Here is a 57,117-nt window from a genome sequence, read left to right on the forward strand (position 1 = left end):
GGAACACATCTTAATTCTCCAGATTATATGAATATCGAAAAACAATTTTATAAGATAATCAAAGATCATTTAGGTTCACCTCGATTATTAGTTGACGCTGTCAGTGGTAAGATTCTGCAAATTATGGAATATACCGCATGGGGTAAAATTACAAAGGATACAAACCCTGGTATTCATCCGTTTGGCTTTGCGGGTGGCTTAAGAATTGGAGACGAAGCGACTTTGAAGTTTGGGAGTCGCGAATACGATCCTGAAACTGCAAGATGGATGTCTAGGGATCCAGTTAGCTTTTGGGGAAGCCCGGATAATTTATACATCTACGCAGGTAACGATCCGATCAACCTCGTGGATCCGTTGGGTTTAACTGAAGATCAGATGATCGCCGCTGAAAACTGGTTGCGAGAAAATATGCCTGAGCTATTTAATAAAACCAATCCGAAGATTGAGTATGGCCCCGCTTACAACGAAATGGGTTGGGACGTGTACGGTCAAGCCCCAAGTAAAAATAGGGTTATAATTAATGGTGATTTTATCGACAAAAAGTTTGATAGCGATAAGCGGATGAGTGAGTACGTCATTACGATCGCTCATGAAGTATTGCATACCCACGATTGGTTGCGATGTGAGGGGTGGAGTGCTGAGTTAGCTGACAAACTTATGAAGAAGATTACAACAGAGGCTAGGGAGAATGAAATCGAAGATTTCGCAAAGCGAGTTGGAAAGGGATATATGCGTAGCCTTAAATACCAGCGAGCTGGGGCATTGCCATTTAATTAGAATAAAAGGAATTTATGAAAAATTTATTTAAAAATCTTATTACTGTATTAGTTATTTTAATATCTTTCAGTGCAAATGCTAAAGATATTAAAGAGCTCCAAAAATTTAGTAGAAAGGTAAAGCTAATTCAATCTGCTCAGAGCAAGATCGGTAAAATTAGCTTTTCTAATTCCAATCCTATACAGGGAGATAGGATAACTGCCTTTATTGAGCTTTCTACATCATTTAACGGTAATGCCGAAATAAGTCATATTATCGACGCGGAAATAAATGGAAGAAAATTAAAGTCACATAGGAAGACAGACACTCTTTGGGTAACTGAACCGTTTGTATTACATAAAATAGGAAGCCACACTTTAACCTCAAAATTGTTTTTAGAAAACAAAACAGAGGCTAATTTAATTCGTACGAGTATTCTTGCTAAGAGCAAAGATATAGAAAGAGTCGTTGCGAAATTAGCACGGGAGTCCGATCCGGTAAAACGAGCTGCTTTGGAAACGGAGAGAGATGCCTTAGTAACTGAAAAGGAAGGCCTCGAAAATCTTTTAGATGCTTCTAAAAGAGCGGTTTCGACTTTCGAGGACATAATTTTAGTATCTGAAAACATAAACTCAATCAACTATCCCAAAATCAACTTGATTTCACCAAATGTTGTCTCTCTGGTTGGGGGCGAAGAAATTTCAATAACTGGTGTCAATCTTGAAAAGACAGAGCGACTATGGATTGGTGGTGTTGAAATTTCTGATAGTGATTTTTCTATAGTTGGAGGCATGATTGTCACGACCGTTCCCACGCTTCAAAAAGAGGGACCTGTAGAAGTTAAAATTGCCTCCACTTTTGAAGGGCAATCCGTAATATCTGATTTACCTGGGGGATTGTTTGCGAGTAGCGTTCCTGTTGGTGGACCTCAAAACACAATTTATCCTGTTGCTTTTGCTGGCACTCCACAAGTTGGGAAATCAGGTGACACAATCACACTTGATGGAAGCAGGTCTTACAGTGCGGATGGAGCTGCGATTTCATATTCTTGGAGTGTGGTCTCAAAGCCTTTGGGATCTACATCCTTAGACGGAGTTTTCGATGATGCAACTCTCGTACATCCACAGTTTATTGCACATACACCCGGTAATTATACAGTTGCGCTTGAAGTTTCCAATGGTTCAGCCACAAGTATTCCTTCATTAACATTGGTTACGATTGGTCATAAAGCCGAGGCTTATATCGCTCCAACTGAAATATTCGGGACTGCGATGAAGGACGGTGTTTATATTGGTTCATTCAAAATCTGTAATAACAAAACCGAAGACGTAAACTTTCAAATATTTCTCGATAAAAAAGTAACTTTACTGTCAGGATATTCTAGAGGAACTTTACAAAAACAAAAATGCGGAGACTATCAGTTCTCGGTAAAACTACTTGGAGACTCCGCTATTTCTATTGATATTCCTGTTTGGATCGGGGGTATTACTAAAATACTTCACCTCCAGGTTTTGGAAGGTGCGACGTCACCTCTGAAACTTGAAACTACATTCTTAGATAACTCATGGAGTTCAGAATCTGATCTTGAGGTCCTCAGTTTGAATGGCCATGTCCCGTTATTTGGCTCATTTGATGAGATATCTCCGACTCAAATCAAGATTTCCAATACATCTAACGTAGATGTGGAGATCTTTGAGCCGCCAACGTTTACCCATCTAAATGGAAGTTCAGGTGTGTTTTCGTCAAATTACCCAGTCGAAGGATTGATAGTACCAGCTAATGGCAGCGTACTAATAAGCCTGATGGTTCAACCCGGCGTTTTTGCTAATGACGATTCTGCCAGTGCAATAATGGAGTGGATAGTTGAAGAGAATTCTACACCGAAAGTAGTCTTTTTAAAGACAAGGAAACTTCCAGTTCCATTGGGATATTTAAAGAATGTAGACTTAGGAGAAGTAGAAACAGGTGACCCCGTACAAGAATCCTTAGTTGATATCGAAAGGGATTTTTTCGACGGAGTTTTCAATGGCCTCACGTCAGTGCCTTCAATAACTGTTTTTGATGATGCCGGTGGCGCTTTAACTGTCGACAATTATTCTTATTTACCACACACCTTGTTGGGAAATATCGGTGGTTACAAACTGCCCTCAGTACAAGTCGGGGTGAACATGTCTTCACAGAATTTTGGGCTATTCTCCGGAAAAGTTGACGTAAAATTAAAAGGATACGCAACGTCGTTCCGATATAATTATCAACTTGAGGTGGCGCCATAATGAAAAAGGTCATTTACATTCTTTCGCTCATTGTTTCTTCGATAGCTTTTGCAGCTCCCGATTTTATTGAAATTCGTTCAATAAAAAGTTCGTATCAAATTGGAGATCGCCCGGTATATCTCATCACTCAAATGTTAAAACCCAACGACGTGAATACCGAGGTCTTTATTGAAGCAAAACTTCAAGGGGTACCAATAAAGGTCGTGAAAATTTCCGAATCTCAATGGGGTGTCGTTTCATCTTCTTTGGCGAATCTTGGTCCTCTAACTTTCGAAGCTAAAGTTTATCTACAAAACAAAAATAGTGCACTTTCCAAGAAGATTGCGGTTGAGAAGAATCTGCGGGAAGTTGAAGATCTGTTGCAAGCTAAAAGAAAAGCTAAAGATCCTCAAAGAATCGCGATACTAGAGAGTGCAATTTCTGAAAAGAATCAGGAAAGTGTGCTACTAGAGGAGCAACTGGCAAAAGGTAGAACGCTGATTGAAACTCAATCTATGGTAATACCTGTTTCCAGTATGCTAAAGAAAAATACCACTCTTGTGAATCCTGCGGCATTAGTGTTTAATGTTAACGAACCGTATGTCGAAGGTAGAAATAAATTTTTGTCAGTGTCCGTGAATCAAAATGGCGTGCCGGAAATTGGTTCTTTTAAAACAGAAGTCGTCGTTAAGATCGATGGTGTTGAAAAGGTTAAGGGCAGGAATCAGTCTTATGTTTACCTCGATTTTAGCGCGCTACAGAGAGGCACTTATAGCTTCACGGCAGAACTCTTTCTTCGTGATAAATTTGTTGCAGATATTCTGGAAGAAGCTATTGGAAGTGCTTCAATTACCAGGCTAAATACTTTGCCTCAGCTGAGGAATGAAGCGATTTCAAACGACCTGAAGCTCTATTATGATAAAGAAATAGAAGATGTTACTCTGATCTCTCAGGCGCTTGATTCAGTCTTTGAAGACATAAAGATAAATTTTTATAGTACATCAAAAAGCATTGCGGTTCTTGCTCCGCCTTTAGTTTTTTCCACTCTTGCCGCAAACACAAACCACAGCTGCGGGATAGTGAGCGGAAAGCTCTATTGTTGGGGTAAGAATGAACATGGCGAGTTAGGAGTAGGAGATAACCTTCCAAGGTTAATACCGACTGAAGTTAACGGTATGTCGAGCGGCGTAACGGAAGTTCAAGTTGGTCTTAATCATACCTGTGCAATAAAATCTAACACGCTCTATTGTTGGGGAGATAATACTTTTGGTCAGCTTGGAAACGGATTAAACTCGAGTACTTACCTGCCAGTCCAGGTTTCAGGTCTTCCAACTTTATACGGAAGTATTTCTCTGGGCTCTCACCACTCTTGTGTAATTACTTCTGGTGGCACTTACTGTTGGGGAAGAAATTCTCACGGTCAACTAGGTATCGGAAGTTTAACTGATTCTAACATTCCAGTTTTAGTTTTAACTCCAAGTTTAGTTACTTGGGGAGGGCTTACATCAGGAGATAGCTTTACATGCGCGTTTAGACCAGGTGGAGGGCTTGGCGGGCCTGGATTTGCATACTGTTGGGGATCTAATGAGTATGGCCAGTTAGGGTTAAGTGGTGGGGGGACTTATTCAACTCCGGTTAATTCAGATGTTGGGACATATAAAGCTAAAGGCGATACTATATGTATTTATAGTTTACATTGGTCTTGTAGAGGAAATAACTCTTATGGACAATTTGGTTTAGGCCTTACTAATAGTACACACGTTTTTGTCTATATTCCAGGCCCTTATGAAGGCTATGGCAATCTTGTCCTAGGGAAAAACTCGATTTGTTATACCAATTATTCTCAAGCGTATTGCGCAGGTAAGGGAGTTGATGGAGGCCTGGGTAATAACGGAAATAGTAACTCAAGTGTTTTCGTAGCACAGCCATATTATCCTAACAGCATTTCAAGAATGGAAATTGGCGATGGTTACGGTTTAGCACAAGTCACAGACGATTATTTAATGAGTTGGGGTGCGAATCGAGGTGGGAATCTAGGGAACGGTACTTCAGACGTTCATAATCTCACGCCTAAACCTGTTAATGCTCCGTTAACCCTTCATAGTTTTAAATATTGAGGTATATCTATGTTGTCACGAATTCTATTTATATTTTTTTTGGCAAGTGGCGCCAAAGCCCAATACGTTAGCTTATCAACTGATAAGACCACATATCAACCGGAAGAAAAGATGGTCGTAGTGGCATACCAAAAGTCTGCGCTTCCCTCCGGTCAAGAGCTTACGGTTGAATTGAGTTCAAATAGCGTCGAGATGCGCGCCATTCGAATAGGTAGCAAGTTGTTTGCGGGTACTGTAAACGCGCCTTCTGTTGCTTCAAACTATATTGTTAAAGCTTTCGTTTATTCTCAAGATATAGCTTTAGCGAATGCCGTTAGATCTGAAATCGGGGCTATGCTAAATAAGATTCTGCAAGCTCAACTTCTATTGAGGTCTGAAACTTCACCCGACAAAATTATCCTTCTTGAGGATAGCATCAACGAATTAAGAAGTTTGATTGTAGCAAAAGAATCTGAGCTTAAGCAGAGTAGAACGCTTTTGGAAGAAGTTAGCCTCAATATCAGTGTGCTCGCGAGTAACGTGAAGCCGAGTGCAACGCCTAAATTTTCCGACCCAATCGACGTATCGTTCGATAACGGAACCGGACAATACCAAGTTGGGGATTCTGCCACAATCAGTGCTTTGATTCATCCTGATATAATCAGTCCATCCAATACTTATTCGTATGACCTTTATACGGATCTAGATGGAATTGCCGTACCGAATTCAAAAGATAGCGAGTTTATCTTTAATGTGCCGATTTCTTCGTCCATGTTGACTTTGGGTAACCATCAGCTTCGTTTAAAGATCGTCGGAATGGCAATGGATAAAGAAGAACTGTTTTCAACTATCATAGGGGATGCTTTGTCGTACAAGACCGAACTCACTCAGATGATTGATAATAGTTCAGGAGCATCAAAAGTCTTCTATGAAATGGAGCTAGGTGAACTTCAGCTGATTATCGACGTTATATTTGATATATACAATTCGAACAAAGTGATTTTGTACGAAGAAAGCGTTTTGATTACTGTTTCCTGAGAGAAGCTTTGTAAGAGAAAACATCCTCGTTTTGAGGTCAATCCGAAGAAAATGCATGAGGTTCAACCGGTGAATATCGACAATGGAACTTATTCCACCAATGTTAGCAGAAAAACTCAAATTAGCTGCGTTGTCTCCCGGAAGATAATGTTCAGCTGACTTTTAGCAGCTAGCTTTTGAACGAATAGTTTTGTCTGCTCTTTACTTTCTGGATTCCATGTACACAAGTGACACTACTGTTTAAGAGACGATAAAAAATGATTTAGTTTTGGCAGAGATTTGTAAATAGGTGTCAGCGGCGAGAGATTGCGGTGAAGCTTCAAAAGAAAAATCCAGTAATTACTCTTTATGGTTTTTTGAAGCTTCGCCTTTTTGTTTCTACCTTAGACCTAATAACACACCCAACTGCATGATCATTGATAAGCCCCATCGCCTGCATGAAGGCATACACTGTTGTTGGGCCGACAAATTTCCAGCCTTGTTTCTTTAAGGCTTTTGAGAGCGCTACTGAAGCTGCCGACGTTGAAGCGGTTTGAGGTGTTACAAGATCCTTCTTGTCTGGCTCAAAACTCCAAATATAAGCGGCTAGGGAGCCGTGACTTTGGACGATTTCTTGAGCCATCTTAGCATTGTTGATGACGGCTTCTATTTTTCCTTTGTGGCGGATAATGCCTTCATCTTTAAGTAATCGAGTGACATCTTTCTGCGTGAATTTTGCGATTTTGTTAAAATCAAAGTTATGAAATGCCTTACGGAAGTTTTCCCGTTTAGCCAGTATTGTGCGCCAACTAAGACCTGACTGGAAGCCTTCAAGGCACAGCTTTTCGAAGAGGCGATAGTCATCGCGAACGGGGAAGCCCCATTCTTCATCATGGTATTTCAAAAATTCGGGAGCTGAGGCACTCCATGTACAGCGTTTCTTGCCATCGGTCGAAATTACGGTCTTGCTCATAGGTTGCTACTTTAAAAGTTGTGCGTTCAACAAAAGTTGGAGTAAGGCTTTATGCTTTCAAAAGATCGGCGAAGCGTTCGTCGAATTTTGAAGGACTGATTTCCAGAATTTCGGCTTCAACCACTTTTTCACTGACGAAGGGATCTTGATCCACACGCTTTTGAATGAGTTCCAGAGAAGAATTTTTAGCGATAATAGCGCCGCCTAGTTGAGGCTTTATGCCGCCAGCCAGAATGAAGATGTCATCTTCAAATCCTTGCTTCAGCCACTGCATGTGACCTTCCATAAATGCACCCGCGCGTTCGCGATTTATAAACTTCAATAAAATGATATACATGTGTTCCTCGTGTGTGTTTAAGAAATTTTGGACTGCAGCCATTCTTCCATCTGACGAACTTCATTTTTTATAAACTTCTCATCATGGAAAGTATTTGCCAGAGTGGCGATCCCTTGACTGCGTGCAAGGATGTGCATGGCAAGTTCATCGGATTCTTTTTTACAACCGGCGGCTGCAAACTGCTTGCTTAGCCAGGTTCTGAACAAGCTCATCAGTTTGTTCGCGTGAGCCTTAGAAGCATGATTCATTTTTGCAAGTTCCGTACAAAGTGTACCGACGGGACATCCGTATAATTTAATTTTCGCTTGGTTCATGATGAGCATGTGAAAGAATTTGCTAATTCTCTCCGCTGGCGTTTGTCCATCGGCTTCCCACATATTCAACATTTCTTGGGTGCGATGCAGACGCAACTCGATCACAGCTTCAAGGATTTCATCTTTAGTTTTGAAGTGGTGATAAAAATTTCCGCGAGATATCTTTACCTTGTTAGCGATATCAGCAAAAGAAGTGTGTTCAAAACCTCTTTGATAAAAGAGTACATCCGCGGATTCCACGATGTGCTCGCGGGTTGTTTTTTCAAAAGGCATATTGACCTCAAAGAGGATGAATTAACTTCCTACTAGGACGGGCGTCCTAATTGAACTTAGAAATAGGACGACTGTCCTAAAGAGTCAAGGGATTGATTTTTAAGGTCAAAAAGATGATTGTGCGTCAGACGAAAAACTCAAAGGGTGATTTGAGTCGCAATAGATGAACGAGCCTTCGGCAAGAAAGAATAATTATCGATAAAGATAAAACGCCATAAATACCAGCGTCCCGATCGATGGAAGAATAAACGTCAATCCCAGAATAATAAGAGTTTTAATTCGGATCTGCTTTTCGTTGTCTTCGGTTGTTTTGGTCAAAGAGGTTCTCCTTCACTCTACCGATTATTTATACGGCGACATTTACTTTCAAAGCAACTTAGAGTTGCGCATGATCTTGACCGAACCAGACAACAAAGATCTTTAACATGCAAATTCGATCGTGACGTGAATCCTACATTACAAATATCTGAAAAGAATTCTGATAATTCGGTTTTGTTCGGATGCTGTTAGTAAAATAAAAGCTCAAGGATTTGAAAATTTAATTCTTCGCAAAATACCTCAGCCGATTCGTAGATCTAAACTGATCTAGATCACCTAAAATAATATGAATGTAGGATTTGGCCCTTTAGGGAATATAAACAAATCCCGAAAGGTTAGTCACCGAAACATTACTGGAGTGAAATGAATGACTGACCCAAGCGAGATCAAAGTTATTAGAAAGCGTCCTGAGCCTAAAGACCTGGATTCAGGTCGAGTCCGAGAGGAAGGCAAAGAACTCTTACAGGCCCTGATCCGCGGTTTGGTTGATCATCCAGATTCCATCGTTGTGTCCTATAGTTTCGGTGATAAAACGACAGTATATAAAGTGGAATGCGATCAAAAGTGCTTGGGGCAAATCATTGGCGCCAAAGGTAAGAATATCAATGGCGTGCGTGCGGTGATTAGTGCGACGTTGGCGCGAAAAGGTGTTCGCGCCGTCGTAGAGATTCCTTACTATTGCGTTGACGCTTAAGGTTTTACGTCGACGTTGAATTCGCCTTTTTCTCCATTAACGAAAAGGCGAATCTGCCAGCGGCCTGACATCACGAAATAAGCTTCAGAAACAAAATAAGTTCCTTGATCTTGTTTTACAACTTTGACCGGGCCCGAACCGTGACCATGATGACCCATATTCATCCATAGATCGACTTTCAAGTTTTGCGGATCGACCATGGCATGTTCATTGTGAGCGGACGCGTGCTCATAGAATTTTACTAAAAATTGAGACTCTTCAGAATCCGAAGGGCCTTTTGTGAATTCAACAGAAGCACAAAGGTCGGCCGTTTTGAAATAAACGGGGCAAGCCGCATCCGCATGGGCTCTTGCGTTTGCGCTGAATAGAAGGCCGGCAATTACAAGGGCCAATCCTAAAATAATAGAACCGATGAGTTTCATTTTCTCTCCTACCGAGGCCACCGCTGTTGGTAGCTGATATTAATTGTTTTAGATAAACTTGAATTCACTGGATTGCCGATCCAGCTTTGATCGCTGTAACTGACGGTGAGGGCCGACTCGAGATTGATCATATAGCTGCCGGAAAAACCCAACGTAAAATTCTTTTGAGCCGTGCCATCGCTACTCGTCGCTCCGGAAAGTCGAATGGCATCTTCATACAAATAAGTAAGAGCCGAACCAAGGCGATAATCTCCGCGATTCCAACCTAAGCCCACGGTTTGAGTCGTTCCAAAACCGGGCTTTACCTCTACATCGCCACCATAAGCTTCATTAGAAATCGTGCGTGGCAAAGAGTAATGAATTTCTCCATTGTAGTTGGCATCCCAGGTCGCCCAGGCCTTCATCAAAGCGACTCCGCCGCCGACAGAATAAAAACCACGACCACGAATGTCCGTCGCGGTTGTGATAGAGGAATCGTAAATGGAAGGGCTTGTAGGTAATGTCACCTGCAAGAATGTCAGGCCTTTGGGTTTCCAGCGAGAATAAGTTCTTTCAGGAAATGTTTCATGTCCTAGGTATAAAGAAATATCGCCAACTCCGCTCGAGTCCGAAGAATTGTCGGCTGACTTCATCATCACGGGTACAGAAAACCCCGCTTGAAAGCTGTCACTTACTAAAGCCGCGCCTTCCAACTTTAAAGTTTGTGCTAAGTTTCCATCTTGGCGTCGCAGCCACTTGCCGTTCGCTAAGACTTCGTCACTGACTTGGGCATAAGAATAGGTGCTCGTCACTTGAGCTTTGTCGTCAGCTAAAATCAACGCGGGAAAAGAAAAACTTCCACCACAACAGCTGGCCGCTAAAGACAAAGAGCTATTTAAAAAAATCAACAGAGATACAAAATATTTCATGGAACGATCATGGATGCGTACGAAGAGTCCATGGTGACTCCATTGTTTTTAAGAGTGAAGCGGATGTCCCAATCTCCAGGCATCAAGAAGTACACATCCGTGATGCGGTATTGAGTGGCATTGATTTTTTCGATTTTTACCGGAATGGATCCATGACCCATTGAGGGCATCCAAAGACTGACGGCCAATTCATTGAATTGATCCGAAGGTGCGGAGAAATTTAGAACAAACGCGTTGGTTTGCTCACTCGTCGGCGTATTTTCCCAGCTGATTTTAGCCATGATACGAACTTTAGAAAAGTAAGCACCATCGGCCATCGGTTTATTTTGAAGATGTTGATCATCGTCAGAGACGTAATCAGGATTCGCGCAACCCGCTAACAAACAGACACTTAGAATGAGCATCAGAGTTTTCACTTTAGCTATCCTCCCGTTGAATGTAGCAACCTAAAGCGCGGCCTTCTTTGTGACGAGGCGCTTTGCCTGCATGAATGTCTTCTAGAACTTCCTTCAAGAAAAACTTTTTAGCACTGGGACCCACGTGGCTGTCCGTGACGCCTCCGTGATAGACCATTTCACCCTTCTTATTAAAGACGAAGGCATGAGGTGTTTTCAAAGCACCTAATTCATTGGCTAACTTAGATTTTCTATCTTGGATGACCGGAAAGGGAAGTTGAGCTTCGGCAAAATGTCTTTGGGTTTCTTCAGCGGTTTCATCAGAGTTCGAGTGAACGCCCACAAATTGCATATCTTTAAATTCGGTCGAAAGATTTTTTAGCAAAGGTTCATGGCTGGCAGAGCAAGGACATTTGGCTGAAATAAAAATCAAGACCGTCGCTTCTTTGTCTGTTGTGGAAAACTTGTATTCTTTTTGTGAAGTGACATCGTTTCCATCAAAGGTCGGCAGGGCCCATGAAAGTGATGCCCAAAGAGTTAGCAGAGTAAGAGTTGAAAGTCTTTGCATAAGGCCTTCTAACACAGGAGGTCTATCAGGCAAACGCCACCAAATGTTGCGTAAATCCGTCTGTACGGCGCAATGCGTTTCAATACGGGCTCTTTCGTACCTTTTTAAAAAGGATTTCTGTAAACTTTCCGTATGTTTACAAAACTTAAAGCCCTCCGATCACGTTTCATTCAATACAAGCGAAGTGGAAAAGTCCACAGCGACCTCGATGTTTTGTTATCTAGCGCTAAAGAACAGCGCCAACTGGAAGATCAACTGCAATGGCTGGTGAAATTGATGCAGTGGATTCGCTACGAAGGATCTGTTGATTCTCACTTGGAAAAGGAAACAGGCCGGTTGCCGGTGGCGCGTCTGCGCTTTCTACTTATGGTGCTCGACAGAAATCCGGAATGGAAAAAGAATGTCGCACGTATTCTTCGTAAGGTTGTTCATGAGGTCAGCGGCATTGAGCTCTATACCGACACGGGTCTTCCCAAAGAACTTGGAATGTGGAGTGAGTTTTCAGATCGTCTGATGATGAAACTTCTGCCTACCCCTCCCTTGGATCACGAGTTGGGATATTTATTTTGGGCGCTCTTTCCAGACAAAGATGATCCACTGTGGTTAGCGTCCATCGACAACGTGACATTCGATAAACTCGTTGAACTCTTTCAATTTGAAGTCGAGGCGGATGAGCGCGATTGGAACCGCTTGCAAAGCGATTTGGAAGACGCCCTGGTTTACCTTGTTATTCAGGTTCGTGCGATCGGGCTTTCCCCGGCGATTCGCACTCGTTTAGATAAAACAAGTTTTCGGGACTCTGCTTTCTTTGCAATGATGCGCGGGCATGAAGAGTTCATGAATGCTTTTCTGGCGGGCGATCGCAATCAGGCCTTTGAAAAAGCATCGCGCTTCCGCATGATTGTTTGGGAGTGTCGTCGTGAGTTGGTGCAAGTTCATAAGCATCTTGACGAATACGGTGTCAGTATTTCTTTGGTATTCCAGATTGCAAAATTGAACACATATCTGCAACGTATTGATAGTTTACTTGAGATTCTTCTGACAGAGCGTTTGGACAGTCGCAAGGTGACGAGTTTCTTTTCAAAGCTCGTTCAGGAAAATCAGGATCTTCGCAGTATCAAATCTTTGTTCTCGCAAAATATCGCATTGTTTGCACGCAAAGTGGTCGAGCGGGCCGCGGAAACTGGCGAGCACTATATCACGCGCACGAAAGAGCAATACCGTCATATGCTCGCAGCCGCGGGTGGCGGCGGAGCGGTTACAGCGATCACGGTTTATGTGAAGGTGGGTATATTAGCATTAGGCTTAGGCGGTTTCGTCGAAGGTTCTTTAGCCTCCATCAATTACGCCCTGAGCTTCGTGTTGATTCACCTTGCGGGTTTTACTTTAGGAACGAAGCAGCCGGCGATGACGGCTCCGGCACTGGCTGAAAAAATGGAAGACGTCGATACTGAAAAAGGGATGGCGGATCTGGTGACCGAAATCACGCATTTGATTCGCTCGCAAGTGGCGTCCATTTTAGGGAACGTGATGTTCGTTATTCCCACGGTCATCTTAATTGACACCGCATTCTTCCTGTTGCTCGGTCACAATATTATGTCGATGGAAAAAGCGGTCTCTGCTTATAAATCGGTAGATATCTTAGGTCCGACACTGATTTACGCGGCCTTCACGGGGATCCTTCTTTACTCTTCAAGTTTGATCGCCGGGTGGGGAGATAACTGGTTTGCCTTAAACTCTTTGCGCAAAACATTGGCCCGCAGTCCCAGTTTAAGAGCTATCTTTGGTAAAAGAGGCGCTCGCAATATCGCCGTCTTTTTAGAAAATAATATTTCGGGTCTTCTGGGCAATATCTCTTTAGGTATTATGCTGGGGATGGTTCCGGAGATTTTGAAGTTCTTAAGTATTCCGCTAGACGTGCGACACGTGACTCTGTCATCAGGAACTTTGGCTGGAGCTTTGCCGGTGCTGGGACTTGATTTCTTAAAGACATGGGACTTCTGGCGAGCCGTCATTGGAATTTTCTTTATCGGAGCTTTCAACGTTCTGGTCAGTTTCGGTATGGCTTTTTACACGGCTATCAAAGCTCGTGGCGTGAATGTCACTGAAAGACGGGCGATTCGAAGAGCGATTGCAAAAAGATTCTTCGCCAATCCTTTGAGCTTCTTTATTCCCGTCGGCGCTTCGGTGAAATCATCTTCAAATGGGAACGGACATTGAAGTCAAAGATCTCTATTGTTATTCCGGCTTACAATGAAGAACAGCGCTTGCCAAAAACTCTGCAGGCGCTGAAGTCTTTCGTCGCAGATGAAAGGGCAGAGTGGGAGATCACGGAGGTTCTGGTTGTGAATGATGGTTCTACCGACCAGACAGCCGACGTCGTCCAAGAGTACAGTCGAGCATTTTCACTGGTGCGCTTGATTTCATTATCTCCTAATCAGGGAAAAGGGGCTGCGGTTCATGCAGGCTTCAAAGAATCCACCGGTGACTTTATATTAGTTGCCGATGCCGATATGGCGACTCCGTGGGAAGAACTATTTAAACTTTTCCCATCGACCGCGAAATCTGACATGGTGATGGGGTCTCGCGGCCTCGTGCACAGTCATATAGAAAGACGTCAGCACTGGATTCGCCAGAACATGGGAAAGACATTTAATAAGATATTAAAGCTTCTTGTGGGTCTTCCATATCAGGACACGCAATGTGGCTTTAAACTTTTGCGAAACGATACAGTTTTTCGCTCGGAAATTTTGCCGCGTCTGCAAGTGCAAAGATTTGCTTGGGATGTGGAGCTGATAGTTCTTCTTTTAAGAAGAAATAAAATCGTCACAGAAGTGCCGATTCGCTGGCGTCATCAAGATCATTCGCACGTCCATATTGTTCACGACAGTTTAGAGATGCTGTGGACGGTGATTAAACTGAAGCTGCGCCTCCGCTGACGGAAAAAGTTCGTTGTCATAAAGAACAATTCTGTGATCTCAAACAAGAAAATGAAGACTCTTAGCGTCATTTACCTTGTTTTAATATTAGGCAGAAACCAAGCAGATAAATAATGCCTTCTATAAGGGTTTCTTATATTTAACCGCGTTCCTGTCGTAAATTTGAGCTGAGGTTCCACTTTGGAACTACCAGTGCCATGACAGAAAATTTCACTTTTTCCCCTCGAAAAAAAATTTGAAGTGGTTCCAAAAGAGTACTTGATAAATCTTTCAACCTGAAATGAAGTGCCTACCCATAGAGGACTTCAATAGTTGGAGTCCATGGATATGGGGGGACTTTAATGAAAAACGTATTTGCACTCATCGTTACGGTGTTGTTTGCGACTGCGGCTCAAGCTGAGCGTGTGATCGTTATTATGAAGGATAAACAAGCCTTCAAATCGGCACACATGGCGTATAAGATGAAGGGGTCTTATGCACTTAAAGGTTTCAACTGGGATCAACAACCAAATGGATTGGGTCAAGTTGATGGTCAAGTTGAAGACAGCCTTGAGAATCTAAATACACTAATCATCGACACGAACAGCGAGTCTGAGATTGCTAAATTGAAAGCAAATCCAGCTGTTGCTTATGTTGAAAAAGAAATTTTCCACGAGGCACCACGCCCAGTGAAAGGTTTCTTGGCGAAAGCTCAAAAATCTCAACAAAAAGTAGGTCAGAAAACTCCATGGGGTATCCATGCAGTGAAAGCTCCTCAAGCATGGGCTCTATCTAATCAAGGTCAAGGCGCTCGCGTTCTTGTTCTAGATACAGGTATCGACCAAGCTCATCCTTCTTTGAAGTCTAACTTCGAAAAAGGTCAAGACTTCACTGGTGACAGCAATGGTTCTGATTACACAGACCACGTTGGTCACGGTACTCACGTAGCTGGTACTATCGCTGGTGCGATCGATAAAACGGGTTTCACAGGTGTTGCTCCTAAGGCGAAAATCCTTGCGGGTCGCGTTTGTTCTGAAAACGGTTGCTCGAACGTTTCTATCGCTCAAGGTATCAACTGGGGTATCCAAGAAAAAGTAGACGTTATCTCTATGTCTTTGGGTGGTATGTGGTCGACTCCTGCTGAACGCGATGCTGTTGCTAAAGCAGACAAAGCGGGTATCACAGTGGTTGCAGCTTCTGGTAACAACGGTTCAAACCGTGTTTCTTACCCAGCAGCTCTTTCTACAGTGATCGCAGTAGGTGCTACTGATATCAATAATCTTAAAGCAGACTTCTCTCAGTACGGTCCTGAATTGGCGATCGTAGCTCCGGGTGTTGCAGTTGTTTCTTCTGTACCACAAGGAACTGGCCGTGAGTCTTCTGTAACAATCTCTATCGGCACTAAATCTGCAAAAGTTGCTTCAACAACTTTCCAAGGTGCGAAAGAAGTATTGACTCCTGAAATCAACGTTCTTGTTCCAGCAGGTCTTGGTAAAGACACTGATTTCACGAACATCGACGTAAAAGGTAAATATGCTTTGATCAGCCGTGGTGAAATCACTTTCGCTGATAAAATCAAAAACGCTATCAAAGCGGGTGCAGCTGGCGCGGTTATCTACAATAACGCTCCTGGTTTGATCAACGGTGCTTTGACTGATGATGGTTCAGTTCTTCCTATCGCGGTGTTCATGATCGAACAAAACGTAGGTCAAGAAATCTTGAAATCAATCACTGCAGGTCAAACTGTAAAAGCAACTCTTCAAACGATTGCTACAGACTACGCTCCGTTTGATGGTACTTCAATGGCGACTCCACACGTATCGGGTGTTGTGGCTCTTATGAAGTCTGCGAACAAAGCTTTGACTGGTGCTCAAGTGAAAGCACTTCTAAAACAAACTGCAACAGCATTGGGTCCTAACACGAACAATGAATACGGTGCAGGTCTTGTAAACGCTGAAGCGGCAGTTGCTGCAGCTATCAACGCGAAGTAATTAGATTTTAAAATCTAAATTAAAGACGGCTTCCTTCAAAAGGAGGCCGTTTTTTATTTGTGGCCCGCTGTAAGAGTTGTCATAATCTTTGATATGCAACACTTACCAGCTATGATTTCCGACTTAGCCCTGATTCTTGGTACTGCCGGGCTTGTGACTCTGATCTTTAAAAAATTAAATCAGCCCATCGTTCTTGGATACCTTGTTGCGGGCTTTCTGGTAGGTCCTAAAACCACGATATTTCCCACGATCGTCAGTAATGACAGCATTCACTTGTGGGCTGAAATCGGTGTTATCTTTCTTTTATTTGCTTTAGGTTTAGAGTTCAGTTTTAAAAAACTTTTCCGCGTGGGCGGATCTTCTAGCTTCACGGCTATTTTAGAAATCTCACTGATGATTGTCTTTGGTTACGTGACAGGCCGCTTGTTGGACTGGTCACCTATGGACAGTCTTTTCTTAGGTGGGATCCTTGCGATTTCATCAACCTCTATCATTATCCGAACTATTGAAGAGCTGGGATTTAAAAATCTGCGTTTCGTTAGCCAGGTCTTTGGAATCTTAGTGATTGAAGATCTTGTCGCGGTTCTATTGATGGTACTTCTAACGACCGTAGCTTTGACCCGCGATTTTGCCGGCACAGAGATGTTGGGCGCCATCGTGAAGCTGTCTTTTTTCCTGTCGATCTGGTTTGTGGCCGGCATTTTTATGCTTCCGTCGTTTATGAAAAAGGCCCAAAAGCTTTTGAATGAAGAAACGGTTTTGGTGGTCGCGGTCGGCCTGTGTCTGGTGATGGTGGTTTTTGCAAGCTCCGTAGGTTTTTCTTCGGCTCTGGGGGCTTTCATCATGGGGTCCATCCTGGCTGAAACTATTGAAGGCGAGCGCATCCATCATTTAGTCGGCCCCATTAAAAATCTTTTTTCGGCCGTGTTCTTTATTTCAGTCGGGATGTTGATTGATCCGATTGTGATTCGCGACCACTGGAAAGAGGTTTTGATCTTATCTAGTGTTGTTCTTGTTGGTAAGACTTTCAGTGTGACATTGGGATCTGTCCTGGCTGGGCAGACTTTGAAGTCGTCCGTGCAATCGGGAATGAGTCTTGCGCAAATCGGGGAGTTTTCATTTATCATCGCCACTTTGGGGTTAAGCCTGAAGGTCGTTAGTGAAAAGATTTATCCGATTGCTGTGTCTGTTTCGGTGGTGACAGCATTTACCACACCTTACATGTTAAGATCTTCAGGCAAAGTGTATGCTTTCTTAGAGAAGGTTCTTCCTGCGAAATTGATCGCCTCCCTTGATAGCTACAGCGTGATTTCGTTTTCCATGTCGGGAAATAAGGAATGGAAAGAGCAAGTGCGCTCTTACATCCTGAAAGTTGTTCTGAATTCCGTTGTTGTCGTGGCGATCTTCCTTTTAATGGCGCGTGTTTTTCTTCCGTTCCTTCTGGAGAGACAGGTTGAGGAAGGACCGGCTAAATTTATCTCTTTAAGTGCCACACTGGTATTAACAGCACCGTTTCTTTGGGCGTTGGCATTTGGTCGCACCAAGCAGTTTGAGATTCTGTTGGTCGAACAAGGTAAAGGAAATCACAACTACGTGTTCCTGGTTTCACGCATTATGTTGGCCGTGGGTTTATTGGGCGCAATGGTGGCTCAATTCGTTCCATTGGCTTGGGCAGTCGGGATCACGCTTTGGATGGTCGTGGTTGTCGGGTATGTTCTTTCTCAAAAGCTGCGTGATATTTATGAATGGTTTGAAAATCGTTTTCTTTCAAATCTTCACGATGATGTGCAAAAGAAACACGCGCGAAAAAGCAATCGGGCGCTCGCACCTTGGGATGCGCATATTACGGAGTTCACGATTCCACCGGAAGCTCCTTATGTGGGAACGCCTTTTCACCAACTTTCCATTCGTGAAAAGTACGGTGTGACCATTGCTTTGATTGAGCGTGGACGTAAAAGAATCACGGCGCCGGGACGGAGTGAATGTCTTATGCCGCACGATCAAGTTCATGTCATTGGTACAGATGCACAGCTGATCCGCTTTAAGTCCTTTATTGACGCTGAAAATTTCGATGTATCTCATGCCGTTGGTGTAGGAGAAGCTTCCCAATACAGTCTTGAACAGTACGTGATGACCGAAGAGTCGCCGTATCTGAATAAAACCATTCGCGAGTGCGGATTGCGTGAAGCGACCAATGGATTGGTGGTTGGAGTTGAGCGTGAAGGAATGCGCATTCTAAATCCGGACTCCTCAGAGACTTTGCAAAAGGGCGATGTTCTTTGGATCGTCGGTGATCGCGCAAAAATTCTGCAACTTGATTAAAGTTTCAGGTCGATCATCAACTTCATAAGTTTCAACTTAAAATCAGAATAGGGTGGGTAAATCAGGCGCAACAGCCGTCCCATCCACGACTGACGTAAGATCGCTTTTTCATGCGAGAAGTTTTTAAAGCCAAAGAATCCATGCGAGCTTCCCATGCCACTGTGACCGACACCACCGAAGGGGAGGTGAGGATTGGCCAGATGAATAACGGAATCATTCACGCAAACGCCGCCTGATGAAGTCTCTTTTAAGATATGCTCAATATTAAGTTTGCTTTGAGAATAAATATAAAGAGATAAAGGCTTTTCGCGTTCGTTTATATAGTGAACTGCTTCGGCGATATCTTTAAATGGCACCAGTGGCAGAAGTGGTCCGAAGATTTCTTCTTTCATCACCGCTGCATGTGGATCGACTTTTTCTAAAACTGTGGGTGCGATGTAGTGAGAGTCGACGTCGACCTCTCCGCCATAAGAAATTTCTGCGTTGGAGTTTTTAGCTTCTTCAATCATATTCGCCAAGCGACGGGTATGATGGGTGGATACGACACGGGCCAGATGCTTTGATTTTTTCTGGTCGTCTTTTTTACCGTAAAACTCTTCGATCTTTTTAAAAAGTTCGGACTTAAATTCTGGCAGAATTTCACGTTGAACAAGAATGTAGTCGGGGGCCACACAGGTTTGTCCGGCGTTAAGAAACTTTGCCCAGGCTATTTTCTGTGCGGCTTGTGAAATATTGGCCGAAGCATCCACGATGGTCGGGGATTTTCCACCTAGTTCAAGAGTCAGACTTGTCAGGTGTTTACTGGCCGCTTCCATGATGATTTTCCCCACACGCGTACTGCCAGTGAAGAAGATGTGATCGAAGGGCAGTTTTAAAAGCTCGGTCGTGGTTTCCGGGCCGCCTTCAATCAGTTTTATATGTTCCGGAGCAAAAGTTTCATCCATCATCTTTTTTAAAAGACGGGATGTGTGTGTCGTAAATTCAGAGGGTTTTAATATCGCACAATTTCCCGCAGCAATAGCGGAAATTAAAGGGGCTAAAGTGAGCTGAAAGGGATAGTTCCACGGAGCGATAATCAAGCATACGCCTCGAGGTTCGTAACAAATCGAGCTCTTTGAGCCCATTAAAAGCAAAGGTGTTTTTACTTTGTGAGGACGAGACCATTTTTTTAGGTTCTTTTTTGCAAACTGAATTTCATGAAGTGTTGGGTAAACTTCAGTCATTAAAGTTTCGGCTTCAGGTTTTTGAAAGTCCTGACTTAGCGCTTTGGTGATATCCGGAATATGAGAGCGAATGACGGCATCAAGTTTGTTTAAATATTCCACGCGCATTTTAATAGACTCTTTGCGCAGTTGAAGACTGAATTGTTTTTGATGAAGGAATATTTGTTCAAGCATGCATTTATGTTAGAGGACCAGCAAAAGGAAGCAACGCCTATTTTAAAGACGAGTACAAAATCTTGTTGAAATATTTGTTAAGAATCAGCGGTAGGGCCCCACATTGAGCCCATCCGCTCTTAGAAAATCTTTGAGCAACGAGCGGGCATCACGCGGTTCTTTTGTTGCACGAGCGTCCAAAGGATCTTAGAGCCAAGTTCGTTATTCATCAGTTCGGGGTGAAACTGTAAAAGCATTCCACGGCCATTTTTAAACTCAGTCGCTTCCGTGATGCCGTCGTGGCTTCTTGCCGCGATCTGAAGCATTCCGCCCTCTTTAAAGATCACAGATTGATGATGAAGGGAGTTGACGGTCATTTTCATATTTCTGTCAGCAAATGGTTTTAAAAGGTTGTATTTAGTTTCTACGACTTCAATAGGATGCCAGTCATTGCCATGGGCGACTTTGTCGCCGATGTGAAAAGGGATATCTTGGATAAGTTGATAACCTAGAGCGACCGAAGTGATCTGTGATCCACGGCACACTCCTAAAAGAAACCCTTTTTCTTGTGCAACATAAGACTTTATAAGAGCCACTTCGAATTGATCACGAGCCGGGATGGTGTTGCGCGAATGAAAATTCTCTTTTTTATAAAGGTGTGTATCGACATCGTCTCCTCCCATCGCCACCATCAGGGGAAACTTTTCGGCGATCTGTTTAAAGAGTTCGCGAGTCTCTTCCTGGCTCAAGCCAAGGTTGGCATTGATGGGAAGAATGTAAGAGGCTTGTCGGGATTGTTGGAAAATGCGTTTGAAATTTTGCACACGCAAAGAATTGCGTGTGTAGTCTTTAGGAAGATTGGCAATAAGAAGAGCGCGATTTTCGCGATCATCCTGGGACAGTTTTTTAAAGCCGCTCATAGGAAGAGCGGGCAGCCGTCCCTCAAAGAGCTCCATGAGTTCCGGATTTTTTCCTAAGTTATTCAAATAGCGTTGTGCTGCTTGCTCGGGAGTTTCTGATTGTCTGACTGGTAAAATCAGCGGCGCCATGGCTTCGCTGACATGCCATTCAAAAAGACGCAGATTTTCCGCTGCGGCAGCAGAAGCTCCTTGAAAAATCAGTACTAAGAAAAGAAAAAGGCGCTTCATCAATAACCCTTTAGATATCGAAGACAAGACCTGTGGAAAGTGCTAAAGAACTATTCTTGATTTCAATCCCGTCAGCGCTTTCTTTATTCACTTTATTTAAGCCCAATTGGTAGTCGCCTTGAATTAGGACTGAAAACATATTGTTGATGCGAAGGACTCCGCCGACACCGACGCCTGCGCGGAAGTCAGTTTCCTGGACGGAATCTTTCATGTCGATACTGCCCGTAAGAGCTCCAGAGGCAGTTCCTTTGGCTTCTTGCAAAAGTGCTACAACGCCGCCGCCTTTTACAAAGAAATGTGTGGATTCGGGAGCTTGGAAGGCATAACGAACATAGAGCGGAGCTTCCAAGTATTTAAATTTGTATTCAATGCTGGCTTTGCCCGGTGCCAGGATACTCTCCGAGTAATTGAGATTAGAAAGTTTAGCTCCGCGTTCTGAATAATAAACGCCGGTTTCAAATTGCAGTTGAGATCGTCCTAGGCGCAAGCCTAAACCAGCTTGCATACCGCCGATTGTTTCTAGCTCCGCACCATTTTTTGCCTCGACGCCTCCGAACGTAGATGAGGTATAGCCAATGACGGGTTCCAAATGAACGAAGGAAGATTTCATTTCTGTGGATTCCATTCTGGAGTAACCAGTGGTTCCTTGATTGTTGCGCATGCTTTTAAAGGATTGTTTTGCAGAAGCGATTGATGAAAAACCTATAACGAAGGTAGCAGCAGCAACAAACATCTTTGTTTTCATTTTATGATCTCCCGTTTGCAGTCCTAACAAAGCAAAGACGATGCCGAAGATAAATGAAAACTGTGAGGAGATTTTTAAATTTATTCGGGGACTTAGAGGGCTGTCTCGATATGAGATCGACTAAAGAGTGAACGCGTTGATAACAAAAAAAGGCCCTGAATAGAAAATCAAGGCTGACTTTTTAATAGCCTATTTTTCAAATTGATTGGTTCGCAACATCACGAGTGTGCAGGCTTCTAATGTTTCAATACCCGCATTCTGTAATGCTGTTTCAATTTCTCGCGATTCAGTGCCGGGATTGAAGATCACGCGACGAGGTTTTAGCTTAATAATCTTGTCGACATGCGGTTCAAGATTTTTGGGATTCATGTAAAGAGTCACGGTATCGATGCCTTGAAGATCACTGAGTGACGCAGTGACAGGAACACCTTCAATCTCATTCAATCCGGGATTTACCGGAAAAACTGTGTGCCCATATTCTTGCAGCATTTTTAGAGCAAGATAGGAATAGCGTTCGGGATTTTTACTGGCTCCAAGGATGGCGACTTTTTCTTTCATAAATAAAGTATAATCTGCGGAAAATGCCGCCGTCATCCATTTAGCGTGCTTTTGCGTTTTTATTGATGAAGATGACGGGGCAGAGTCCCGCTTGGCAGCAGAGCTTTGCAACGTCTTTTGCTGTCGCACGATCTGTATCGGCCGCATTGATAAGTTTGATGGCTTCTACTGAGAGTTGTGAACTTTGACAGTCGCTTCCTGAAACTAAACGAACTACTCGCACTGAACACCTCCGCCTTCTTAAGGATAAGGGAGGAATTTACCCGGAATCCACTTATTGAGAATAATTCCTAGCAACTGAAAGCAGGTTGAGAATCTCCTCCTTGGGAGGGGATGTAAACCTGCAAAGCTAGACCTGGTCCGCGTTTAAGGAGCTAAAGGCAGTTCGATATTTAACAAGGCCCCTTCGTTTTTATTCGTGGTTCTGAGATTCGATATTCTGATATTTCCATTGTGCAGTTCTGCAATTGTCCGCATGATTACGGCTCCAAGGCCTAAGGAAATATGTCCATCTTTGCCGATCTTTCTTCCTTGAAACTCTTTGCGCACGCCGAAGTTTTTCAACGATTCAGAGTCAAATCCAGGTCCATCATCTGATATTTGTATTTGAATTTTTCCTGCTTCTTGTTTTAAGTCGACGACCACTTTTGTTTCTGCGTAACGAGCAGCATTGTCGAGCCCGTTGCGGACTAAGCGGAGAATAAGGTGAGTATCGCCAAGAACGATTCTGTCGGGCACTTCTAAGTTTCCATTAAACATCCAAGTTAAGCCGTTGCCAGCAGCGTTTTGTCGCGCTTTGATTTCTTGAGTAAGAAGCTCTTGCAAGTCGACGTGAACAGTCGTTGTTTTGTAGTGAGGTTCATCCAAAGCGGCAATCGTCATTAGTTTTTCGATAAGGTCTTTCAGATAATCAACTTCACTATTAAGAACTCCGAAAAGATTGGTCTTATCATCGTTACTCAGTTTCTCATGGTGAAGTTCCAAAGTTTCAAAATTGGTTTTAAGGCTTGCCAAGGGCGTTCGTAAGTCATGACCAAGTTCTTGTAAAAGTTCTTTGCGTTTTTTCTCTGTGGAGTGAATACGGCCAACCAGCATTTCAATTTCTTCAGCCATGCGATTGAAATCAAGCATCAGCTCTCCGAACTCATCAAAGCGCTTGATCTCAAAGCGGGCCTTTAAGTCGCCCTCTTCTAAGCGGCGCAGAACCGAACGCGCTTCCTTGGATTTTTTATGCAAATAAAAGAACAGCGCCGCTAAAGCGATGACTAAAGCAATCACGATCATTGCCGAAGTCAGAATAGCTTGTGTGGCAAGCAAGCGCCCAAAGGCCATGGGTTTGCTGTCGCGCACGACAAGATACAAAGGAACTTCGGCATTAAGTTTAATCACCGAAATTGAAGGCTTTAGACGAAAAAAATCCTCTTTGCTGACTAATTTTTTATTGCCTGTGGGGCGGGGCACCTGTTGCCAATTGAGATCCCATTTTGCATTTTCCTTTGCTGAAAGAATGTCCCCGGTAGCGGTGATAAGCCACATCTCAGGGCTGGCATTGCGAGAAGGCGGTCCCTCGTGCATTCGTGGATGAAATCCTCCCGGCGGTGGCGGCGGCATCATCGGACGGCTAGCAAAATCAGGCGGTGGAGGCATTGGTTGGCCCTCGCGCAAAAGTGGTGGTGCTCCCCTTGGAGGACCGAACGGTGGTGGACCAAAGCCTCTTTCTTCTTGCAAAATTTTTTTGGAGTTTCGGATTTGTTCAACGGATAAGTTTTGAATTTTCCGTTCTAGCGAAGACGCATAGAAAGTCAGAAAGTCATCGCGAAATCGCGAAGCCTGAATGGCGGTGATGCGATTAAGAAAAAGCAACGACGCAAGACTGAGAATGACAGCTAACAACACACCATAAAGAGACATTTTTATTAGAGCTTTGCGATTCATGTCTTTATTGAACAATAAGACTGTTGAAGCTTTGTGGAAATCTCAGCCTGAGGCGAGCCTGTCTCAGAATGATTTAGATTGAAATTTCCCCTGCCAAAACTCTAGACGAAAGTGAGTGTTCTGCCGATAAGTAAGTGTGCAAACTGTGGATCGTCTTTTCAATAATGTGCAAGTATTTCGCAGGGTTTTCCTGCTTTGCCTGTTCTTTATTTTACAGGCGTGTACGGAACGCGATCTGCAAGTGCAAATGCTAGCTTCACAAACACTCGACGTGGGTTTATCCACTCCGTCAAACCCCACTAATAAAGTAACAGGCATCCCGGTCTCATTGGCTTTACCTAAGATGGCCGATGCGGCATCCTTGAAAGCCGAAATGTTTGAAATCGAAAATGCGACTCGCGATGGCGATATCGCTTGTGATAGCGACACCAATGTTTGTTTCTTCACGGTGACTGCGGCTTCGGATAACGGTGTTGTGGCTTCCAATATCCGTATTAAGTTAAAAGCCGGAAGCTTGAATTGGCGTGGAAGCAAAAGAACTTTTTCGATTGAAGAACAAAATCTGAATATCTCGATTCAAATAGTACCTCCGACAATCACATCCTTCGTTTTGAAAAACGGCGACGCTTACTCGAATTCTTTAAGTATTCCCTATGCGGTAACGGGAGACCGTATTGCCGAAGTTTATGTGACGGAAGATGCAACCTGCGTTTCGGGCGGTGCCTGGGGCCCAGCAACGGGCAGCGTAGCTGCTCTAAGTGGTGAAGGTATAAAGACGTTTTATTTAAAAGCCAAGGATGCCGCGGGCAATGTCACGTCGTGCACTCTCTCAGATTCCATCGAAGTGGATCTTACTCCGCCTATGATCACTGTTCTCAGCTCTCCTTCTTCCCCTGGCACAATGACCGCGACATTTTCATGGAGTTTAGAGTATTCTGGTTTTTCGAGTATTTCGTTATCTGCGTCAGATATCGTTCTTTCTGGTGCAACAGTAGGATGCAGTGTGGCCGTCAATGGTACTGGCGCAAATCGAAATATTGTCGTTACAAACTGTTCTGGTGATGGAGCAGTTTCCGTGACTGTGAAAGAGAACACAGCGCAAGACGAGGCCGGAAACGCCGCTGGCTCGGTTGTGTTGTCGCCGGTGACGGTTGATAATACGGCCCCTGCTATCGCAATTACTTCACCGGCAGAAAACTTTCAATTTCCTACTCGTACTCAGTGGGCCGCTGTTTCCGGTACCTGTAGTGAAAATGGGAGAACAATAGCATTTAATTGGGCCACCGAAAATATCGTGACTTGTAGTAGTGGTGTTTGGAGTGCTCTGATTGATTTCAGTAGCGCGATTTCTGTGAATTCGGTTTCTTTGACGGCAACTCTTACGGATGCGGTGGGGCATTCTAGTTCCGTCAACAGAACATTTCTTTTGCCTGCCGTTGAGATCTTTTCGAATCTTTATTCCTTCGCCGCCGTGAAGGGTGGGAAAGTTATTACTTGGGGGGAATCTAGTTGGGGAGGCAATAGTGCGGCCGTTTCTGGTGATGTTTCAACGAATGTTGTTAAAGTGGCCTCGACTTCAATCGCCTTTGCGGCGGTAAAAGCCAACGGGTCCGTTGTGACTTGGGGAGATAGCGCAGCTGGAGGATCAAGCTCTGCCGTTGTCAGCCAACTGAGCTATGGAGTTAAAGATGTCTACGGAACTGGGTCCGCCTTTGCGGCGGTGAAAGTAGATGGTTCCGTTATCACCTGGGGGAATTCCGCTTTGGGAGGCGATTCGTCTTCTGTAGGTGCGGCTTTGGTCAACGTAAAGAGTATCGTAAGTAATACCGGTGCCTTCGCCGCCATGAAAGCTGATGGAGCTGTCGTAACCTGGGGTTCGGCATCCATCGGCGGAAATAGTTCTGCTGTGGCTTCTCGTTTGTCTTCGGGTGTGACAAGTGTGAAGGCGAACGACGGCGCTTTTGCCGCCCTAAAGTCTGATGGCTCCGTCGTCGCTTGGGGTAACTTGACGAATGGAAGTACACTTCCTTCTGAACTTGTTGCATCGACGAACGTTGTGAAGCTCTTTAATAATAATTTTGCGTTCGTCGCTTTAAAAACAGACAGCTCGATTGTTGCTTGGGGTGGAGGATCGGGAGGTACCAATGGAGGAATCACACCGGCAGAACTCACGGCTCCTGGAGCCGGTGTTTTGGATGTCGTCTCCAGCTTCTCAGCATTCACCGCAAAGATGGATAATGGGAGTGTTGTTTCCTGGGGAAATGCAGATGCCGGTGGTGTAGCTCCGACAGAAGCAACGACAGCGGGAAATATTGTCTCCGTTTTTGCATCTCAATATGCTTTTGCTGCGCTTACACACGATGGTCGAGTGATCGCGTGGGGTGGAACGGGTTGTGGAGCTGCTAATTGCGGTGGCGCCGCACCTACATCTGTGACGGCAGCGGGTTCAAATGTTGTAAAAATATTTGCGAACAGAAATGCATTTGCCGCAATCAAATCAGATGGATCCGTGGTGACCTGGGGTCATCCCTCTTACGGCGGCGATTCAACCAGTGTAGCTACATCTTTAAGTTCCAATGTCGTCAAAATTTATTCCACAAGCAAAGCTTTTGCTGCTGTAAAAACGGATGGATCTGTCGTGACGTGGGGAGATGCTGGATATGGCGGCGACAGTTCTGCCGTCTCGGCAGAACTTGCACCTTAAGAAATGCATGACTCGACTTTTGTGTTTTGGGCGAGAATTTTTTCTCTAGAAAAAATATCGCAATGACGTTCCACTCTGAAATCTTCGTTCCTTATAGAGACACTTCCTAACACAATCCTGACAAAACCATGGCACAGTGAATCTTTAAATTCCGCAATGTTCGCCGAAGAGATAAAGATGAAGTCACTAGTGCGTATTCGGGAACTTCTTTTGCTTACGTCTTTCTTCGCGTCCGGCTGTACGCTAGAGCTTGCATTACATAAGTCTGTTTCTTTGCCGCCTACGGTGACGGCTCACAAAATCAATGAAGTTGTTTTGGATGAAATTTTGTTGGAACTCGAAGGGCAGTGTCCCGAAGACGTTTTGCAGGTACGTCTTCTTGTAGAAGGTGAAACTTTAAATGCCAACTGCGATCCTTCGACATTAACATTTACTGTGAATTACAAAGTCCCAAACCCAAACAACGATCGAATGATCTTGTTTGAAGCCTCTTCAGTTTATCCGGATGGAAAGACCGTTCCAACCACTTACGAAGTGAACTACAAGCGTCCTTCCGTTCCTTCGCCTATCATCACATCAAATAGCGGTCGTGATTTTGTAACAAATGATACGACTCCGTTTTTACAAGGTACATGTTTGTCCGAAAAGACCAACGGAATGGAAGTTAAAATCGGCGGCGGTGCTTGGAACAATGCTTTGATTTCTTGTACATCAGGCGCTTGGTCTTTGACTCTTCCGGTGCTCACAGGAAACCCCGAAACCGATCACCTGATTCAAGTGCGTTCACTCAATTCACTAAGCCAGGATCCTTATTCTGAACCAGACACGATCACGATTCGAGTCGACACTGTTCCTCCAAATCCGCCAATCTTGCCAGCCGCCGCAGATGCTGGTGTTCGCCCCGTATGGACGTGGGTGAGCGGGGGCGGCGGTGGGAACGGAACCTATCGCTATAAGATCGGTGATTCAGATCTTTCTTCCGGTGCCACGGTAACGACATCTTTAAGTTTTGCCTCTGTTAGTGATGTCGCATTCGGAACTCATACCTTGTATGTGCAAGAGCGAGACGATGCCGGTAATTGGTCCGCATCGGGCAGCCAGGTTTTAACAGTGAAGTGTGGACCGGGAAACTACTTAAGTTCCGGTTCGTGCGTGCAGTGTGCCCCAGGGACTTATCAGCCATCAAATAGTATTTCAAATTCTTGTGTGACCGCGGGGACTGGGACCTATGTCGACGGCACGGGCTCTAGCACGGTGACGGCCTGTACGAATAAACCCGCGCATGCGGCAAGTGTTAGCTATGGCGCAAGTTCAGGTTTAACAAGCAACGCTTGTCCAATCGCGAGCATCGACACCTGTGAAACGAACTACACACAAAATGGTCTTACCTGTCGCGCCCTGTGCGCCACAGATAAATACTGGGATGGAAGCGCATGTACAGATGTGGGTTCAGGATTTTATTCGCCTGCGAATAACGACACTCGCTATGCATGTACCAATGTTCCCGCGCACGCTACGGCGGTGGTGTATTCTGGTTCGGGAAGTGGTGCTAACAACTGTCCAGTAAGTTCGGTTCTAACTTGTGACATCGGCTATGATCCAAGTGGAGATCATTGCACCGACAACACACCTGATGCCTTGGTCTTCGCCGCACAGTCTAGTGTAGAACTTTCGACCGTGATCACTTCAAATACTTTAACCCTTGGTGGCTTTGATGGCCCGTTGATTGCGAATTGCACGGGCTGCTCTGCCATCGCTCGAAATGGAGTCTGGGGTGGTACATCGGTAGGTGGCTTTCTGCCCGGAGATACGATCACGATCCGTCGCACGTCATCTTCGTCCTTCTCTACGGCGGTCACGGCCCAGGTCACCTTAGGAAACATCACTTCCAATATTTGGTCAGTGACAACGCGTGCAGCACTTTCTTGTACAAGCACACCATGGGGAACGCTAGCCCACGGAGCTACAGTCCAAGGTTATTCACAGTCCGCACCGACATCGTCATGTTCCGCGATTGCAGAGACGCGCACATGTTCAGATGGGGTCCTGTCAGGAAGCTTTAATGAAGTTACATGTAATGATGGCTGTACGGTAACTCCTTGGGGGAATGTCGCTCACGGATATTCAAACACTTCCTACGCAGCTGGCTTGCCTGCGGGAACATGCGTTTCTGAAGTGCGCACATGCAATAGCGGTGTGATGAGTGGATCTTATTCGGCATTAACATGTACGCCGGGATGTACGGGCACGCCGTGGGGAAATGTGTCGCATGGATTCTTAGGCACCGCTTATTCGGCGACTTCCGCTGTTGCGCCAACAACTTGTGCTTCGTTGTCGCAGGCGCGGGGTTGTACAAATGGAAGTATGCCGGGATCTTACACGATCACTTCGTGCCAAAATTATCCGGCCGTTTCTTTAAGCATAGGTTATAATACGGTCAGCTTTGGATCCTTGGGCGATCAAAGAACCACGGCAACCATTACGCCCGCCGGTGGCGTGGGAAGCGGTGGATATAGTTATGAATGGGTCCTAGGTACAGTTAGCAATAACAACGGCGGGATGGGTTCTACAGGTATCGTCACCGGTGGCGGGACTAGCAATAGTCTGTCGTTAGAAGGTCGCTGCGGAGGTTCAGAGATGAGTTTCCAAGTGCGCGTGCGGGATAATACGTCGGGTATTTGGTCAGGCTGGAGCAACGGCTCTTTACAGGCGGGCCGCTGGGAAGGTAACTGTGATTAAACTATATAACGTAAATATATATAGTTTATAAAAAATAAGAAATATCATTTATATTCGCTTGGCGGTAGTTTCTTCTTCATAGGGAGAAACATATGATTCAAGTTAGAAGATCAAACGAACGCGGACAAGCTCACCACGGTTGGCTCAACTCAAACCACACTTTTTCTTTTGCCGAGTATTACGACGAAAAAAACATGGGCTTTAGTGTTCTGCGTGTGATCAACGAAGATCGCATCGAAGGTGGGACAGGTTTTGATACTCACGGGCATCGTGATATGGAAATCATTTCTTATGTGATCGAAGGCGCTTTAGAGCACAAAGATTCCATGGGAAACAGCACCATCATTAAACCCGGCGAAGTGCAACGCATGAGCGCAGGTACAGGAGTTCGTCACTCAGAATACAATCATCTTCACGACCAGACGACGCACTTTTTGCAAATCTGGATTCAGCCTCAAGAAAAAAGTCTGGCACCCGGCTATGAACAAAAGACTTTCTTTGGAAGTGATTTATCCTGCAGTGATCTTGTTTTAGTGGCTTCTAAAAATGGTCGCAACGGGTCCATCACGATCAACCAAGACGTGGATATGTACGCGGCCAAAGCTCAAGACGCGGGAGAAAAACTTCTGAAAACTTATCAACACCGCCATCTGTGGGTGCAAGTGATCAAAGGCGATGTGCAAGTGGAAGGGGAAACTTTGCAAGCGGGCGACGGCGCGGGAATTACCGGAGTTGAACGCTTGAAATTTCAATGGAGCGAAGGCGCAGAGTTTATTCTTTTCGACCTTCCTTAAAAGGAGAACGCCATGAAATGGCAAATGCAAGAAATCAACAAAGAGCTTAAAAATCTTCATCGTCTTTTCTTAGATAGAGAGCGTTTGGAGGCTGAAAAGCTTTTGCAAAGAAAACTTTCGTCTTTCGATTTTCTTTTTCTGTTAACGCAGGATCAGGAGTTTGCATGGATGCGCCCGTTTTCAACTCTGATTGCGGATATAGATGCCTTCTTGGACGAAGAAGAGGTGCAGAGCTTGGATTTGCGTGACGTGCGAGACCAAATCGTCTTTGTTCTGCAACAAGATGGATCACCCATTAATGCCCGTATCCAGAACTATCTAGGTTATGACGGCGAGTTCATTTTGGCTTATTCAAAACTCAACAGTCTTTTAGCGGCACTTTCTGCTAAGGCGGACACAGAATTAAGAATGGAGACAGCAAATGGTTAAAGCACAAAGAAAATCAGACACCATGGTGGCTGAACTCAAAGTAAGGAATCATGACTTCGTAGCGGGACTTGTAGAAAAGCTAGGAGGGCGCGATGAAGGCCCTAATCCTCATGAGTACGTGGAAGCCGCTTTGGCGGCTTGCACGGTTTTAACGGCGCAAATGTATGCGGCTCGTAAAGGGATACCTTTAGAGTCCACAGATGTTGTTGTCAAAATTATCTCTGAGGGCGAGGAAACTCAAATCAGCCGTCAGATCTCTTATCGCGGGGACTTAACACAAGAACAGCGCGATCGCCTTTCTGATATCTTAGAAAGATGTCCCATCCATAACTTGTTAGAAAGTAAGATTACAATCAGCACGACAGTCTCTTAAAAAGAGGCTGTCAAATTAAAGTGAAGAACGTGTGGTAGAGTCCAGTGAAGATGGACAGTGAATGCGCTCCATGGTACCAAAGAACTAGCGGGGAGTTTTGCTTGAAACAAGTTTTGGTAACAGGAGCTTCTACGGGGATCGGTTTTGATTTAACGAAAAACCTTTGTGAAAAAGGTTATCGTGTCTGGGCGGGCGTCAGACGTCCTGAAGTTTTACAATCCTTGCAATCTCGTTTTCCGGATAAACTCTCGGTCTTAAAACTTGATGTTACCAGTGATGAAGACATCCAAAACGCTTTTGAAAAAATCCGTCGCACTATCAATACTCAAGATGAATTGATTTTAGTAAACAATGCGGGTATCGCTGTGGGCGGACCGATAGAGGCGCTACCGCTCAAAGAGTGGCAGGATCTTTTTGATGTGAATGTTTTTGCGCCGATTCGTCTGACACAGGTTTTTCTTCCTCTCTTGCGAGAGACCAAAGGACGCATCATCAACGTCGGATCCATCAGCGGTCAAATTTCCACACCTTTCTTGTCGCCTTACTGTTCATCAAAATTTGCACTTCGTTCGTTTAACGATTCCTTAAGACGAGAGCTTTTACCCTTAGGTGTGAAAGTCGTTCTTTTTGAACCGGGTCCCGTGCGCACAGAGATTTGGTCCAAGTCCATTTCGCACAGTGAAGACCAGCAAAAAGGTATGAGTGATGAAATGCGCAAAGTTTATGGACCTCAGTTAGAGGCTTTAAAGCAAGGCGTTTTAGAGACGGTTAAAACGGCGATTCCTGTCGAGGACGTTACAAAGGCGATGCTTCACGCTATCGAAAGCAAAAAACCTGAGCGCTATTACCTTTTAGGGAAAAACGTAAAGATTTTTGCCTTAATGAGTCGTTTTCTACCAGCCGCTTTGATTGATAGAATGATGATGCAAGGTTTTAGAATGAAGCGCGCTTAAGCGTCGTTCAATACCAGTCGATAAGAACGTTGAACATTCGTTATTAGTTTGATGACGGCATTTCCCGGTGTTGCCGAAACTCGATCATTAGACAGTGTCGCTATTAAGCCATCGATCTTCGTATCAAAGCTCATTGGTAAATAGCCGTGCAATCCTAAAAGCCAATCGCTTAGAACTACAGAAGTGCGACCGTTTCCATCTTCAAAGGGATGAAGACTTACCAGCCAGTATTGGCAAAGAGCCGTGGCAATCAGCGGATGTAACTGATCTTTGTTCTGTAGGATGTGATTTTCAAAGTACTGAAGACTCGACGTAAGTTCTTCGGGCGGACAAGCTTCAAAAGGTCCCAAATAAACTGGTTTTGTGCGTATCTCTGACTTCACTTGATTCGTTAACAGAGCATTGAGATTTAAGATGTCTTGCCAAGTCGGAGCCTGATTTGTCTGAATTTTTTCGGCGATATAAGAGTTGGCTTGCTGCCAGGTTTCAACACGGCCGTGACGAAGATTTCCAGAATATTTAAGTCGGTAAGGGGCCATGCGAATAAGCCCCTCTTGAAGACGTTCCGTCGAAAGAGATTCCAGTTCGACTTGAAGGCCTTTCAGATTAAATATCTCTGCCTGAATCTGTGAGGATTCAGCCTCGGAAAATTCACGAGAAAGGCGCTCCAGCCAAAGACTCATTATTTTGTGATTTCAATCATCTTAGTATTGTATGCGTAAGGCGACCATTGCGAACCACCTTGCCATACTTCTTCAACTTCAATACCGATATTGGCTGAAAATTGCAGATTCATTGTCGCAAGTTTTCCCGGCGCCAATGTCAGTTCATAATTTTCAGGAGAGCAATAAGTCAAAGTCGAGTTGCATCCGTAAAGAGAGTAACGATTTTCGTCGCGGCTTTTGTGAGTGCGATCCAAAAGCACTTCACCGTCATCGCCAGCTAATACAATTTTCGTCGTGTACTTAACACCGTCGTATTCTTCTGTTTTTTCATCACTTTCAAAATAGAAAACGCCGGTCATTTCACCACGCAACTGATTTTGAGAGTCTGGAGTCAACGGAGATTGTTCGATCGAAAGATAAAGATGTCCAATCACGACTTTGCCATCGCTATCTGTGTAACGTGCCTTGTTCGCAGATTTTAAAACAAAGTTTTTCGCGAATTCTTTTTCGACGATTGTCGATTTTGCTAAAGCTGTTTGAGGAAAAGAAACCGTACTTGCCATACCCGCAGTCAGCGTAAGAACACTGGCCAATAACTCTTTTTTCATGTGAGCTCCTAAATTTGATTCGAATTGCGAGTCGTTTTATACCGCAAAAAAGGGGGTTTCCCTAGAGGAATAAAATTCAGGACTGTTGACAGATTAGACAGTCAGTTCATGCGGCTGCGTTCAATGCCTTGCAATCGCTCGGTAGTATTGGTGGATTTGATAATTTTAGAGTATCCGACACCCCAGCGCGAATAAACCTTAGCGACATCCATAACGGGGACATCCAGAAGTTTTATATCTAGTCGGGGAACAACATAGAGATTGCCGCTAAAGGCCGTCGGTACACCAGGGACGAATATGACCGCGCGCTCTTCGTCGATGTATTCAACAACGAACACCAGTGCGTTCATTTCGTCAGCGCGGGTCAGAAGGGCTGGCTCAAACAGTTTGTTGGTTTTAGAAGGAATCAGTCTTTCAGAAAACTCTTTCATCGCATGATACATTTTAAAACGTCCAAGAGTCTTTTCTTCAAGCCAATGTCCCACTTTTTGCCCCGTATCCGTCTGGGCAAATAATCCTAACAGCATAGATAATAAGACAAATATCATTATCGTTGCGAGCTTCAATGCGTGAGGGGTTTCAAGAAATTGAGCAGGGAAGAGGGTTTGTGCAATCGGCGTCGCCAAACGTTCTAAAATAATAAGTATCTTTTCAAATAGGAAAATAAGCAGAAGGACCGGAAGAAGGACTCCCGCTGCCGCCATGAAACTGGATTTTAAAAACTCTTTAAAGCGACTTAGCATTTCCGCCCCCACGTCATCACATCAACGGAAGAGGGGAAGATAAAGAATGAAGGTCTGGCGTGTGGTAAAAAACAAAAGGCCAGGAATTCCTGGCCTTTAAGACGAATTTATTTGAATCGAGAGTTATTTAACAAGTGGATTTACTTCATTAACTAAAGCCGCATCCCACGAAGGTGTTAAAGAGTAGTTTTTAATACGCGTTCCAGACACGTTATAAGAAGAACTGACACCTTTACCTGCTGTTCCTGCAACCGCCGCTGAAAGGACTGCTTGGAACGTGAACGGACTTGCCGTCAATGACTTACCGAAGTCCGCATAAGCGGTCGTGAACGCTCGACGATCGCCACGCTCTAAAGCGGCCTTCATATCACGAAGGTTCACGATAGCTTCACCTGTGGCATCCAATGTCGCTTCTTGAGCTTGGCGGATACAAGTGTCGATATTGTTGTTATAAATCGTGCCGCACATGCCGATAGGATCGGTCGAAGAAGAGTTGTTTCTGCGATCAAAACCATTTCCACGCACGTAACCATTCAGGAACACTTGCGCATCTCTTTCAAGTTTTCTTGAAGCCATGCGGTCTGTCGCCAAAGCCATCAAGAAATCGGTCGCGGACTTATCAAAAGTCAGTTGGAAGGAAAGAGCGCCGTAACCTAAGTTGCCTATTTTAGGAACTTCAACGTAAAGCTCTTTATGCATTCCCGTTAAAGCGACAAGTTGGTTCACCACTCGTTGAAGCTCAGAACCTTTTGTATGCGTATCTGTATAAGATACGATGAACTGACCCATGTAACCAGAGTCTTGAAGTTCATTGGTATTTACATCACGAACATTGTAGCGACCGGCAGAGAACGCCACTGTGGAGTTCTCAATCCAGTTGAACATACGGCTGTCACGCGCTTTCAAATAAACTGAGTAGTTCGCGTCACCCAAAGTATTGTCAGGGAAGTATTGAGTTAATTGAGTCTGATTGATGCGACCTTTACCCCAGCTAGCCGTGATATAAGGAACACCCATGCTGATTGTGCGCATATGACCACGAGCAATGTTATCCTGCTTCGTCACTGCCATCACAACTTTTTCACCCGTTGAATTCACAAGCTTTTGCGCATCAAGAGCAATACCTTTGAAAACGAAGTTTTCCAAAGCTTTGGCACCTTGAGAATCCGCAGTGTTGAATACCCATGAAAATTGAGAGTCTGTGGATTTAAATTGGCTTGCAGAATAAGCCACCGTCAATGTCGTACCAATAGAAGCACCGAAGTTATTCATTTTAAGTGCAGTGCGGTTCACATAGTAGATATTGTCGTTTACTTTTTGGATATCTGTTTTCCACTGACCAATAGCGATGTAATTTACACCGACGTTCAAGGCCACGTACGCCGCGCCGGCAGAGAACATAACTCCACCCATTTGCGCAAAGCTGATAGAGTCGCCGACTTTCAATTTTTTAAGATCATTCAAAGAAGAAGGAACTGAAGGAACTTTTACGTTTTCTGCTTCATAACCCGTTTTAACAATCGTGCGGAATGTCTTTTCAGTTCCCGCGATAGGAGCCATGCCCAATGTCAAAGCGGTTCCCGGTTTCCAAGCAGAATACTGAGCAACCACGGCGCCACCGATAGCTCCAGTGACAGCCACTTTCTTTTCAACCAAGAAGCCTTTGTTCGAAGAAGAAGGCTCGATAAATTTACGGCTTGTTCCCTGAGAAACAGTGGGAACCACGAACTGAGAGTCTAAGCTCGTAATTTTCGTTGGTGTTTGAATATCTAATGAAAGAATAGGAGAGAAGCTGAATTTCCAAGTGTTCTTTTTATTGCGAACAACTTCTTGTGTCGTTTCAGTGCGTTCTTCTTCATGAGTTTCAGAACGCTCTTCTTGGCGAACACCTGCGCGCTCTTCTTCGCGAGTTTCAGTGCGAGTTTCTTCGCGTGTTCCCGTGCGTTCTTCTAAAACAGTTTCGGAGTGATGTTCCGTCACTGTTTCGTCAGTAAACGTGACGCGTTCTCCGGTTTCAGTCGTCGTTGTTGAAGTCGCGTTACCGTGGAAGGAGCCATTAGTAAGTACCGTAACGTTGTCGGTGTCGTCGACGATGCCATTTCCATTGGTATCGACCCAACCATAAACTGTCGTTTTGGATCTGTCTTCAACTGCGGAATAGGTCGATACTGTGATCGTGCGAGCGCGATGTAATACGCCGGACCCATCAACATAATCGGCAGGATTTGAAATTGTCGTTGTTGTATTCGCGTTGGAAACGCCCGTTGTGGTGTATCCGGAAATATCGACAGCTCCCTTGGTCCAAGGCGCTTTAATCCCAGAGTTTTTCAATGCATCACGCACATCTTGGGCACTTGTTGGCGCTCCATTGATAACCCAATAGTTTGAAACGTCGGCACCATTAAATGTTTGGGTTTCCGAAGGTGTTAACTGACCTGCATTGGCTAGGACTTGGTCAATAACGTCTGAGACCGTCCAAGATGGAAGGGTGCCACCACCCCACTGCATATCGAATTGACTGCTTTGGGACGTAACTACGCTATAGGGAGTAACAACCTCAGTGCGAACAACTGATGTCGTCGTCCAAGTTCTTGTAACCGGAACTGTGTAAGTATAAGGAACAGTCACCGTTGTTGTTGTCGTAACAGGGACTGTGTAAGTGTAAGGGACATCGACAATCGTTGTTGTCGTCACTGGAACCTTCACCGTGTTTGTGTGAAATACAACGGTTTCCGTGATTTTTGGTGAAACGCCGTTTGGATTGACGTAAACGAAACCCAAACCATTAAAGATTGGTGAGTTCTGCATGAACGCTGTCATGTCAGTGCTGAAGTTAGTTTTGTAAGTGGGCTTATACAGCTTTGCAGCTTCTTCTAAAGTGAGCGGCGGAGTTTGCTCTTGAGCGTGAACGACAGACGCAGTCACCAAAAGGGACAGGAAAACCTTTAAATTCATTTGAACCTCTTTAATTGCCAAATGGGTATAAAGGGTAGGGCAACTAAACAGGAAGATAAGATTTCTTGATCTGGTTATTCTGGAAAATTATTCAGTTGTTTTTGGGAATTTTCTAGTGGTGCGCGGAGAGGGACTTGAACCCTCACGCTTGCGCATACGCCCCTCAAACGTACGTGTCTACCAATTCCACCATCCGCGCGCGAGGCTTTATCAGACCATTGTCATTTCCCAGAGTCAATATATTGCAATACGCAATAAAATCGCCCCCTAGACCTCAAAATGCACACATTTTTAGCAAAAATCTTTAACCTGAATATGTAGCCTACCAGTCCTATGAGTAAGAGCACGGACGCTCTTAAGACGGAAACAAGAAGACGCTAGGATGGCACTACTTGATTCCGAGGCCAGGGAAGGCCGAATAAAGGAGAAGGACAATGACTGAATTACATGACGTAGCAATGTTCTGCATCTTTTACTCAGGAGTCGTGATGTACGCTCTCTGGGTCACAGTAGCCCGCCGGCCCCAAAGGGTGGAAGTGAAGAATAAAAGGGCTTCTTAATTAGATTCTAAATTTTATGTGTTTTGCGACTCTTCGAAGGTTTGGTGGTTCCCTTCGTGAGTCCGGGGGAGGGATGACCTCCCCCATTTTTTTTATTTCATACGCTCTAGCAAGCAAGTCCCTTTTGAATTTTCAATTTTCCATTGAATCTGCAACTGACCTTGAGCATTGACGCTCATGCCGACAGCGTCATCCCATTTACGACGGCAAGGATGACTTCCAGGGAATGGATAGTTATCGCATGTCGACCATTCCGAACCTTTTGTTCGCATCGCATACGCATTCTCAGTGACACGCACTTCTGAATTTTTATAATAGTCTGCGAAGTTCATGTGCTCTAATTCTGAACTTGAAGTCAGTGGCAATGCTAAGGTGTTGTGTTCTGCTGTAAATAGCAAAAGTCCATTTGCTGAATCGGTTTCGATAGTGACAGGTGTTCCTTCGAAGTACATAAGTTGCAAAACGCCGATTCGGGAGTTATCAACTTTGCAGCCTTGAGTCACTTGGTAAGTGCCTTCAAGAGAACGTGCTGGAGAAGCAAATACGTTCAGAGAAGAAAGAAAAATAAATGCCGAAAGAAGCATTTTCATAGGGGTCTCCTTTATTATCCATTCGAGGTTGTTAAAACAGGGTGGATATTACCAGAGACCGCTCCGAATCGCTAAAGTAAGTAGAAACCGCGATGGAATACCACAAAAACCGTGAATGAGGATTGCAACACTTATAGGAGTGTCTAAGGTCTTTACACTCTTTCTTTCACAGAAAAGTGTTTGCGAAGACCTGTGGATGGGCCGCCTTTTTTTCAAAACCTCTTGAGAATTCGCCGAAATCACTGGTATACGTGCCTCACACAGTGAGGACCCTATGTTTAAGAAAATTTTGATTTTGATGGTTCTTTGTTTTTCGTCCAGTGCGGCAATGGCAAACCCTAATCCGTGGATGCGCGTATGTCGTATAGCGGAAGGTTTCTTTCAAGGATTAGTTGTTGAAGGAACTAAAGATCAGTTCTTGTGGACTTGTTCTTTTGATAATTCTTTTGTCGGTGCGGACGAGCTCTTTGTTTACAAGACAGACAAGAAAATCGCTCTATCTTTAAACGCCTATTTAAGCGGTGTCAGTTCAACCGCATCTTCTTGTGAAAGCTTGAATGCCACAACGGTGCGCGCTGAATCTATCAGCGGTCAGATGATTACAATGTGTCAGTTCGCGGATGGATCTTTGTTAGATCTTTCATCTTTGAAATCTGGTTACAAGTCTCCGGCGAATTCAAAATTAGACCGAGGTCTAAATTAACGCGAGCAGAGCGTTATCGTACACTTTAAGATATATAAATTTGCCCTACAGCGAATCTTTCCCGTAGGGTGAATTTATGACGATACCAAATATTCCATTCGGAAAATCGGAGTCCCTTACTTTGGGGGTTGAAGTTGAATTGCAAATCATTCAACCGCAAACTCGGGATCTTTATCCGATTTCACCAGAAATTCTTGATGAGTGGTCGTTACCCGGTCCTCACTTAAAGCCTGAAATCTTCCAGAGCATGCTGGAGATCGACACACCTATCTGCAAAAATGTTCAAGAGGTTGAAGAGACACTTTTGCTTTCGGCACGCGAGCTTCATCGCATTTGCAAAAAAAGCGGGGCCCGCATTTCTGCCAATGGCACTCATCCTTTCGCTCGATGGCAAGATCGTATTTATTATCCTTCAGAGCGCTATGAGTACGTCATCGAACGCAATCAGCATATTGCAAGACGCTTGATGATTTATGGATTGCACGTTCATTTAGGTATGAAAGACGGCGACCGTTGTATTCAGATGATGAATGAGTTTCTTTACTATCTTCCGCACATGTTAGCGCTTTCCGCTAGTTCACCTTACTGGGCGGGCAGAGATACGGGACTCGCGTCTTCTCGTATTACGATTTTTGAGTCTCATCCTGCGGGAGGACATCCCTGCAAAGTAGAGTCTTGGGCTGACTTTGAAAGTATCATTCATAAGCTGACAAAGAGTCACAGTATCGAGAGCTTTAAAGATGTTTGGTGGGATCTTCGTCCAAGCCCTAACTATGGCACCCTTGAAATTCGTATTTGTGATGGACTGCCTGGGATCCGTCGCACCAGTCGTCTAGTCGCTTTTATTCATTTACTTGCACGTCACTTAGAAAAGAAACTTGAGAGCGGTCAGCATCGACCGACTCCGCAGGATTGGTTCATTCGAGAAAACAAATGGCGAGCGTCCCGCTTCGGCTTGGATGCGGATGTGCTCATAGATAACGAAGGTAATACGAAATCGGTGCGCCAGGATATTCTGGATTTAATCGCAGAAATGAAAGAAGACAGTGCGACCTTGCGCTACGACCAGTATTTGCAAGACTTAGTTGAAAAGGACATGGCCTCACCCAGTTACCAGGAGCAGAGATTGGTGTTTGAGCAAAGCCAAAATCTTGAAACCGTGGTCGATTCTCTTTGCGATTATTTCGAAAATGATTTGAAAGTATAAAAAAAGCTCACGGGTTTTATCCCGTGAGCTTCGCTCCTTAGAAGGTGCTTGTGCCACCTGGTGTTGAGGATGGTGTGGTTGTTGAAGGAGTTGTGGGAGTTGTTTGGTTTTGCAAATCCCGTTGGTTTTCTTCCATAGTTCTTTGCATTTCTAGCTGAGATTGTTCAAGTTCGCTTTGTCCCGGCTGCATAGTGTTTTGAGAAGTCTGAGGTGTATTCGTTGTTGTAGGGGCGCCTTGAGGTCCCATCGGTGCGCCACTGACGGATGAAGTTGAAGTACCTAATGTTGATCCTGTATCGGTCGTACTAGTTGTGGCTGAACCTGTAGTTGTACCTGAAGGTGTGGTTGTAGACGTTGTTGTTCCTGAAGGAGAACTTGTCACAGAACCAGTTGCTCCGGTTGTTCCAGAAGTGCTGCCACTTGTGGTGGAGCCCGAGGACGTTCCTGTAGAACTAGGTGACGTCGTCATTTGTGCCATACCCGTGCTAGCTGCAAAGAGGCTAGTTAAGGCGACAACAAGTAGAGTTTTCATAAAAACCTCCTTGATATTCTTGCAGACTTCATTGTCTCGCTATTTGTATTTTGTTGAAACCCCCGACAAGAAATCTTGAACAGAAGCTCTGCTAAGGAAGGGGAAAATAAAAAAGCTTCCTACATTTTAAGAAGGAAGCTTTTTACATATTTGACAGGTGACAATTAAATAGAGGCGTCTATTCCCGGTCTTTGAACATGACGACCTTCTGCAAATTCTTCGATCATCTTGCGATTGAAAGCGGGAATATCCTCGGGTTTACGGCTGGTCACTAAGCCGTTGTCAGTAATCACCTCTTTGTCTTCCCAGGTTGCGCCCGCATTTTTCAGATCTGTTTTTACCGAAGGGTAAGAGGTCATACGACGTCCCTTCACCATACCTGTTTCAATGAGCAGCTGTGGACCATGGCAGATGGCGGCGATAGGTTTGCCAGACTCGGCAAACTTTTTAGTGAATTCGACGGCCTTGCTTTCCTTGCGAAGCTTGTCGGGATTCATCACGCCACCGGGCAACAGAAGGCCGTCATAGTCATCGGGACTTGCTTTTTCCACTGTTAAATCCACCTTGATGGATTTTCCCCAATTCGTTTTTGCCCAACCTTTGATTTCGCCTTCTTTTAAAGAAATCAGGGTGGTTTTCGCTCCAGCGTCGTCCAAGGCTTTTTTGGGTTCAAAAAGTTCTGACTCTTCAAATCCGTCCGTCGCTAAAATCGCAATATTTTTTCCTTTTAATGAGGGTGCCATCGAAGCCTCCTTTAGTTAGTGTCTTGGTGTTGAAGATGTTCTTCCTTTTTTGGAAGTAGTTTTTTCAACGGTGGTAGAAGCGGGCAGAGTGGTGCTGCTCTCTTCACCTTCTTTTTTTACACGTATATTATTAATAATGTCTTTCACACCTAAGCAGTGCTCGGCACAGTCTTCGGCAAGATGTTTCATTTTTCTTTCCGGCACGGTGCCGGTAAGTGTGACGATGCCGTTGTCCACTTCAAGATCAATATCTTGAGCGTCGATTTGTCCGTGTCGAGTCAGCATCTCGCACACTTCTTCTTTGATGCGATCGTCAGAGCGTGTGAAGCCTCGCGGGCCCTTTCCATAATGCTGGCCTTGGCCTTCTTGTTGATTTGTGAAATAGCTTGATGACGAGGAAGAACCAATGAATCCAGAAGAGGGCGCATAGGCCGGAGAGTTGACGTTCTGTTCTCCGGAGTTTTGCCGGTAAGCTCTGTCAAGTTCTTCACGGTACTCCGAAGAGCCCTGATAGCGCGGTTGTGGGTAAGCTCTTCCGGTATAGTCATAGGAGGAATCATAGTTTCTTTTTTGATAGTATTCTGTCGGACGGGAATAGTCTGAACGATCATCGCGACGAAGGCGGCGGCGTTCTTCAGAGAATGGAACTTCGTTTCTATAGCCGGATCTTTCATCCATAGGATCACGCTCGTACCAATCTTCGCGCTCATCGATTTTGCGTGGACGATTTTCTTGGTTGCGGCCATACATAGAGCCACGGGACTGCTGTGCCATAGTAGTATCCTCCTGGGAATTGCTATTGAAAGCATCAGCATGAAATAGAATTCACTCTAAAACACATTACATTTTTGAATGATCTAGTGACATTCGTCACATCCAGGCACGCACTCACTGCTATCAAACACGATGAGGGAAAATGGATCTTGGCCTATCATAAATACGGTCCCAAAAATCGAGGATGAAACAACTGGAGGTTATTATGAAAAAAAGTATTATTGCAATGCTGGCGGTAGGACTAAGTTCTTCCCTTGCTTTGGCGACTTCCGTTAAAGAAAACATGACAGATACAGAAGCAGCCACAAAATCTTTAGGCAGCGCTTTAGAAAAAGAAATGGAAGGTATGAATACGACTTCTGTAAATCAAGCTGCAGAAGAAAGCAGTTATGATCGTACTATTTCAACTTCAGAAGCAAGTCGTGATCCCTCTGAAGTCTCTTCTTCAAGCTCTACAGCAACAACACGTTCTCCAAGCAATAACGGATCTTCGTCAAGTTCTGCCGGAGCCGCGATGGGTGGTGCGGCCGTGGGCGCTGCGGGCGTGACGGCTATGGACCAAGCAAGTACTGGTCAATCGGATACAGATTTGACTCGTCGTGTGCGTCAGTCCTTAGTGAACGATCCAGGTCTTTCTGTTCGAGCTAAAAACATCACCGTGATTTCTGAAGGCGGTAACATCACATTAAAAGGTGCGGTTGCTACCAATCAGGAAAAAGCTCGCGTGGAAGAGTTGGCTGAAGGCGTACAAGGCGCCAGAAATGTTGATAATCAGACAGAAGTTTCGAACTACTAGATTGTAGCAACTACTAGGAGGTGGTTATGCCAAAACAAGGAAGAAAAGTGGTCTTCGGTATTTTTCAAAATCGTTCCGGCCTTGAAAGCTGCGTCAGCACTTTGAAGCTGGAAGGCTTCCGCCCCGAGGATGTCTCTGTGTTGATGCCAGATAAAGGCGACACAGCCACATTCGCTCATGAAAAAGGAACCAAAGCACCAGAAGGTGCAGCTATTGGTAGCGGTACTGGTGCTGTCGTAGGCGGTACTTTAGGTTGGCTTGCGGGTATCGGTGCTATTGCAACCATTCCTGCATTCGGTCCTCTTGTCGCCGCAGGTCCTATCATGGCAGCATTAGCCGGATTAGGTGTCGGTGGTGCCGTCGGTGGAGTCGCCGGAGCCTTAGTCGGTATCGGTATTCCAGAATACGAAGCCAAACGTTATGAGAAATTTGTAAAAGAGGGCGGTATCCTTCTTTCTGTTCACGTGGATGATTCAGACTGGGAAGATAAAGCCGAGCGCATTCTTGAATCGTGCGGAGCCAAAGATGTCTCTAGCTCTAGCGAAGTCAGTCAAAAATCGGCTGAAGAACGCGCCAACAATATGAACCGCTCGTCACAGATTTAGTCGGTTCTTTTAAAAGGCCTCCTCAAAATGAGGGGGTCTTTTTTCATTTTAGAACGTCATCGGAGTCCACAGTGAAAAAACGCACGCTCATTATTATCATCTGCTTATTGATTGTGTTCCGTATCGCACTTCCATATATGATCCTTTATCCTCTGAATGTGTTTATGGGCGATTTTTCAAAAGTCTTTTTGATTCGCGCCGATGATTTAAGTCTGAGCTTTCTGCGTGGCGCCTATAGGCTGGAGGCCATAGAGGCAAAAATCAAGGACCCGCCACAAAGTTTTCTGAAAATCGAATATATGGATGTGTCCTTGGCGTGGAGAGACTTGCTTCAGGGGAATCTGCGCACCGACATTGTCGTTGAAGGTATGAAGTTTGATTTAAATAATCAACTTATGGATGCGGTAAAAAAGAATGCGGAAGAGTCAGCCAAAGACACTCAGGAGTTGGGTAAAAAAGTTTTACCGATTCGTATTTCGCGCGTGGATATTAAAAATTCCGAAGTCGCTGTCGCCGACATGAAAGGTCTGCCAGAAGAACTTAAGATTAAAGTCACGCAAATCGATGGACGTATCAGTAATGCCACCGCGACAGAAAAAGATCCCATCACCTTAGCTAAGATCAAAGCTGTTCTGCAAGATTCGGCAACGATGTATGCGGTGGGCGAAGTCAACCAGTGGAAAACCCCGGCGGAATGGCTTTTATCCTTTGAAGCCAAAGAGTTTGATATCACTTCACTGAATCCATTTTTAACTCATAAGCTTCCGTTGAATTTTACGGCGGGAAAAGTGGACGTGTACGCAGAGGTCAAAGGAGAGAACAATGGGCTGAAAGGTTACGTAAAGCCTTTCGTCAAAAACATGCAGGCCGTGGGAAATAAAAAGGACTTTCAAGGTATCAAACATTTCGGAATTGAAATTTCCGGCGAACTTGCCAATTTGATCTTTAGCAGAAAGTCCGACAAAACTGTCGCTACCATGGTGAACTTTTCTTACGAAAAAGGGACACTCAACATAGATAAGGGTGGCATTGTTAGCAGCGCTTTAGCTCACGGCTACACCAAAGAGCTGCCAACAGGCCTCGAAAATAAATATAAAATGAATAAAAGTACAAATGAAAAAAAGGAGTAAGTTATGAACGTGAAGCTGATGTCTCTTCTTTTAATTTCAGGTTTTGTCTTTGGCTGTGCCACGGAAGAAAAAAAAGAAGAGGCGGAAAAAACGGCGGCGGCGGCGGGCCCCAGTATTGAAGCCAAACAAGTAGCGGCTGAAGAAGAAGCCTCTTACGTGACAGAGTTTGCTTTCAAAAAAGGTTCGGCTAAATTGTCAGATGGAATGAAGAAAAATATTTTACAAGTGATGAACCAAGCAAAAAAATCCGGCGAGATTAAAGAGTTTAAAGTCATCACTTGGGGCGACTCGGAATACCCTTCGACTCATACTGAAAAATTATCACAGGCCGAAGTAGAACTGGTTAAGAAAAGAAATACGGCGATTCGCAAATACATCGAAGGCGCGAGCAAAGGTGTTGATGTTGAAACTTATAGCATGGCCGAGAGACCGAATGCGCTGCAGAACATGTTGAACACATCTGACGCACGCGTAAAAAAATCTTTGGAAGTTGCCGGAGTTCCTACAACGGACACAGCAGTTAAAACTCCCTCGAAAGCTTCAAAAGCCATCGTGATGGCTATCACAGAATAGTTTTCGTTCTTGCAATTCTTAAGCGGCCCATGCGGAAATTTTCCCCGCAAGCTCTGGGGCATGATGGGCTGCTTGTCGAAAAATTCCTGTTTAATTCTTTTATATTCGATCTCAATCATTTTTTCGTTTGGTCTGATTCCTGCTCTAGTGAATGTGCAGCCCGTATGGTCGTGACTGCGATTAAACAAAAAGGAGAAAGCATGACGCCTTCTACAAGCCCTGAACAAAGAGGTACTAATAATGGATCGCAAAAACCACAACAGTTCGGTTCCCAAACCGGAAATTCCAGTCAACCCCTCAAATTCGGGGAAGGGTCCAGAAATTCGCAAGGAGGATCAAATCAACAACAAGGGAACCAATCCAGAAATCCCAACCAAACCGGTCAATCCAACCAACAGGGATCAAACTCCGGAAATCAACGAGGATCCACGGGTCCGAATCAAAACCAAAGTCAAAATATGGGCGGCTCGCGCTCAGACAAACGTTAGACATTAATTTGTAGTTTCACCAGATAGGGCCCCGTGGTGGGGCCTTCTCTGATTATCAAGGAAAGGAAGTTCAGAATGAGAACTATCAACAAAGTAGCAGTAGGTTTAGCATTTCTCTCTTTGGTTTCAATGAAGGCAGTAGCGGCTGTTGACTCTGAAACAGAAACAGCTTCTAAAAACCTGGGCGCATCTATGGTTACAGAAATTTCTTTTGATGAAGGTCAATCGGCATTGAATGACTCGGCAAAAGAAGAAATCCGCGGCTTGATTAAATCCGCAAAAGAAAGCGGCAAGATCGATGAGTTGAAAGTGGCAGCTTGGGCTGACCGCGAATATCCTGCCAAAGACACAAAAGCTTCTAAGTCAGATATTGATCTTGCGAAGAAACGTGGCGAAAACATCAAATCTTTCGTGAAAAAAGAGCTTTCAGTGAATGACGTCAATACTTACAATATGACTGAAAGACCGAATGCACTTCAAAAATTCTTCAAAACACCAACTGAAAAAACAAAAACAGCTCTAGAACAAAGCGGTTCAGCTCCTAAAACACAGGACGAAACGGGCTTCTTCGGTCAAAAAGCGAAAGCCTCTAAAGCTGTGATTATGGTTTACATGGAATAGTGATTTAATAATTAATGACACCCGTGAAGGAGGCTCACATGAGAAATCTGAGTGTACTAATGCTGGTTTTAGGTTTCCTTGTATCCGCACAATCTTACGCTGGCTTTTACATTGAACCCGGTATCACTTATGAAAAAGGTGACAACGAGTTAGAGTGGCCGGCACCACTTGGAGATTCCACCGGAAATACGAAGGGGTTGGGTGTGAATCTCAAATTGGGTTATCATTATGACTCAGTCTTCTTCATGGGCCTAGATGGATCTTACTCACAACCTAAGTTCGAGCACTCGGCAACTGATTATGATGCGGATGCCAAGTCGTCTCTGTACGGGGTGATCTTAGGAGGCCAAATGCCACACATCGGTTTGCGCATCTGGGGTGGATACATCTTCGGCGGAGAACTGGATCCCGATGAAAGCGGTGGTGTGGACGTGAAGTTCACAGGAGCGAAGGGGCCCAAAGTCGGTCTAGGATTTAAGATCTTCATGGTCAGCTTGAACGTTGAGTACATGGATCTTGAATACGATGACTCTAAGGTTGAACAAGCCGGTCCAATCTCAGGAGAGATCGACAATAAATTGAAAAATAAATTAGGTTTAGTCAGTATTTCATTGCCACTGACTTTATAAAACCTGTTTTCTGCGAGTTTAAAGAGCCCTTATACAGGAAGTGTAAGGGCTCTTTTTTTTTTTGGAGGTGCCTGCTTCTTTTTTGCACTTCAGCGCAGCATTCGCTGCAGCGTAGTGCAAAAAAGAAGCAGGCACTTCTTAAAGACTTAGAAGGAAGGCGCCAAGTCCGATGGCGCAGGCGCTGAGGATTTGTTTTCTCGTCAGTGATTCTTTCAGGAAGTAAGAAAAGATCACCGCGAAAAAGATAGAAGTGTTGCGCAGAGAAATTGCAAAGCCCGGTGCGGAAATTTTTAAGCCGTAAAGGAAAATCAAGAACGAAGCCGTGGCGCCAGCTCCGGTGGCGACCACAGTCCAGCCTTTTGTTTTAACAGTGTCGCGAATTCTTGCGAACGGACTTTTTCGGATACTCCAAAATAAAAACGGCAAGGACACAACCATCGCGATAAAAAACAATGTGCGCGGTTCAGCGCCTCTTTCTAAAGCTTGATGATAGGTCAAATGGTAGCCGGCGATAAAGACGGCACTTAGGTAAGACCAAATATCTTCCGTCTTAAATAGCGCATGATCTTCTTTCGTACGTCCCGCCATATTCATAGTGAAAATGCCGGCAAGAATTGTAAATGCGCCCAGGTATTGTAAAAAGGCCGCGCGCTCTTGTAAAAAGACTGTCGAGATCATCCATACGACGATCATCGCTCCACCGCGCATGATGCTATAAGATTTTCCTAAGCTGGTTGTGCGCAAGGCTTTCGCCAAAGTTAAAAAATAAAGCCCTTCAAAAATTCCCGAAAGAAATCCCAAGGCCACGACCGTATTATTCGGAAACTCCAACTGCCCAAATACGAGCACAGTCATAAAAGTGAATAAACCCGATAATAAAATCGTGAGAAAAAGAAAGCTTTCCTTATCTTGCGAGGATTTAGCCAAGGCATTCCATCCCGCATGTAAAAAAGCCGAACCAATAAGCAATAAAGGACCCGTAGCCATATAAAAACCACCATACCTGCTTTTCCCGAAAGGTGCCTGCTTCTTTTTTTGCACTACGCTGCAGCGAATGCTGCGCTGAAGTGCAAAAAAGAAGCAGGCACCTTCGAAATATGGTATGAACGAGGCTCATGAAATTGGCAGATTTAGACTTTAGTTTTCCTGAAGAATTGATTGCGACTTCTCCGCAAAGGCCTTCACGCGTGATGTGGGTGGAAGGTGGCGTTCCGCAAGAAATCACCTTGCAAGAGTTGATGGCGCGGATCCCGGCAGGCGATGTTTTGGTTGTTAATAACACGCGTGTTTTAAAGCGCCGGGTGTTTGCCGGGGATGTGGAAATTCTTTTTCTAAAGCAGACTTCGGCTATGGATTGGGAAGTTTTGTTCCCTTCTAAAAAATACAAAGTAGGCGCAAGTTTAGAACTTCCTTTGGGCGTCACCATGACTTTGGTGGAAAAAGGCCGTCCCCAAAAAGTCCGACTGAACCAAGAAGTCAGTGAAGACTACTTTCAGAAAGTGGCCGAGTTGCCACTGCCGCCGTATATTCAAAAAGCGCGTGAGCAGCGTCATACCGTGGATGCGGATGAATCTTGGTATCAAACGGCATGGGCGAAAACTCCCGGAAGTTTTGCGGCGCCGACGGCGAGTTTGCATTTTTCTGCGCAAGACATGGAGGCCTTAAAAGCTAAAGGTGTCGCTCTTTGCGAAGTCACTTTGCATGTGGGCTTGGGCACTTTTTTACCAGTCACTGCCGAAGACTTAAATGATCACGACATGCACGAAGAATACGTGGAAGTTTCTGCGGCTACGTGGGCGGTAGTGAATAACGCTCGTAAAAACGGTCACAAGATTTGGTCCTTAGGAACAACGACCACGCGTTCGTTAGAAAGTGTGGGGAACGGTCTTTTGCAAGGGAATCCAGAAGAAGGCTTCCGTGGATTTACCAAGCTTTTAATTCAACCTGGTTATCAGTTTAGAGTCGTCAATCGCCTCTTAACGAACTTCCATCAACCGCAGTCCACGCTCTTAGCCCTGGTCGCTGGATTTTCTTCCCTGGAAACAGTAAAAGCTTGCTATCACTGGGCTATTGAGCGAAAGTTCCGACTCTTTTCATACGGAGATCTCTCGTGCTGGACGGAAACAAAACAATGACTTTAGGCGAATTCAAAGTTCATCAAACTGCGGGCAACGCACGTCGTGCCACGCTGATGACGGCGCACGGTCCGGTGCAGACTCCGGTGTTTATGGCCGTGGGTACAAAAGCCACTGTGAAAGCCATGACTCCTGAAGAGTTGAAAGAGTGCGGCACTCAAGTTGTTTTAGGAAACACTTATCACCTGCATTTGCGTCCCGGTGAAAAGACGATCGCTAAAATGGGCGGTCTTCACAAATTCATGAACTGGCACGGCCCGATCTTAACGGACTCTGGCGGCTTCCAAGTTTTCTCTTTGTCGCAACTTCGCAATATGTCTGAAGAGGGTGTGGAATTCCGCTCTCACCTGGATGGCGCGAAACATTTTATCTCTCCTGAAAAGAGCATGGAAATCCAAATGGATTTAGGCTCTGACATCATCATGGCTTTTGATGAATGTCTTCAATACCCAGCCACCGAAGAAGAGATCGATAAGTCGATGGCTTTGACGTACCGTTGGTTGTTGCGTTCGCGCGATGCCATGGTTCGTAAAGAAAGTCTGCTTTTCGGTATCGTGCAAGGGGGCCTAAGCCTGAAGCATCGTTTGAAAAGCATGGAGCAAATTTGTTCCGTGGATCTTCCGGGGTATGCCTTAGGCGGATTTAGCGTGGGTGAGCCGATTCATTTGATGCACGAACTTTTACCGAATGTGGCCCCTCAAATGCCGGCAAATAAGCCGCGCTATCTCATGGGAGTAGGGACGCCGACGGATTTAATCATCGCGATTGACTCCGGCATTGATATGTTTGACTGCGTCATGCCTACAAGAGTGGCACGTAACGGAACCATCTTCACATGGAGAGGGAAAGTCAGTATCAAGCGCAGTGAATACCGTGAGGACAGTTCGCCTCTAGATCCAGAATGCGATTGTTATACTTGCCGCAATTATACGAAGTCTTACCTTCGTCACTTATTCTTAAGTGGTGAAATTTTAGGCTCTCGCTTGAACACGATTCACAATATTTATTTCTATATGAAATTGATGGAACGTGCGCGTAAAGCCATCGAGGAAGGCCGTTGGGAAGAGTTCCGCAACGACTGCTTGACGCGATTCGCAAAGAAGGACAGCTAGACTAAAATATTGATTCTTCTCAAGAATAATGCTGAATTTTACTGTCAGTTATTAACTTGGAGGAATCATGTTATTCGGACTTCTTGCATCCACAGCTCATGCACAAACAGCAACAGGCACTCAACCCTCAGCCTTTGAAATGTTTGTGCCGTTTATCTTCATCTTCGTTATTTTCTATTTCCTCATCATCCGTCCTCAAGCCAAAAGACAAAAAGATCACCAAAAGTTTTTGTCAGAAGTTAAACGTGGCGATGAAGTGATCACTTCATCTGGTATCTTGGGTCGCGTGGAAGGCATCACAGACCAATTCGTAACTTTGGAAATCGCTGACGGCGTTAAAGTAAAAATGCTTCGCAGTCAGATTGCAACATCTCAGAAGGCAGCAACAGCAGAGGAAAAGAAATAATGGAAGGACTTCGTTGGAGATCTATTCTCGCAGCACTAGGAGTGGCGGCAGCCATCGTTTGGGTACTACCAAACGTTGTTAATTTCGGTGAAAAGGCATGGTGGCCTTCAAAACAAAAGCTGAACTACGGTTTGGACATCCAAGGTGGTTTGCACTTAGTTATGGGTGTGGACGTAGATGGCGTTGTTTCTGAAAGTACGCACCGTCTTATCACGTCAATGAAAGCGGACATGCAAAAAGAAAATGTCGCTGTCAAAGACGTGAAGTCTGTGAACCCAAATCTGGGTGAAGTGACTATCGATGTGAACGATGCTGCGGGTAAAGCAGCCGTAGAAAAATTCTTGGCAGACAAGTATTCAACAGTACTTCAAGTGATGAGCTCGACGGATACTTCGATCACGACTCGTTACTTTGATGCTTACTTGAATGATTATAAAAACCGCGTGATTCAGCAAGCGATTGAAACTATCCGCAACCGTATCGACGAATTCGGTGTGGCTGAGCCTTCAATCTCTCAACAAGGTGCCAACCGCATTTTGATCCAACTTCCTGGTATGGAAGATGCTGAAAAAGCAAAGCAGTTGATCAATACAACAGCTAAATTGGATTTCATGATCGTTTCAAATGAAAAGTCCCCGCAAGAACTTCAAGCCATGATCGCTGAAGCTGAAAAAGCAGGGAACTATAGCATGACGACAATGAAGTACTCTGATTACGTGACGAAGTTGAATGCAGACCTTGCTTCAAAACTTCCTGCGAAATCTGTTGTTTACTTTGAGAAGTCTGCAAACGCGACAACGATGGAAGCGGGCGCAATCCCTTTCCTTCTTAAAACAGACACAGATTTGGGTGGAGATTCTTTGGATGACGCTTTCGTTGGTTACGACCAATATGGTGCTCCTCAAGTTTCTTTGCACTTCAATTCTGCAGGTTCGAATAAATTCGCGGACCTAACAGGCAACAACGTCAACAGACAGATGGCGATTGTTTTGGATAAAGTTGTGAAATCAGCTCCAAGCATTCGTGACCGTATTGCTGGTGGCCAAGCGGTGATCACTTTAGGTGGTGGTCGTGACCGCAACGGCATGATGGAAGAAGCGAAAATGATTTCAACGGCTCTTCGCGCGGGTGCTTTGCCAGCGTCTTTAGAGCAATTGGAAGAGCGTCGCGTAGGTCCAACATTGGGTGCCGATGCGATTGATAAAGCGAAATTGGGTTCTTACGTAGGCGCGGCGATCATCGTGATCTTCATGTTGGCGTACTATAAAGCTATGGGCGCGGTGGCGAGTCTTTCATTGGGAATCAACGTTCTAGCGTTGTTCGCGTTGATGACAAGCATGGGCTTCACGCTGACTTTGCCGGGTATCGCAGGTATTGCGTTGACGGTGGGTTTTGCGGTCGATGCGAACGTTCTGATCAACGAACGTATTAAAGAAGAGCTTCGTTTGGGGCACGGCCTGAATGTGGCGGTAAAAGAAGGTTATCACCGCGCGATGTCGGCGATCATCGATGCCAACGTAACAACGGCAGCAACTGCGGTTGTGTTGTTGTACTTCGGTACGGGTCCTGTGCGTGGTTTCGCTGTGACTCTATTGATCGGTATCGTGACTTCTATGTTTGCAAACGTGTTTGTATCGAAAGTCATCGTGGATCTTTTGGTTCATAAATTTAAAGTTAAAAAGTTGGCAGTGTAGAAGGTGCAGCATGACTATTAAAAATGATTCTTTCGGACGTTTTGATTTTGTTGGAAAAGCCTGGTTGTTCGGTGGCATTTCCTTGATTTTGACAATTGCATCTTTGATCTACCTTGCGGTGAATGGGATCAACTACGGTATCGACTTTAAAGGTGGTACTGAGATCCAAGTAAAGTTTGCGCAATCAGTGACTATCGAAGATCTTCGTAAATCTATCGATGACCTTAAGCTAGGTGAAGTCGGTGTTCAGTCTTTCGGTGAAGGCAACGAATACATCGTTCGTTTCCAAGGTCGTACTGGTAAAACAGACAAAGAGACCAACGAAATCTTGAATTCGGATCTTGGTAAAATCCGTAACGTGATCACAACTCAGTTTGCCTCCCAAGGCCCTGACATCCGTCGTGTCGACACGGTGGGACCTCAGGTGGGTGCGGAGTTGAAACGTAATGGTGTCCTTGCGGTCTTCTACTGCTTGCTGGTAATCTTGATCTACGTTGCACTTCGTTTCGACTATAAGTTTGCTCCGGGCGCAGTTCTTTGCTTGTTCCATGATGCGGTCATTACTTTGGCTGTTTTCGTGGCGGTAGGTAAAGAAGTGAACGTAGCTATCCTTGCAGCGATCATGACTTTGATCGGTTTCTCTCTGAACGATACGATCGTTGTATTTGACCGTATCCGTGAAACTGAAGGTCACTATCACGATAAGGGCTTTGGCTTCGTTATCAACAGATCTATCAATGAGATGTTGGTTCGTACTTTGATCACTTCAGGAACGACGTTTGTATCTGCCATCTGCTTGTACATCTTTGCAGACGGAACTGTTGAAGATATCGCCTTCGCGATGTGCGTAGGTATCTTCTTCGGAACTTACTCTTCTATCTATGTAGCAGCGCCGCTGGTACTTTTGATGGAAAAGTTGAACCTTAAAAAAGCCAGAGCGTAATAAGGACGGAATGAACCCTTTATGGAAGTCGCGTGATTTAACGATAGAAGCGGAAGTGCCCTCGACAGTCGAAGGGCAATGGCCGCCTCTCATCGGTAAGATTCTTGCGGCTCGAGGGTTCGCGGCTTCTCCCGAAGTGGAGAAGCTTCTTTTTCCGAAGCTCGCGGACTTGAAAGATCCTCTTTTATTAAAGGGGATGTCTCAAGCTCTTGAGCGCCTAGGTCGGGCGTATCTCAATAAAGAAAAAATCTGTATCTATGCGGACTTTGACTTGGATGGAACCTCAGGTCTGGCTTTGCTTAAAACCGGCATGGTCGCTTTGGGTTTTCCTGAAGTTTTGCACTATCAGCCGAAGCGTCTTTCTGAAGGTTACGGATTTCACGTCGCTGCGGTGGAAGAACTTCATAAGCAGGGCGTGAGTGTTATCATCACGGTGGACGTTGGTATCACCGCCCATGCGGCCGTCAATCGTGCAAAAGAATTGGGTGTGGATGTGATCCTCACGGATCATCACTTGCCGGCTGACACCATCCCGAATGCCTTTGTTGTTGTGAATCCGAATCAAGGGGATTGCCCTTCAGAGATGGGTTATCTTTGCGGCGCGGGTGTGGCGTTCTATCTTTTGCGTGGATTAAAACGCTACTTTCAAGATCATGAGCAACTCCCTAAAAATAATTGGGATTTAAAAGAAGTTCTGGATTATTTCACGATTGGGACTTTGACGGACATGGTTCCTTTGGTCGACGACAATCGTGTTCTAGTGAAACATGGTTTGGTTAAATTAGCGGAAACCAAAAAGGCAGGACTTCGAGCTTTACTTGAAGAGTTGGATCTTGTGGATCGCCCTTTGACAAGTCAAGACGTCGCCATCCGCTTTGCACCCAAACTCAATGCGCTTTCGCGTATGGAGTCCGGCGTATTGCCTATTGATATTTTCCTTTTAGATGACGCCGCAAAGGCGCGAAACATGGTTCGTGAAGTTATGAAAAATAACTCCACTCGTGTGCAGCTGCAAAATGACGCCGAGATCGAAGCTCAAGCTTTACTTAAAGAGTGGCCTCATCAAGATTTTGTCTTCGTTGCTTCAAAAACCTTCCATCGCGGCGTGGTCGGACTTATCGCTACGAAGCTCACCCAAGTTTATAATAAGCCGGCTTTTGTGGGATCCGTCGGTGATGATGGCATGATCGTGGGTAGTGCGCGCTTGCCACAGGGTCAAGAGGCCTGCCTGGTCGAGGCGATGTCGAGCGCTCAAGATTTCTTAAGTCGGTTCGGGGGGCACTCGGCCGCGGCGGGATTTGAAATCGCGGAAACTCGCGTGGCTCATTTCATTGAAAAACTGAGTGGCCACTTTTCTGATCTTCGCGAAAAACCGAAGCCATTAGAAATCTTCTATGATGTGGAAGCGAAGCTTTCCGAAGTCGGGGCGCCTTTAATGAAGTGGTATGACTTCGTGGGGCCTTTCGGGACTGGCTTTGCCATCCCATTGATTCATTTTTCAAATATTCAAATTCTATCCAAACGAGAGTTAAAAGGTGGTCACCTGCGTTTAAGAATCGCAGATCCGGATGGGCGCGCCTCTTCAGAAGCGCTGTTATTCACGCCGACACCTCGTCAGTTGGACACTTTGCAAAACGTTCCTGGCTTTTACCATATCTTGGGAGAGCTTCAGTGGAACTACTATGCCGGTCAAAAAACCGTGCAGATTCTTATTCGTGATTTAAAGGTAGCTAGCACATGAAACCAGCAAAAAAAGTCGTTGTTCTTTTGTCGGCGGGTTTAGACTCGACGGTGAACGCATTTGATGCCGTTAAGCACGGCCATGAAATTGTTCTGGCTTTGACTTTCAACTATGGCCAGCGAGCCGCTCAAAAGGAAATCGAATCAGCCGCAAAACTGGCGGCGCACTTAAAGGTTCCGCATAAAGTCGTAGATCTGCCTTGGTTCAAAGATTTCAATAAGTCTTCTTTGTTAGTTGAAGACCAAGCTGTTCCTGTTGGAGCGCAAGTTGAAATCGATAATGCACAAAAGTCAGCGGAGTCGGCAAAATCCGTGTGGGTTCCTAATCGCAACGGGATCTTTTTAAATATCGCCGCGGCTTATGCGGAGGCTTTGGGGGCGACAGCTGTGATTCCGGGATTCAATGTCGAAGAGGCGGCTACTTTCCCGGATAACTCAAAAGAGTTCATGGATACGGCGACGAAGGCGTTGCATTACTCTACGTCCAATCATGTGACAGTGGGTTGTTATACTGTTCACTTGAAAAAAACCGATATTGTTCGCTTAGGACACGGCTTGAAAGTTCCTTGGGAAATGATCTGGCCTTGTTACTTCTCGGGCGAACAGTGGTGTGGGCAGTGTGAATCTTGCCAACGCTCTAAGCGCGCGTTCGCGTCGGCGAATGTGGACGTGAAACATCTGTTTAAGGATTACTAATGAAAACACTTTTTATCGAAAAGAAATTTCCTTACGACGGAACTCAGCTGCATTCGCTGTTTGCTTATCTGGATCATAAAGTCTTAGGACCTTCGATCGTCTCTTGGCAGGGGGCTTGCTCTATCTCTTTTGATCACATGGTGGATGGAGAAGATCTTTTAGAACAAGCGGAGATCAAAGGCGATGAAATGCTTCATTTCATTATCGAAGTCTTTGATCGAGATTTGTTTTCAGGCGTGGCTTTGCAAAGACTTTTTGCTTCGATCGCGCGTGATTACTTGCAAGCCGCATCTTCTGTTTTGGCCGGTAAGTCATTGGTGCGTGATGGGGATGATATTTATCTGGATGATCGTAAGCTGAGTATCAGCATTGCTACGAAGTCACCAGTTTCAGTGATGGTGCATTTTGCGATGAATATCACTAATGACGGAACACCGGTAAAAACTTTGTCTTTGCAGGACTTGAAATTAGATCCTCGAAAAGTCTCCGAGGACCTGATGGCGAAGTTTAAGAAAGAATATGATTCAATAGTCGTGGCGACACAGAAAGTGCGCCCCGTTTCTTAGTGGTGATCGTGAGCGGAAGAAGGTTTTTCTTCCGCGAGTTTAGTTAACGGAAGCTTGTAACTGACTTCGTTTCCGACAGCGCCATCGCGCACGGCTTTCACTTTCAGTTCCCCTTTTAATGGGTACTTCTTCGTAGGCACGCAGTGAAAGTGATTTCCTCCCATGACGGAGCATTTAAAATCCACTTTGTCCTTTCCATTCACGGCAGCAACCTCGATTTTAGAATTCTTGACCGTAGGGTACTTAAATTCCATGTCTAAAAGAAAAATGTGGGCTTCTTGTTTTTCATCTAACATAAGCTCGGTATGAAAGGCTCCGGGCATGCGAATATGTCCGCCGTGAGGGCCTTCCTTGTCTTCGCCATGAGCTAGAGCTATAAATGGTGTCAGAATCAATAGAGATAGTATTTTCATAGTGTTTTCCTCATTTATCAGTCTTTCTAGGAATGAGACGTGGGTTTTGTGACATAAATCTAAATATTTATTTCTGTCACTAAAACCGGGGTGGTCTCCTAATACAGTTCAGAAGACGGGCAGGTTTAAAATGGATGCTGAAAAACTAGATCAAACTGAAAAATCAACAGAACTTCAACTTA

The 57,117-nt window shown here is 44.9% G+C and carries 56 protein-coding genes and 1 tRNA gene (1 of these 57 only partly in view); 33 read left to right on the top strand and 24 right to left on the bottom strand.

The window, feature by feature from the left end; translation table 11 throughout:
• The 4 genes from AZI85_RS12420 to AZI85_RS12435 all read left to right on the top strand — a co-directional run.
• On the top strand, nt 1-777 hold a 777-nt coding region (locus AZI85_RS12420; protein WP_216635867.1), incomplete at its 5' end, for an RHS repeat domain-containing protein.
• 14 nt (nt 778-791) lie between these two features.
• Complete coding sequence (locus AZI85_RS12425; protein WP_063244378.1) at nt 792-3,029, top strand: IPT/TIG domain-containing protein; 2,238 nt, start codon at nt 792-794, stop codon at nt 3,027-3,029.
• Nucleotides 3,029-5,125, top strand: coding sequence for a hypothetical protein (locus AZI85_RS12430; RefSeq protein ID WP_063244379.1), 2,097 nt, complete (start codon nt 3,029-3,031; stop codon nt 5,123-5,125). The genes AZI85_RS12425 and AZI85_RS12430 overlap by 1 nt, the downstream gene beginning before the upstream one ends.
• Before the next feature lie 9 nt (nt 5,126-5,134).
• Complete coding sequence (locus AZI85_RS12435) at nt 5,135-6,142, top strand: hypothetical protein (RefSeq protein WP_063244380.1); 1,008 nt, start codon at nt 5,135-5,137, stop codon at nt 6,140-6,142.
• A gap of 346 nt (nt 6,143-6,488) precedes the next feature.
• On the opposite strand, the gene AZI85_RS12440 is transcribed toward AZI85_RS12435, so the two are convergent.
• From AZI85_RS12440 to AZI85_RS17950, 4 genes are all read right to left on the bottom strand, one after another.
• The gene (locus tag AZI85_RS12440; RefSeq protein WP_063244381.1) at nt 6,489-7,094 is read right to left on the bottom strand and encodes a DNA-3-methyladenine glycosylase I; all 606 of its coding nucleotides are present in this window, start codon (nt 7,092-7,094) and stop codon (nt 6,489-6,491) included.
• A gap of 49 nt (nt 7,095-7,143) precedes the next feature.
• Nucleotides 7,144-7,431, bottom strand: a complete 288-nt coding sequence (locus AZI85_RS12445) for a YciI family protein (protein ID WP_063244382.1) — start codon at nt 7,429-7,431, stop codon at nt 7,144-7,146.
• A gap of 17 nt (nt 7,432-7,448) precedes the next feature.
• Nucleotides 7,449-8,018, bottom strand: coding sequence for a TetR/AcrR family transcriptional regulator (locus AZI85_RS12450; RefSeq protein ID WP_063244383.1), 570 nt, complete (start codon nt 8,016-8,018; stop codon nt 7,449-7,451).
• Between the two features lie 192 nt (nt 8,019-8,210).
• Nucleotides 8,211-8,336, bottom strand: coding sequence for a hypothetical protein (locus AZI85_RS17950; protein WP_301335689.1), 126 nt, complete (start codon nt 8,334-8,336; stop codon nt 8,211-8,213).
• A gap of 367 nt (nt 8,337-8,703) precedes the next feature.
• On the opposite strand from AZI85_RS17950, the gene AZI85_RS12455 reads away from it, so the two are divergent.
• Nucleotides 8,704-9,030, top strand: coding sequence for a KH domain-containing protein (locus AZI85_RS12455; RefSeq protein ID WP_063244384.1), 327 nt, complete (start codon nt 8,704-8,706; stop codon nt 9,028-9,030).
• Here the strand turns inward: AZI85_RS12455 and AZI85_RS12460 are convergent.
• Genes AZI85_RS12460 through AZI85_RS12475 form a run of 4 tightly spaced genes read right to left on the bottom strand, consistent with a single transcriptional unit; the run spans nt 9,027 to nt 11,323 of the window.
• Nucleotides 9,027-9,452: a FixH family protein gene (locus AZI85_RS12460; protein WP_063244385.1), complete on the bottom strand. Its 426-nt coding sequence runs from the start codon at nt 9,450-9,452 to the stop codon at nt 9,027-9,029. The genes AZI85_RS12455 and AZI85_RS12460 overlap by 4 nt on opposite strands.
• 8 nt (nt 9,453-9,460) lie before the next feature.
• Nucleotides 9,461-10,360, bottom strand: a complete 900-nt coding sequence (locus tag AZI85_RS12465; protein WP_063244386.1) for a hypothetical protein — start codon at nt 10,358-10,360, stop codon at nt 9,461-9,463.
• The gene (locus tag AZI85_RS12470; RefSeq protein WP_063244387.1) at nt 10,357-10,776 is read right to left on the bottom strand and encodes a hypothetical protein; all 420 of its coding nucleotides are present in this window, start codon (nt 10,774-10,776) and stop codon (nt 10,357-10,359) included. Before AZI85_RS12470 ends, AZI85_RS12465 begins: the two co-directional genes overlap by 4 nt.
• Before the next feature lies 1 nt (nt 10,777).
• Nucleotides 10,778-11,323, bottom strand: a complete 546-nt coding sequence (locus AZI85_RS12475) for a redoxin family protein (protein ID WP_063244388.1) — start codon at nt 11,321-11,323, stop codon at nt 10,778-10,780.
• Between the two features lie 132 nt (nt 11,324-11,455).
• Here AZI85_RS12475 and AZI85_RS12480 point away from each other — a divergent pair, with 132 nt between their 5' ends.
• The 4 genes from AZI85_RS12480 (at nt 11,456) to AZI85_RS12495 (ending at nt 18,554) form a co-directional block, all read left to right on the top strand.
• Entirely contained in the window at nt 11,456-13,543 is a 2,088-nt protein-coding gene (locus tag AZI85_RS12480; protein WP_063244389.1) for a site-specific recombinase, read from the top strand.
• The gene (locus AZI85_RS12485) at nt 13,540-14,262 is read left to right on the top strand and encodes a dolichyl-phosphate beta-glucosyltransferase (RefSeq protein WP_063244390.1); all 723 of its coding nucleotides are present in this window, start codon (nt 13,540-13,542) and stop codon (nt 14,260-14,262) included. The genes AZI85_RS12480 and AZI85_RS12485 overlap by 4 nt, the downstream gene beginning before the upstream one ends.
• Nucleotides 14,263-14,603: 341 nt before the next feature.
• Nucleotides 14,604-16,232 (top strand): S8 family serine peptidase, encoded by a 1,629-nt coding sequence (locus AZI85_RS17955; protein WP_063244391.1) that lies wholly within the window; start codon nt 14,604-14,606, stop codon nt 16,230-16,232.
• Nucleotides 16,233-16,325: 93 nt separating this feature from the next.
• On the top strand, nt 16,326-18,554 hold the full coding sequence (locus AZI85_RS12495; RefSeq protein ID WP_063244392.1) for a cation:proton antiporter: 2,229 nt from the start codon (nt 16,326-16,328) through the stop codon (nt 18,552-18,554).
• On the opposite strand, the gene AZI85_RS12500 is transcribed toward AZI85_RS12495, so the two are convergent.
• The 5 genes from AZI85_RS12500 to AZI85_RS12525 all read right to left on the bottom strand — a co-directional run bounded on the left by AZI85_RS12500 (nt 18,551) and on the right by AZI85_RS12525 (nt 24,316).
• On the bottom strand, nt 18,551-19,951 hold the full coding sequence (locus tag AZI85_RS12500; protein WP_081111008.1) for an aldehyde dehydrogenase family protein: 1,401 nt from the start codon (nt 19,949-19,951) through the stop codon (nt 18,551-18,553). The two genes, AZI85_RS12495 and AZI85_RS12500, sit on opposite strands and share 4 nt — an antisense overlap.
• 119 nt (nt 19,952-20,070) lie before the next feature.
• Complete coding sequence (locus AZI85_RS12505; RefSeq protein WP_063244394.1) at nt 20,071-21,078, bottom strand: gamma-glutamyl-gamma-aminobutyrate hydrolase family protein; 1,008 nt, start codon at nt 21,076-21,078, stop codon at nt 20,071-20,073.
• A 10-nt stretch (nt 21,079-21,088) separates the two neighbouring features.
• A complete protein-coding gene (locus AZI85_RS12510; RefSeq protein ID WP_063244395.1) occupies nt 21,089-21,823 on the bottom strand; it encodes an outer membrane beta-barrel protein in 735 nt (244 codons plus the stop codon).
• A 189-nt stretch (nt 21,824-22,012) separates the two neighbouring features.
• Nucleotides 22,013-22,528 carry a CoA-binding protein gene (locus AZI85_RS12515; protein ID WP_216635868.1) on the bottom strand — a complete coding sequence of 172 codons (516 nt, stop codon included), beginning with the start codon at nt 22,526-22,528 and terminating at the stop codon, nt 22,013-22,015.
• 219 nt (nt 22,529-22,747) lie between these two features.
• Nucleotides 22,748-24,316, bottom strand: coding sequence for a sensor histidine kinase (locus AZI85_RS12525; protein WP_063244397.1), 1,569 nt, complete (start codon nt 24,314-24,316; stop codon nt 22,748-22,750).
• 136 nt (nt 24,317-24,452) lie between these two features.
• Here AZI85_RS12525 and AZI85_RS12530 point away from each other — a divergent pair, with 136 nt between their 5' ends.
• The 6 genes from AZI85_RS12530 (at nt 24,453) to AZI85_RS12555 (ending at nt 32,308) form a co-directional block, all read left to right on the top strand.
• Nucleotides 24,453-27,020: a hypothetical protein gene (locus tag AZI85_RS12530; RefSeq protein WP_063244398.1), complete on the top strand. Its 2,568-nt coding sequence runs from the start codon at nt 24,453-24,455 to the stop codon at nt 27,018-27,020.
• Between the two features lie 177 nt (nt 27,021-27,197).
• Nucleotides 27,198-29,759, top strand: coding sequence for a hypothetical protein (locus AZI85_RS12535; protein WP_063244399.1), 2,562 nt, complete (start codon nt 27,198-27,200; stop codon nt 29,757-29,759).
• A 92-nt stretch (nt 29,760-29,851) separates the two neighbouring features.
• Complete coding sequence (locus tag AZI85_RS12540; protein WP_063244400.1) at nt 29,852-30,553, top strand: pirin family protein; 702 nt, start codon at nt 29,852-29,854, stop codon at nt 30,551-30,553.
• A 12-nt stretch (nt 30,554-30,565) separates the two neighbouring features.
• Nucleotides 30,566-30,982, top strand: a complete 417-nt coding sequence (locus tag AZI85_RS12545; protein WP_063244401.1) for a hypothetical protein — start codon at nt 30,566-30,568, stop codon at nt 30,980-30,982.
• Nucleotides 30,975-31,355 carry an OsmC family protein gene (locus AZI85_RS12550; protein WP_063244402.1) on the top strand — a complete coding sequence of 127 codons (381 nt, stop codon included), beginning with the start codon at nt 30,975-30,977 and terminating at the stop codon, nt 31,353-31,355. Before AZI85_RS12545 ends, AZI85_RS12550 begins: the two co-directional genes overlap by 8 nt.
• 101 nt (nt 31,356-31,456) lie before the next feature.
• Nucleotides 31,457-32,308 (top strand): SDR family oxidoreductase, encoded by an 852-nt coding sequence (locus AZI85_RS12555; RefSeq protein WP_063244403.1) that lies wholly within the window; start codon nt 31,457-31,459, stop codon nt 32,306-32,308.
• Here AZI85_RS12555 and AZI85_RS12560 read toward each other — a convergent pair.
• The 6 genes from AZI85_RS12560 to AZI85_RS12585 form a co-directional block, all read right to left on the bottom strand.
• A complete protein-coding gene (locus AZI85_RS12560) occupies nt 32,305-32,991 on the bottom strand; it encodes a Fic family protein (protein ID WP_063244404.1) in 687 nt (228 codons plus the stop codon). The genes AZI85_RS12555 and AZI85_RS12560 overlap by 4 nt on opposite strands.
• Entirely contained in the window at nt 32,991-33,581 is a 591-nt protein-coding gene (locus tag AZI85_RS12565) for a hypothetical protein (RefSeq protein WP_063244405.1), read from the bottom strand. The genes AZI85_RS12560 and AZI85_RS12565 overlap by 1 nt, the downstream gene beginning before the upstream one ends.
• 101 nt (nt 33,582-33,682) lie before the next feature.
• Complete coding sequence (locus tag AZI85_RS12570; RefSeq protein ID WP_063244406.1) at nt 33,683-34,324, bottom strand: hypothetical protein; 642 nt, start codon at nt 34,322-34,324, stop codon at nt 33,683-33,685.
• 123 nt (nt 34,325-34,447) lie between these two features.
• Nucleotides 34,448-37,279, bottom strand: coding sequence for a hypothetical protein (locus AZI85_RS12575; RefSeq protein WP_063244407.1), 2,832 nt, complete (start codon nt 37,277-37,279; stop codon nt 34,448-34,450).
• Between the two features lie 116 nt (nt 37,280-37,395).
• Nucleotides 37,396-37,478, bottom strand: a tRNA-Leu gene (locus AZI85_RS12580).
• Between the two features lie 453 nt (nt 37,479-37,931).
• Nucleotides 37,932-38,429 carry a hypothetical protein gene (locus AZI85_RS12585; RefSeq protein ID WP_063244408.1) on the bottom strand — a complete coding sequence of 166 codons (498 nt, stop codon included), beginning with the start codon at nt 38,427-38,429 and terminating at the stop codon, nt 37,932-37,934.
• 274 nt (nt 38,430-38,703) lie between these two features.
• Between AZI85_RS12585 and AZI85_RS12590 the strand changes: the two genes are divergently transcribed.
• A complete protein-coding gene (locus AZI85_RS12590; RefSeq protein WP_063244409.1) occupies nt 38,704-39,132 on the top strand; it encodes a hypothetical protein in 429 nt (142 codons plus the stop codon).
• A 76-nt stretch (nt 39,133-39,208) separates the two neighbouring features.
• Complete coding sequence (locus AZI85_RS12595) at nt 39,209-40,339, top strand: carboxylate-amine ligase (RefSeq protein WP_063244410.1); 1,131 nt, start codon at nt 39,209-39,211, stop codon at nt 40,337-40,339.
• A 37-nt stretch (nt 40,340-40,376) separates the two neighbouring features.
• Here the strand turns inward: AZI85_RS12595 and AZI85_RS17665 are convergent, their stop codons facing one another.
• The 3 genes from AZI85_RS17665 to AZI85_RS12615 form a co-directional block, all read right to left on the bottom strand.
• Complete coding sequence (locus tag AZI85_RS17665; protein WP_155724033.1) at nt 40,377-40,871, bottom strand: hypothetical protein; 495 nt, start codon at nt 40,869-40,871, stop codon at nt 40,377-40,379.
• Between the two features lie 164 nt (nt 40,872-41,035).
• Nucleotides 41,036-41,614: a type 1 glutamine amidotransferase domain-containing protein gene (locus AZI85_RS12610; protein WP_063244413.1), complete on the bottom strand. Its 579-nt coding sequence runs from the start codon at nt 41,612-41,614 to the stop codon at nt 41,036-41,038.
• A gap of 15 nt (nt 41,615-41,629) precedes the next feature.
• Nucleotides 41,630-42,388: a BON domain-containing protein gene (locus tag AZI85_RS12615; RefSeq protein ID WP_063244414.1), complete on the bottom strand. Its 759-nt coding sequence runs from the start codon at nt 42,386-42,388 to the stop codon at nt 41,630-41,632.
• 205 nt (nt 42,389-42,593) lie between these two features.
• Here AZI85_RS12615 and AZI85_RS12620 point away from each other — a divergent pair, with 205 nt between their 5' ends.
• The 7 genes from AZI85_RS12620 to AZI85_RS12650 all read left to right on the top strand — a co-directional run bounded on the left by AZI85_RS12620 (nt 42,594) and on the right by AZI85_RS12650 (nt 47,230).
• Nucleotides 42,594-43,184, top strand: coding sequence for a BON domain-containing protein (locus AZI85_RS12620; protein ID WP_063244415.1), 591 nt, complete (start codon nt 42,594-42,596; stop codon nt 43,182-43,184).
• A gap of 26 nt (nt 43,185-43,210) precedes the next feature.
• Nucleotides 43,211-43,789, top strand: coding sequence for a hypothetical protein (locus tag AZI85_RS12625; protein WP_063244416.1), 579 nt, complete (start codon nt 43,211-43,213; stop codon nt 43,787-43,789).
• A 71-nt stretch (nt 43,790-43,860) separates the two neighbouring features.
• On the top strand, nt 43,861-44,919 hold the full coding sequence (locus tag AZI85_RS12630) for a DUF748 domain-containing protein (protein ID WP_063244417.1): 1,059 nt from the start codon (nt 43,861-43,863) through the stop codon (nt 44,917-44,919).
• A 3-nt stretch (nt 44,920-44,922) separates the two neighbouring features.
• Nucleotides 44,923-45,492: a hypothetical protein gene (locus AZI85_RS12635; RefSeq protein WP_063244418.1), complete on the top strand. Its 570-nt coding sequence runs from the start codon at nt 44,923-44,925 to the stop codon at nt 45,490-45,492.
• A 240-nt stretch (nt 45,493-45,732) separates the two neighbouring features.
• Entirely contained in the window at nt 45,733-45,987 is a 255-nt protein-coding gene (locus tag AZI85_RS12640; RefSeq protein WP_063244419.1) for a hypothetical protein, read from the top strand.
• 68 nt (nt 45,988-46,055) lie between these two features.
• Nucleotides 46,056-46,601, top strand: a complete 546-nt coding sequence (locus tag AZI85_RS12645) for a hypothetical protein (RefSeq protein ID WP_063206726.1) — start codon at nt 46,056-46,058, stop codon at nt 46,599-46,601.
• 38 nt (nt 46,602-46,639) lie between these two features.
• Nucleotides 46,640-47,230 (top strand): outer membrane beta-barrel protein, encoded by a 591-nt coding sequence (locus AZI85_RS12650; RefSeq protein ID WP_081111011.1) that lies wholly within the window; start codon nt 46,640-46,642, stop codon nt 47,228-47,230.
• A gap of 138 nt (nt 47,231-47,368) precedes the next feature.
• Here the strand turns inward: AZI85_RS12650 and AZI85_RS12655 are convergent, their stop codons facing one another.
• Nucleotides 47,369-48,217 (bottom strand): EamA family transporter, encoded by an 849-nt coding sequence (locus tag AZI85_RS12655; RefSeq protein WP_063244421.1) that lies wholly within the window; start codon nt 48,215-48,217, stop codon nt 47,369-47,371.
• A gap of 128 nt (nt 48,218-48,345) precedes the next feature.
• On the opposite strand from AZI85_RS12655, the gene queA reads away from it, so the two are divergent.
• The 8 genes from queA to AZI85_RS12695 all read left to right on the top strand — a co-directional run bounded on the left by queA (nt 48,346) and on the right by AZI85_RS12695 (nt 56,522).
• Complete coding sequence (queA, locus tag AZI85_RS12660) at nt 48,346-49,365, top strand: tRNA preQ1(34) S-adenosylmethionine ribosyltransferase-isomerase QueA (protein ID WP_063244422.1); 1,020 nt, start codon at nt 48,346-48,348, stop codon at nt 49,363-49,365.
• Entirely contained in the window at nt 49,362-50,477 is a 1,116-nt protein-coding gene (gene tgt, locus AZI85_RS12665; RefSeq protein WP_063244423.1) for a tRNA guanosine(34) transglycosylase Tgt, read from the top strand. The genes queA and tgt overlap by 4 nt, the downstream gene beginning before the upstream one ends.
• A 67-nt stretch (nt 50,478-50,544) precedes the next feature.
• Nucleotides 50,545-50,883, top strand: a complete 339-nt coding sequence (yajC, locus tag AZI85_RS12670; RefSeq protein ID WP_253696725.1) for a preprotein translocase subunit YajC — start codon at nt 50,545-50,547, stop codon at nt 50,881-50,883.
• Nucleotides 50,883-52,577 carry a protein translocase subunit SecD gene (secD, locus tag AZI85_RS12675; protein ID WP_063244424.1) on the top strand — a complete coding sequence of 565 codons (1,695 nt, stop codon included), beginning with the start codon at nt 50,883-50,885 and terminating at the stop codon, nt 52,575-52,577. The genes yajC and secD overlap by 1 nt, the downstream gene beginning before the upstream one ends.
• A 10-nt stretch (nt 52,578-52,587) precedes the next feature.
• Nucleotides 52,588-53,520: a protein translocase subunit SecF gene (secF, locus tag AZI85_RS12680; protein WP_063244425.1), complete on the top strand. Its 933-nt coding sequence runs from the start codon at nt 52,588-52,590 to the stop codon at nt 53,518-53,520.
• Between the two features lie 10 nt (nt 53,521-53,530).
• On the top strand, nt 53,531-55,261 hold the full coding sequence (gene recJ / locus AZI85_RS12685) for a single-stranded-DNA-specific exonuclease RecJ (protein WP_063244426.1): 1,731 nt from the start codon (nt 53,531-53,533) through the stop codon (nt 55,259-55,261).
• Nucleotides 55,258-55,956, top strand: coding sequence for a 7-cyano-7-deazaguanine synthase QueC (gene queC, locus AZI85_RS12690; protein WP_063244427.1), 699 nt, complete (start codon nt 55,258-55,260; stop codon nt 55,954-55,956). The genes recJ and queC overlap by 4 nt, the downstream gene beginning before the upstream one ends.
• On the top strand, nt 55,956-56,522 hold the full coding sequence (locus AZI85_RS12695; protein ID WP_063244428.1) for a DUF366 family protein: 567 nt from the start codon (nt 55,956-55,958) through the stop codon (nt 56,520-56,522). Before queC ends, AZI85_RS12695 begins: the two co-directional genes overlap by 1 nt.
• Here the strand turns inward: AZI85_RS12695 and AZI85_RS12700 are convergent.
• Nucleotides 56,519-56,935 carry a hypothetical protein gene (locus tag AZI85_RS12700; protein WP_063244429.1) on the bottom strand — a complete coding sequence of 139 codons (417 nt, stop codon included), beginning with the start codon at nt 56,933-56,935 and terminating at the stop codon, nt 56,519-56,521. The two genes, AZI85_RS12695 and AZI85_RS12700, sit on opposite strands and share 4 nt — an antisense overlap.
• Nucleotides 56,936-57,065: 130 nt before the next feature.
• On the opposite strand from AZI85_RS12700, the gene AZI85_RS12705 reads away from it, so the two are divergent.
• Nucleotides 57,066-57,117 carry the 5' end (the start) of a heavy metal translocating P-type ATPase gene (locus AZI85_RS12705; protein ID WP_063244430.1) on the top strand. 2,135 nt of this gene lie beyond the right edge of the window, so only the first 52 of its 2,187 coding nucleotides appear in the window; the start codon lies at nt 57,066-57,068; the stop codon falls past the right edge of the window.

It is taken from the genome of Bdellovibrio bacteriovorus (assembly GCF_001592755.1).
GTDB lineage: Bacteria > Bdellovibrionota > Bdellovibrionia > Bdellovibrionales > Bdellovibrionaceae > Bdellovibrio > Bdellovibrio bacteriovorus_E.

Excerpts from the sequence above, each read along its gene's own strand:
- AZI85_RS12425 (WP_063244378.1), top strand. The coding sequence starts at position 792 with ATGAAAAATTTATTTAAAAATCTTATTACTGTATTAGTTATTTTAATA.
- AZI85_RS12430 (WP_063244379.1), top strand. The coding sequence starts at position 3,029 with ATGAAAAAGGTCATTTACATTCTTTCGCTCATTGTTTCTTCGATAGCT.
- AZI85_RS12435 (WP_063244380.1), top strand. The coding sequence starts at position 5,135 with ATGTTGTCACGAATTCTATTTATATTTTTTTTGGCAAGTGGCGCCAAA.
- AZI85_RS12440 (WP_063244381.1), bottom strand. The coding sequence starts at position 7,094 with ATGAGCAAGACCGTAATTTCGACCGATGGCAAGAAACGCTGTACATGG.
- AZI85_RS12445 (WP_063244382.1), bottom strand. The coding sequence starts at position 7,431 with ATGTATATCATTTTATTGAAGTTTATAAATCGCGAACGCGCGGGTGCA.
- AZI85_RS12450 (WP_063244383.1), bottom strand. The coding sequence starts at position 8,018 with ATGCCTTTTGAAAAAACAACCCGCGAGCACATCGTGGAATCCGCGGAT.
- AZI85_RS12455 (WP_063244384.1), top strand. The coding sequence starts at position 8,704 with ATGACTGACCCAAGCGAGATCAAAGTTATTAGAAAGCGTCCTGAGCCT.
- AZI85_RS12460 (WP_063244385.1), bottom strand. The coding sequence starts at position 9,452 with ATGAAACTCATCGGTTCTATTATTTTAGGATTGGCCCTTGTAATTGCC.
- AZI85_RS12465 (WP_063244386.1), bottom strand. The coding sequence starts at position 10,360 with ATGAAATATTTTGTATCTCTGTTGATTTTTTTAAATAGCTCTTTGTCT.
- AZI85_RS12475 (WP_063244388.1), bottom strand. The coding sequence starts at position 11,323 with ATGCAAAGACTTTCAACTCTTACTCTGCTAACTCTTTGGGCATCACTT.
- AZI85_RS12480 (WP_063244389.1), top strand. The coding sequence starts at position 11,456 with ATGTTTACAAAACTTAAAGCCCTCCGATCACGTTTCATTCAATACAAG.
- AZI85_RS17955 (WP_063244391.1), top strand. The coding sequence starts at position 14,604 with ATGAAAAACGTATTTGCACTCATCGTTACGGTGTTGTTTGCGACTGCG.
- AZI85_RS12495 (WP_063244392.1), top strand. The coding sequence starts at position 16,326 with ATGCAACACTTACCAGCTATGATTTCCGACTTAGCCCTGATTCTTGGT.
- AZI85_RS12500 (WP_081111008.1), bottom strand. The coding sequence starts at position 19,951 with ATGCTTGAACAAATATTCCTTCATCAAAAACAATTCAGTCTTCAACTG.
- AZI85_RS12505 (WP_063244394.1), bottom strand. The coding sequence starts at position 21,078 with ATGAAGCGCCTTTTTCTTTTCTTAGTACTGATTTTTCAAGGAGCTTCT.
- AZI85_RS12510 (WP_063244395.1), bottom strand. The coding sequence starts at position 21,823 with ATGAAAACAAAGATGTTTGTTGCTGCTGCTACCTTCGTTATAGGTTTT.
- AZI85_RS12515 (WP_216635868.1), bottom strand. The coding sequence starts at position 22,528 with ATGCGGCCGATACAGATCGTGCGACAGCAAAAGACGTTGCAAAGCTCT.
- AZI85_RS12525 (WP_063244397.1), bottom strand. The coding sequence starts at position 24,316 with ATGAATCGCAAAGCTCTAATAAAAATGTCTCTTTATGGTGTGTTGTTA.
- AZI85_RS12535 (WP_063244399.1), top strand. The coding sequence starts at position 27,198 with ATGAAGTCACTAGTGCGTATTCGGGAACTTCTTTTGCTTACGTCTTTC.
- AZI85_RS12540 (WP_063244400.1), top strand. The coding sequence starts at position 29,852 with ATGATTCAAGTTAGAAGATCAAACGAACGCGGACAAGCTCACCACGGT.
- AZI85_RS12545 (WP_063244401.1), top strand. The coding sequence starts at position 30,566 with ATGAAATGGCAAATGCAAGAAATCAACAAAGAGCTTAAAAATCTTCAT.
- AZI85_RS12550 (WP_063244402.1), top strand. The coding sequence starts at position 30,975 with ATGGTTAAAGCACAAAGAAAATCAGACACCATGGTGGCTGAACTCAAA.
- AZI85_RS12560 (WP_063244404.1), bottom strand. The coding sequence starts at position 32,991 with ATGAGTCTTTGGCTGGAGCGCCTTTCTCGTGAATTTTCCGAGGCTGAA.
- AZI85_RS12565 (WP_063244405.1), bottom strand. The coding sequence starts at position 33,581 with ATGAAAAAAGAGTTATTGGCCAGTGTTCTTACGCTGACTGCGGGTATG.
- AZI85_RS12570 (WP_063244406.1), bottom strand. The coding sequence starts at position 34,324 with ATGCTAAGTCGCTTTAAAGAGTTTTTAAAATCCAGTTTCATGGCGGCA.
- AZI85_RS12575 (WP_063244407.1), bottom strand. The coding sequence starts at position 37,279 with ATGAATTTAAAGGTTTTCCTGTCCCTTTTGGTGACTGCGTCTGTCGTT.
- AZI85_RS12585 (WP_063244408.1), bottom strand. The coding sequence starts at position 38,429 with ATGAAAATGCTTCTTTCGGCATTTATTTTTCTTTCTTCTCTGAACGTA.
- AZI85_RS12590 (WP_063244409.1), top strand. The coding sequence starts at position 38,704 with ATGTTTAAGAAAATTTTGATTTTGATGGTTCTTTGTTTTTCGTCCAGT.
- AZI85_RS12595 (WP_063244410.1), top strand. The coding sequence starts at position 39,209 with ATGACGATACCAAATATTCCATTCGGAAAATCGGAGTCCCTTACTTTG.
- AZI85_RS17665 (WP_155724033.1), bottom strand. The coding sequence starts at position 40,871 with ATGAAAACTCTACTTGTTGTCGCCTTAACTAGCCTCTTTGCAGCTAGC.
- AZI85_RS12610 (WP_063244413.1), bottom strand. The coding sequence starts at position 41,614 with ATGGCACCCTCATTAAAAGGAAAAAATATTGCGATTTTAGCGACGGAC.
- AZI85_RS12615 (WP_063244414.1), bottom strand. The coding sequence starts at position 42,388 with ATGGCACAGCAGTCCCGTGGCTCTATGTATGGCCGCAACCAAGAAAAT.
- AZI85_RS12620 (WP_063244415.1), top strand. The coding sequence starts at position 42,594 with ATGAAAAAAAGTATTATTGCAATGCTGGCGGTAGGACTAAGTTCTTCC.
- AZI85_RS12625 (WP_063244416.1), top strand. The coding sequence starts at position 43,211 with ATGCCAAAACAAGGAAGAAAAGTGGTCTTCGGTATTTTTCAAAATCGT.
- AZI85_RS12635 (WP_063244418.1), top strand. The coding sequence starts at position 44,923 with ATGAACGTGAAGCTGATGTCTCTTCTTTTAATTTCAGGTTTTGTCTTT.
- AZI85_RS12640 (WP_063244419.1), top strand. The coding sequence starts at position 45,733 with ATGGATCGCAAAAACCACAACAGTTCGGTTCCCAAACCGGAAATTCCA.
- AZI85_RS12645 (WP_063206726.1), top strand. The coding sequence starts at position 46,056 with ATGAGAACTATCAACAAAGTAGCAGTAGGTTTAGCATTTCTCTCTTTG.
- AZI85_RS12650 (WP_081111011.1), top strand. The coding sequence starts at position 46,640 with ATGAGAAATCTGAGTGTACTAATGCTGGTTTTAGGTTTCCTTGTATCC.
- AZI85_RS12655 (WP_063244421.1), bottom strand. The coding sequence starts at position 48,217 with ATGGCTACGGGTCCTTTATTGCTTATTGGTTCGGCTTTTTTACATGCG.
- queA (WP_063244422.1), top strand. The coding sequence starts at position 48,346 with ATGAAATTGGCAGATTTAGACTTTAGTTTTCCTGAAGAATTGATTGCG.
- tgt (WP_063244423.1), top strand. The coding sequence starts at position 49,362 with ATGACTTTAGGCGAATTCAAAGTTCATCAAACTGCGGGCAACGCACGT.
- yajC (WP_253696725.1), top strand. The coding sequence starts at position 50,545 with ATGTTATTCGGACTTCTTGCATCCACAGCTCATGCACAAACAGCAACA.
- secD (WP_063244424.1), top strand. The coding sequence starts at position 50,883 with ATGGAAGGACTTCGTTGGAGATCTATTCTCGCAGCACTAGGAGTGGCG.
- secF (WP_063244425.1), top strand. The coding sequence starts at position 52,588 with ATGACTATTAAAAATGATTCTTTCGGACGTTTTGATTTTGTTGGAAAA.
- recJ (WP_063244426.1), top strand. The coding sequence starts at position 53,531 with ATGAACCCTTTATGGAAGTCGCGTGATTTAACGATAGAAGCGGAAGTG.
- queC (WP_063244427.1), top strand. The coding sequence starts at position 55,258 with ATGAAACCAGCAAAAAAAGTCGTTGTTCTTTTGTCGGCGGGTTTAGAC.
- AZI85_RS12695 (WP_063244428.1), top strand. The coding sequence starts at position 55,956 with ATGAAAACACTTTTTATCGAAAAGAAATTTCCTTACGACGGAACTCAG.
- AZI85_RS12700 (WP_063244429.1), bottom strand. The coding sequence starts at position 56,935 with ATGAAAATACTATCTCTATTGATTCTGACACCATTTATAGCTCTAGCT.